The organism is Paracoccus sediminilitoris (genome assembly GCF_003259195.1).
Taxonomy (GTDB): Bacteria; Pseudomonadota; Alphaproteobacteria; order Rhodobacterales; family Rhodobacteraceae; genus Paracoccus; species Paracoccus sediminilitoris.
Genome location: NZ_QJPK01000002.1, coordinates 278006 through 334064, shown reverse-complemented (window position 1 = coordinate 334064; position 56059 = coordinate 278006). Strand labels below are relative to the sequence as shown.

Sequence of the window (56059 nt, the reverse complement as noted above, 5' to 3'; positions counted from 1 at the left end):
CCGGACCGCAATGGATGCGGCCGATGCCATCCGCGCGATCGTGGCGGATGCACCTTCGGCGCGCATCCTGATCTGCGGATCGCTGTATCTGGCGGGGCGGGTGCTGCGGGAAAACGGGTAAGGGGCCGCGGCCCCTATGCCCAATCCCATGCGCAGGTGAACTGGCCCAAGGTCTCCTTGACCTTGGCCTCATCGACCTTGCCGTCGCGCGACAGCATGGCCACCAGCCCGCGCTTCTTGTCCTCGCGCACCTCGACGACATGGCTGCCGGTATCCTTCAGGGCGGCGTCATAGACGCGCTTGATGGCAAGGCGACGCAGGTCGGGTTTGAAGATCTTGCCGACGGCAGTCTTGGGCAGTTCGGGCAGGATCTCGATATGCTTGGGGATGGCCGCGCGTTCGTGGATATGGGTCTTGGCATGCTCGTTCAGTTCGTCGATGCCGACCTCGGCCCCCGCGACCAACTCGACATAGGCGCAAGGCAGTTCGCCCGCGAAGCTGTCGGGCTGGCCGATGGCGCCCACGAAGGCCACGGCAGGGTGCGACAGCAGCCCTTCCTCGATCTCGGCGGGGTCGATGTTGTGACCGCCGCGGATGATCAGGTCCTTGGCCCGCCCAGTGATCCACAGATAGCCGTCGGCGTCGATCCGCCCCAGATCACCCGTACGCAGATAGCGGTCGCGCGAAAACAGCTTATGGTTCTTGTCGGCCTCGGTATAGGTCGAACCGGGAAAGACCCCCGGGTTCGACACGCAGATCTCGCCCACCATGTCGATGCCGCAATCGGTGGCGTTGCCCTGTTCGTCGTGATGCAGGATCCTGACATCGGTATAGGGCAAGGGGATCCCGACCGATCCGACCTTTTTCAACCCGTCCACCGGGTTGCAGCTGACAAGGCAGGTGGCCTCGGTCAGGCCGTAACCTTCGGCGATCTCGACCCCCGTGGCGGCCTTGAAACGGTTATAGAGCTCGATCGGCAGCGGCGCCGATCCGGAAATCGCGGTCTTGAGCGAACTGACATCGGCATTGACCGGGCGCTGCATCAGCGCCGCGATGGCCGTCGGCACGGTGATCAGGAAGGTCGCCTGCCAGCGTTCGATCAGCTTCCAGAAATTGTCGAAGACCCCGTCGCCGCGATAACCCGCAGGCGTCGGCATCACCAGATGCGCGCCCGACGCGATGCAGGCCATCAACACCGGATAGGCCGCAAAGACGTGGAACATCGGCAGCGGACACATCAGCACGTCGTTTTCATCGAACAGCAATTTGCCGCCCAGCCAGCCGTTATAGATCATGCCGGAATACTTGTGCTGCGCGACCTTGGGAGTGCCGGTCGTGCCGCCGGTGTGGAAATAGGCGGCGACGCGATCCTGCTGCGGCAGGTCGAAGTCCAGGCGGCGGTGGTTCTGGGCGCTGGCGGCGGCTTCGAAATCCAGAACCTTGGCGTGGTGGCGGGTCTTCACCTTGGGACGGATCAGTGGGACGATGAGCCGCTTCAGCCCGCGCAGGTGCCGGTTCAGGTCGATCTGGACGATATGGGTGACGCCGGGGGCCTGGGCCACCGCTTCGGCGGCCTTCTGGGCGACATCGGTCTTGGGAAAGGGCTTCAGCGTGACCAGCACCTTGGCGCCGGTTTCGCGCAGGATGCCTGCGATCTGGCTGGAATCCAGCAAGGGGTTGATCGGGTTGACGATGCCCGCCGTCGCACCGGCCAGCAGCACCACGGGCGTTTCGATGCTGTTGGGCAGCAGATAGGCGACGGTGTCTGTCGGTCCGACACCCAGGCTGCGGAACAGGTTGGCGGTTTCGGTCACGCGTTCCAGCAGCTTCTGCCAGCTGAGGGTGGTGGACGGATCGCGCGGACCCGACAGCAACTGGAACGAGATCGCGGGACGGTCTGGAAAGCGCGACGCTGTTCTGGCCACGAAATCGTAAAGCGTGACGGGCAGGTCGCGGGACGCGTAATCCCCCTCTGCCTCGACCCGATCGCGATCCGCGTAGTTGCTGAACTTGCCCATCATTTCCTCCTTCGCGGGCCGCATCACACGGCCCCTCCCTTCTGCGCAGGATGGTCCGAATTGACCTCTCCGGGCAAGATCAAGCGGCGCAGGAATGGGTCAAAACGCCGCGTCACCCGATGGGGCGACGCGGCGTTCGCGGGAATGGCGGGCCGACGGGGCGGTCTTCAGTCCTTCGCGGGGATGCGCAGGACCTGACCGGGATAGATCTTGTCGGGGTCGCTCAGCATGGGGCGGTTGGCCTCGAAGATGGCGTTGTACTGGTTGGCGTCACCAAGATGCTGCTTGGCGATGCCCGACAGCGTCTCGCCCTTCTTGACGGTGTGGAAGACGGGCGGGGTCTCGGCCTCGGGCAGGTCGGCCTCGACATTGGCAATGCCTTCGATGTTGCCGACCGCCAGGATCAGCTTTTCCATCTGCTCGCGGCTGGCTTCCTTGGTTTCCAGCACGACCGTGTCGCCGCGCAGGCGCAGATGGACGTCGCTGCCATCCATGCCCAGGGCGCGCAGCTCATCCTTGAGCGCCGCGACCTTGCGGTCAGTCTCCAACGGCGCGGCTGCCTTGGAAGCCGAATCTGCTGGTTTGGCGTCCTTGGGCACGGGGGGCGTCGCGGCCTCGGCCTTGCCGAACACGGATTTCCCGGCATCTTTCACGAATTCCCACAAAGCCATTCTGTCACCTCTTGCATGGTTGATGGGCCTTTCGGCCCAGACACTTAACGCAATTTTCTCGATCCGGATGCAAAACCATCGGAAAAAAGGTTTCGATGCTGCGTGCTTGCAACCTTTGATTGTGCCCTGCAATCTGGTTCAGAAGCCTGTCGGCACAGTGAAAGAAAAGCCCATGCCCTTCAAACTGATCCGTCTGATCGCCCCGATCTCTGCCCTTGCCCTTGTCGCCTGCACCCAAGGCACGCCGCCTTCGGACAATGATGCCGCCTCTGGCGCCGTCAGCTGCAAGGGCACCGACAGCGCGCTGAACGCCACCGGCGCGGCCGCCACGAACCGCGCGCGCGTCGCCGCCGGCCTGCCCCCGGTGCGGGCCAACAGCCTGCTGGCGCAGGTCGCGGCCGGACACGCCTGCGACATGGCCCGTCGCGGTCAGATGTCCCATCAGGGGTCCTCGACATCGGGTCCGGGGCAGCGGGTCAAGGCCCGCGGCTATGACACCCGCATCACCGCCGAAAACATCGCCGCCGGCCCCTTCGACACCACGCGCGTGCTGGCCGAATGGCAGAACTCGCCCGGCCATCGGGCCAATATCCTGATCCCGCAGGTGAAGGATTTCGGCATCGGGCGCGCGATCGGCGCCGATGGCCGCACGCAATATTGGGCAGCCGTCTATGCGGCCGAGAAATAGCGTGCCTCAGGCCGCGTCGCTGGCCTGCGGACCATCGGTGAACTGCATCCGCGCCAGCCGCGCATAAAGCCCGCCTTGCGCCACCAGGTCCTCATGCGTGCCTTGCGCCACGATGCGGCCTTGGTCCAGCACGACGATGCGGTCGGCCTTCTTCACGGTGGCCAAGCGGTGGGCCACGACGATGGTGGTGCGCCCTTCGGCCAGGCGGTTCACGGCGGTCTGGACCAGCGATTCTGATTCCGCATCCAGCGCGCTGGTCGCCTCGTCCAGCAACAGCACGGGGGCGTCGCGCAGGATGGCGCGGGCGATTGCCACCCGCTGGCGCTGGCCGCCCGACAGCATCACGCCGCGCTCCCCAAGCGCGGTGTCATAGCCCTGCGGCAGCCCCACGATGAAGTCATGGGCATGGGCCGCCTTCGCCGCCGCGATCACCTGCGCGTCCGAGGCGTCGGGCTTGCCCAAGCGGATGTTGTCGGCCGCCGAGGCCGCGAAGATCACCGGGTCCTGCGGCACCAGCGCCATCTGTTCGCGGAAATCGGTGCGGCGCATGTCGCGCAGATCGACGCCGTCCAGCGTCACGCGCCCCTGCACGGGGTCCCAGAACCGCTGGATCAGCTGGATCACCGTCGTCTTGCCAGCCCCTGACGGACCGACCAGCGCCACGGTTTCGCCGGGGCGGATGGTCAGGTCGATGCCGTCCAGCGCGGGGGCGTCGGGGCGGGTCGGAAAGCGGAAGCCGACGCCCTGCAGCGCGATCTCCCCACGCAGGGGGGTGGGCAGCGCGACGGGATGGGCAGGGTCGCGCAGCGCGTCATCGGCCGACAGCAGTTCGGCCAGACGCTCGGTCGCGCCCGCGGCGCGCTGCAATTCGCCCCAGATTTCCGACAGGGCCCCGGTCGAGCTGGCGACGAGGATCGCATAGATCACGAACTGCACCAGCTGCCCCGCCGTCATCACCCCTTCGCGCACGTCGCGCGCGCCGATCCACAGGACCCCGATGACGCCCGCGAAGATCAGGAAGATCACGATGGCGGTCATGATCGCGCGGGTTCGGATGCGGGTCAGCGCGACGTCGAAGCTTTGTTCGGTGACGGTGTCGAAACGGGCGATGCTGCGGGCCTCATGCGTATAGGCCTGGACCGTCTGCGCGGCCAGCAGCGTCTCGGACGCGGTGCCCGACGACACGGCGATCCAGTCCTGATTGGCCCGCGACAGGGCACGCAGCCGGCGGCCCAGCACGATGATCGGGATCAGGATCGCCGGCACGATCAGCAGGACCAGCGCCGTCAGCTTCAGCGACGTCCAGGCCAGAAGCGCCATCCCCCCCACCAGGATCAGCATGTTGCGCAGCGCGATCGACAGCGACGATCCAACGACCGACTGGATCAGCGTGGTGTCGGTGGTGATGCGCGACAGGATCTCGCCGGTCATGACGCGCTCGAAGAAGGCGGGCGACAGGGTGATCACACGGCCATAGACCGCCTTGCGGATATCGGCCACGACCCGTTCGCCAAGCCGCGTGACGAAGAAATAGCGCGCCGCGGTGCCCAGGGCCAGCAGCGCCACGATGATCAGCGCCGCCCCGAAATACTTGTCCAGCAGGCCCGCGCCATCGTCGAAATTGTCGACGACCCGTCGCACGGCCAGGGGCAGGATCAGGCTGATCCCGGATGTGCAGGCCAAGGCCAGCAGGGCCAGAACCACCTGAATGCGGTATGGTCGCACAAAGGGCCACAACGCGCCAAGCGCGCCCACCTTTTTGCTGGTGGGACGGTCTTCGGTGGTGCTTGCGCCACGTCTCATTGCCTGTTCCTGCCTGTCATGCGGGGATTTCGGTGTAGGGCGGGTGCCGTCAAAGGACAAGCGGACGCTTCGTCATACCCGGATGTCGCCACGGGCCAGCGCGCCTTCCAGCGCGTCGATGGCCTCGGCCAGTTTGCCGTCGATGATCTCCAGGTATTGCGTCCAATCCGACAGACCGCGCAGATCCTCGGCCCCGTCGGAAATGCCGCGCAGCCCGATCAGCGGCAGGTTGAAATGCTGGCAGACACGCAGGATGGCAAAGGTTTCCATGTCGACCATGTCCTGCGCGATGCCGCCATAGCCCGCGCCGCTGACGATGCTGGCGCCGGTGGCAAGGCTGGCCACGGGGATGTCAGGGATGCGGTGCGGCAGATCGACCACGGCGGGCAGATCCAGCAGCGGCGTACAGCCCCGCTCGAACCCAAGCGCCGAGGCATCCATGTCGCGATAGCCCACCGATCCCACCTGATAGACCTGCGTCTGCGCCAGCCGCGCCGATCCGGCCGACCCCAAAGATACGACCAGCCGCGGCCTTTCGGCCATTCCCGCCAGCGCGGCGGTCAATTGCACGGCGGCCTCGACGGGGCCGATGCCGGTCATCAGGGGCGTGATGCGGGCCTGCAGGGCGGGGCCGTATTCGGGGCGCGCCGCCATCACGAACAGCACGGGCAGATCGGCAAGCGTATCGGGTTGGATCATGGGCGGTCGCACCTGCAAGGGATTTCCCTTCGGGTTTGCCCGCCCCCTGCCATCCGGTCAAGCGCGATGGCCCCTTGCAGGCGCCGCCGCCCCTGTGGCAGGTCTTTGTCCGTCATGAAGGGAACAAGCATGGGCCAGGTCAGCGATCTATACCGCCAACGCGTGACCGAAGGGGTGCTGCGGCCCGATCCCGCACAGGAAGCCGTCCTGCCCCAGATGGACCGCGTTCTGGCCGAGATGGCCGAAGCCCCCCAGGCCGCCCCCAAACGCTCGACATGGCGGGCCTTTCTGGGCGTGGGCAACGCGGCCCCTGCCACGGCGGTCAAGGGGCTGTACCTGTGGGGTGGCGTCGGGCGCGGCAAATCCATGCTGATGGATCTGATGGCCGAGGCCGCAGGCGACATTCCCCACCGGCGCGTGCATTTCCACGAATTCATGCAGGAAATCCAGGCCGGACTGGACGAGGCTCGCAAGCGCGGCGATCAGGACACCGTCCGCCCCGTCGCCATGCAGGTCGCCGCGCAGGTGCGGCTGCTGTGCTTTGACGAAATGCAGATCACCGACATCGCCGATGCGATGATCGTGGGGCGCCTGTTCCAGGTGCTGTTCGAACAGGGCGTCGTCGTCGTCACCACATCGAACCGCATCCCCGAGGATTTGTACAAGCACGGGCTGAACCGCCAGCTGTTCCTGCCCTTCATCGACCTGATCCGCGAACGCATGCAGGTCACCTGCCTGGACAGCGAAACCGACTATCGCCAGAACCGCAGCGCCGGCGGGCAGGTCTGGTTCACGCCCGCCAATGCGCAGGCCCGCGCCAGCCTGGATGCCATCTGGGCGGATCTGACGGGCGATGCCACCCCCGAACCCCTGCGGATCGAGGTCAAGGGTCGCCAGGTCGAACTGCCCGCCCATGCGGGCCGCGTGGCGCGGGCCAGCTTCTGGGATCTGTGCGACAAGCCGCTTGGGCCCGCCGATTACCTGGCCGTCGCGCGGGCGGTCGACGTGCTGCTGATGGACGGCGTGCCGCGCCTCTCGGGGTCGAACTACAACGAGGCCAAGCGCTTCGTCACGCTGGTCGATGCGCTCTACGAGGCCAAGGTCCGCCTGATCGCCAGCGCCGCCGACGAACCCGAGCAGCTCTATAACGAAGGCGAGGGCAGCTTCGAATTCGAACGCACCGCCAGCCGCCTTCGAGAGATGCAGGACGCGGCCTGGGGCGCGCGCTAGACGACGCCCAGGGTCTGGCGCCCGCGCGCCACCAGGTCACGCAATTCCTGCAGGTCCATCTCTCCGAAGACGACCTCGTCGCCGCAGATGAAGCTGGGCGTGCCGCGCAGGCCCATGTGATCGCCCAGAAGGAAGCTCATGGTGATGTGGCGTTCGGGGTCCGGGCCCTGCATGTCCTCGCGCAGGCGGGCTTCGTCCAGGCCGACCTGCCGGGCGATCCGCATGACGCTGGCCTCCTCAGCGCGGCCTTCCATGGTCATCAGTGCGGCGTGAAGCTGCCAATATTTGCCCTGCTTCAGCGATGCCAGCGACGCCTTGGCGGCGAATTCCGAATCCGCGCCGAAGACGGGCCATTCGCGATGCACCAGCCGCAGCTGCGGATCCTCGCGCACCAGCTGCGACATCAGTGGCACCATCTTGCGGCAATATTGGCAGTTATAGTCAAAGAACTCGGACAGGGTGATGTTGCCGTCGCCATTGCCCAGAACGGGTGCGGTCGGATCGCGTTCCAGCGATTTGCGCAGATCCTCGGGCATGGGATTGTCGCGTTCGGCTGCGGCGGCCGGCAGCACGCCAAGGGCGGCGGTGGCACCGGCGCTGGCCAGGATCAGGCGGCGGGTCAGCATGGGTTGTCCTTTCGCGGGGGGCGGGATCATATGGGGACCAGCTAACCGAAGGTCGTCGCATGCGTAAACCACGCCCTGAACCCGCCGATGTCACGTTGGCGTCAGAGACCGAGACCCCGGACCCGATCTGTCCCCTTTGCGACCGCCCCATTCCCCCCGATGTCCCGCAAAGCCGCCATCACCTGATCCCCAAGCTGCGCGGCGGCAAGCGCGGTGAAACCGTGCTGCTGCACCACATCTGCCACAAGACGATCCACAAGACCTTCAAGGAAACAGAACTGGCCCGGAACCTGAACACCATCGCGGCCCTGCGCGCCCATCCCGACATGGCGCGCTTTCTGGAATGGATCGCCAAACGCCCTCCGGGCTTTACCGGCAAGGTGCGCTGACCGGCGATCGCGTCTCCCATTTTGCAACAAGTGCAAGTCTTTCCCTGTCGCATTCCGGCAGGAAAATGCGCCATCCGCCGCCTGCATTTCCGGTTTTCGCCATGCATCTCAAGCGCTTTCCCAAGGGCGTGAGCATGCCAAGGGCGACTTCCGCATCCTGCCCGCGACAGGCCCGCAAAGGATAGGAGCAAGCAGATTCCTTGGAAAATGGGCTGCTTTTTGATGGTTCATGGGGCCCTGCATCGCGCCGACCCAGCACCGCCAAGGGCGCTGTCGCCGCACGGCATGCTGAAAAGCTGACGTAAAGGTATTTGACGATCACGGGTCCATCACATCGTCGTGGTTGCGCCTGCGACACGGCCCCGGCCAAGGCCCGGCAGGATGATCTTCAATCCGCCGGACGAGGGGACTAGATCAGCCTCACAACGAGAGTTTGGAGACTATCATGAAATTCGTTACCGCAGCTATTGCATCCCTGATCGCAGCCGGCGCAGCCAACGCAGGCGGCTATACCGCCCCCGTCGTCGAGGCAGCCCCCGTCGAAGTCGCCCCCGTCGTGACGATGGACGCTTCGGACTGGTCCGGTTTCTATGCTGGTCTGCAGTACGGCCAAGGCGAAGCCACCATTTCGCTGGACGGTGAAGAAGCCGACACCGATTTCGACGCCTACGGTGTGCACGGTGGCTACAACCGCGATTTCGGCAAGTACGTCCTGGGTGGCGAACTTGACTACAACAAGATCGACCTGGACAACGATGGCGGCGATGCCGACCTGACCCGTCTGCGCGCACGCGCCGGTTACGATCTGGGCCGCTTCCTGCCCTACGTCACCTTGGGCGCCGCACATATTTCGGGCGATGGCGATCTGTCGGAAACCGACGTCACCTACGGCATCGGTGCCGACTACAAGGTCACCGAAATGTTCACCGTTGGCGCCGAGTACACCAAGCAGGACTTCAGCGATGTCGACAACGTCGACGGCCTGGACCTGGACACCGACATGGTGCAGGTCCGCGCGTCCTATCACTTCTGATCGGGAACGGGCCGCTTCGGCGGTCCCGGCCTGACGCGAAAGCCGCCCTTCGGGGCGGCTTTTTTCATGGCCGCGGCTATGGTGCGCGCGCACCCGCCGCGTCCATGAAAAAGGGCCGCCGACAAGCGGCAGCCCCCTGTTACCCCGGTGCGGGATCGGATCAGCGAGTAAATTTCTTGTATTTCACGCGCTTGGGTTCGACCGAATCCGGCCCAAGGCGGCGGATCTTGTCTTCTTCATAGGCCTCAAAGTTGCCTTCGAACCATTCGACATGGGCATCGCCCTCGAAGGCCAAGATATGCGTGCACAGACGGTCCAAGAAGAAGCGGTCGTGGCTGATGATGACCGCGCAACCCGCGAAATCGTCCAGCGCCGCTTCCAGCGCCTGCAGCGTCTCCACGTCCAGATCGTTGGTCGGTTCGTCCAGCAGCAACACGTTGCCGCCCGATTTCAGCAGCTTGGCCATGTGGACGCGGTTGCGTTCACCGCCCGACAGCTGGCCGACCTTCTTCTGCTGATCGCCGCCCTTGAAGTTGAAGGCGCTGGCATAGGCGCGGCTGTTCATCTGCGCGTCGCCCAACTGGATCTGCTCGGCCCCGCCGCTGATCTCCTCCCAGACGGTCTTGGTGTCCGACAGCGCGTCGCGCGACTGGTCAACATAGGACAGATGCACCGTGTCGCCCCAGGTGATGGTGCCTTCGTCGGGCTGTTCATTGCCGGTCAGCATGCGGAACAGCGTGGATTTGCCCGCGCCGTTCGGGCCGATGACGCCGACGATGCCGCCGGGCGGCAGGGCGAAATCCAGATTTTCAATCAGCAGCTTGTCGCCCATGGCTTTCTTCAGGCCCTCGACCTCGATCACCTTGCCGCCCAAACGTTCGCCGTTCGGGATGATGATCTGGGCGCGGGTCAGCTTGTCGCGTTCGGACTGGCCGGCCAGTTCGTTATAGGCGTTGATCCGGGCCTTGGATTTCGCCTGGCGCGCCTTGGCACCGGCGCGGATCCATTCCAGTTCGCGCTCCAGCACTTTCTGCTTGGATTTGTCCTCGCGGCTCTCCTGCTCAAGGCGCTTGGCCTTCTGTTCCAGCCAGGCGGAATAGTTGCCCTCGTAGGGGATGCCGCGGCCACGATCCAGTTCCAGGATCCAACTGGTGATGTCGTCCAGGAAATAGCGGTCGTGGGTCACGGTCAGGATCGTGCCCTTGTATTCGATCAGGTGCTTTTGCAGCCAGGCGATGGTTTCCGCGTCCAGGTGGTTGGTCGGTTCGTCCAAGAGCAGCATGTCGGGCGCCTCAAGCAACAGCTTGCACAGCGCGACGCGGCGCTTTTCGCCGCCCGACAGGGTGGTGACATCCGCGTCGTCCGGCGGGCAGCGCAGGGCCTCCATCGCGACGTCTATCTGGCTGTCCAGGTCCCACAGGTTTTCCGCGTCGATCTGGTCCTGCAACGCGGCCATCTCCTCGGCGGTCTCGTCCGAGTAGTTCATTGCCAAGTCGTTATAGCGGTCCAGGATCGCCTTTTTCGCCGCAACGCCCAGCATGACGTTGCCACGCACGTCCAACGATTCGTCCAGCTGCGGTTCCTGCGGCAGGTAACCCACGGTCGCGCCCTTGGCGGCCCAGGCTTCGCCGGTGAAATCCTTGTCCCAGCCCGCCATCACGCGCAGCAGGGTGGACTTACCCGCGCCGTTGACGCCGACGACGCCGATCTTGACGCCGGGAAGGAAGTTCAGACGGATGTTCTCGAAGACCTTCTTGCCGCCGGGATAGGTCTTGGACACACCGTCCATGTGATAGACGAACTGATAGGCCGCCATGGGGAATTCTCCTGGAAAAGGTTATGGGGCTGTTTAGGCGAAAATGCCGACCGGTGAAAGGTCAGCGCATGTCGGCAAGAAAGTCCGCATCCATGGACGCCTCAAGGAAATCGAACTGCGGCTGCAGCTTGTCGCGCAGTGCGGCGCGCGCCTCTGGGGGGACCGCAAAGCCGTCGGGCGAGGCGAAGACCTTCTTGTGCAGCCCCTTGTAGGGGGCGGGGGGCAGCCCCAGGAACGCCTCGACCCGGCGCAGCAGCCCTTCGGGGTCGCGGGCGATCCGCCCAAAGGGCAGCACCAGCAGCCGGTCGGGACCAAAGCGTGCCTGCCAGCGCGGCAGATAGGCCGCGTAATCGCCCCGATCCAACAGGACGGGGTCCTCGATCTCGCGCATCCAGTCGGACAGGCTGGCGGGATCGCGGCCCGCGCGGCGCAGGTTCATCTTCAGTTGCGACACCGCCCGGTCGACCGGGTGGCGCAGGATATAGATGAACTGGGCATTGGGCAGGAATTCGGCCATGAAATCGACGCCCTCATCGGGCAGGGTCGAATATTCGGGCGTGATGTCGATGGGGCGCGTGCCCTTGGGCGCAGGGGCAAAAATGGCGCGATACCATTTCTCAGTGAACATCTCGCCGGTGGTGATGCGTTTCAGGTATTTGCCCACATCCGGATCGATGGGCTGGTTGCGCGCCAGATGCCTGCTGATCAGGTTTTCCTTGCTGCGGCGGTAATGCCAAGGCAGCCATTGGCGGTGTTCGGGTACGAAGCGGTGGTTGAAGAACTGGACCTCCTTGAAGGGTGGGGTCCAGATCTTGGGGTGCTGGGCCAGCATGTCCGACAGCCAGCTGGTGCCCGCCTTCTGGGCGCCGATGCCGATCACGCGCGGCTTGCGAGGTTTCCCTTGAGGGTCCCAGTCAAGCTGCGCATCCAGGTTCACACATGCCCCCACAGATCGTAATCGCTGGCCTCGTCCACCGTCACCGGGACGATATCACCGGGCTTCAGGTGGTCAAAGCCTTCGTCGATGAAAAGATTGCCATCGATTTCGGGCGCATCGGCCTTGGTCCGGCAGGTGGCGCCGTCCTGGTCGATACTGTCCACGATCACCTCGATCCGCGTGCCGACCTTGGCGGCCAGCTTGGCGGCGCTGATGGCTTGGGCCTTTTCCATGAAGCGTTCGAAACGCTCCTGCTTGACCTGCGGATCGATATGGTCGGGCAGGTCGTTGGCCCGCGCGCCCTTGACGTTTTCGTATTGGAACGCCCCGACCCGGTCCAGCTGCGCCTCGTCCAGCCAGTCCAGCAGGGACTGGAACTCGGCCTCGGTCTCGCCCGGGTAACCCACGATGAAGGTCGAGCGCAGGGTGATCTCGGGGCAGATGGCGCGCCAGGCGGCGATCTCGTCCAAGGTCTTCGCGCCTGCGGCGGGGCGGGCCATGCGCTTCAGGACGTCCGGATGGGCGTGCTGGAAGGGGATGTCCATGTAAGGCAGGATCAACCCATCCGCCATCAGCGGGATCAGGTCGCGCACATGCGGATAGGGATAGACGTAATGCAGCCGCACCCAGGCCCCAAGCGACCCCAGATCGCGCGCCAAGTCGGTGATATGGGCGCGGTGCCCGCGTTCGGTCTCATGTTTGCGGTCAAGGCCATAGGCGCTGGTGTCCTGGCTGATGACCAGCAGTTCCTTGACCCCGGCCTCGACCAGCTTCTCGGCCTCGCGCATCACCGCATGGGCGGGGCGGCTGACAAGGCGGCCGCGCATGTCGGGGATGATGCAGAACTTGCACTTGTGATTGCAGCCTTCCGAGATCTTCAGATAGCTGTAATGGCGCGGCGTCAGGCTGACTCCGCTGGCGGGCAGCAGGTCGATGAAGGGATCGGGCTGCGGCGGCACGGCCTTGTGGACGGCATCCAAGACCAGCTCGTACTGATGCGGCCCCGTCACGGCCAGCACCTTGGGATGCGCGCCGGTGATGTATTCGGGTTCCGCCCCCAGACAGCCGGTGACGATCACGCGGCCGTTTTCGGCCAGCGCCTCGCCGATGGCATCAAGGCTTTCGGCCTTGGCGCTGTCCAGAAAACCACAGGTGTTCACGATCACCGCATCCGCGCCCTGGTAATCGGCGCTTATGGCATACCCTTCGGCCCGCAGGCGGGTCAGGATGCGTTCGCTGTCGACCAGCGCCTTGGGGCAGCCGAGGCTGACCATGCCGATGGTCGGCTGGCCATCGCGCCTGTCATCAGGGATGCGGGCACGGGCAAGGTCGGGGCGAAGATCGGGCGGATTTGTCTGCATCGGCAGCGTATAGGCGATTCGAGGTCGCGGGAAAAGACGTCCCGTGCGTCGCGCCGCCTGCAACTTTCCGGCCTTCGGTGCGTATCTTCCTGCATCACCACAGCCGATCAGGGGACCGACCGATGCCATCCGCCCTTTCCCGCCCCACCCTTCTTGCCGCCGCGCTGCTGGCGCTGACCGCCGCCCCTGCCCTGGCCGAGCGGATCACCAGCCGCGACGATTTCCTCCGGACCGTCGATCAGCGCCGGCTGACGACGATGGGCGTGGCCCTGGTCGTCACCCCCGACGGGCGCATCGGCGGCAGTGCCTTCGGCGCCGATGTCACCGGCGACTGGACCTGGGACAAGGGCTGGTTCTGCCGCACGCTGGCCTGGGGCAGCCGCAGCTGGCCGCGCAACTGCCAGCTGGTCGAGCGGACGGGCGACGGGTTGCGCTTCACCTCGGACAAGGGGGCGGGCGATACGGCCACGCTGCGCATCAGATAGGCGCTTCGCCGGAACGTGATTTCCCTTGGCCCCCGCGCCGCGCAAGATAGGCGCATGAAGATCGCACCCGTCCTGATTGCCCTGACGACCCTGCTGATGCCGATGGCCGCCCATGCCGAGATCAAGCATCGGGGGCAGTTCATCGATGTGGTCAACGACCGTGGCGGCAACGTGTTGCAGATGGTCCAGACCCGCAACCAGCTGGATGCAACCGGCAAGACCATTCGCATCCGCGGCTATTGCCGGTCGGCCTGCACCATGCTGACGACGCTGCCGCGCGCCTGCCTAGGGCCGGGTGCCACGATCGGCTTTCACGCGCCCCGCATCCAGGGCACGCAGATCATCCCGCCCTATGTCGATCAGATCATGGGAAATTTCTATCGCAACGGTATCCGCGAACGGTGGTTCGCGGGCTGGAACCGCTCGCTCGAGATGCAGAAGATCAGCGCGCAGGACTATGTCCGGCTGGATCCGCAGGCGCGCATCTGCGACAGCCTGCGGAAGAAGTGACGGGCGTCATTCGCGCAGACGCCAGCCCGTGGCGAAGATCCAGCGGATCACGGCCAGGCAGACGACCACCATCGCCGCCACCGCGATCAGCGAGGCCCCCACCGGCACGTCGGCCAGCCCGAAGAAGGCCCAACGGAACCCCGAGATCAGGTAGAGCACGGGGTTCAGCTTGGCCACGCCCCCCCAGAAGGGCGGCAGCATGCTGGCCGAGTAGAAGGCCCCGCCCAGAAAGACCAGCGGCATGATGACCATCATCGGCACGATCTGCAGCTGTTCAAAGCTCTTGGCCCACAGCCCGATGATAAAGCCCAGCAGGCTGAATCCCACCGCGCTGAGCAGCAGGAAGGCGATCATCCAGAACGGGTGCAGGATATGGACGCCCACGAAGGCAAAGCTGGTCAGCAGGATCACCAGCGCGATCAGGATCGCCTTGGCCGCGGCCGCGCCGACGAAACCCAAGGTGACCTCGATCCAGCCCACGGGCGAGACCAGGTATTCATAGATCGTGCCGCTGAATTTCGGAAAATAGATGCCGAAGCTGGCGTTGCTGACCGCCTGTTGCAGCACCGTCAGCATCATCAGGCCGGGCACGATGAAGGCGCCATAGGGCACGCCCTCGACCGATTGGATGCGCCCGCCGATGGCCGCGCCGAAGACCACGAAATACAGCACCGTCGACACCACCGGCGATGCCAGCGACTGCCAGATGGTGCGGAAGAAGCGCATCATCTCGTGGTGGAAGATGGACCAGACGCCGTGCCAGTTGACCATGTTCATGCCGCATTCTCCGATTCGTCGACCAGCGAGATGAAAACCTCTTCCAGGCTGGATTGGCGGGTGGACACGTCGCGCACGGTGATGTCGCGCGCCGCCAGTTCCCCCAGCAGCCGGGCGATCCCGGTGCGTTCGGCCTTGGTGTCATAGTCGAAAGCCAGCTGGCGGCCATCCTCGGACAGGGTCAGGTTGGGATCGGCCATGTCGGCGGGGATGCCGGTCAAGGGCGCGTCCAGTTCGATGGTCAGGGTCTTGCGGCCGAACTCTCCCATCAGCTGGGCGGTGGGCTTGACCAGCAGCAGCTGACCCTTGGCGATGACGCCGACGCGGTCGGCCATTTCCTCGGCCTCTTCCAGGTAATGGGTGGTCAGGATGATGGTCACGCCCTCGCGGCGCAGATCGCCCACCACCTCCCACATCTCGCGGCGGAGCGCGACGTCGACGCCGGCGGTCGGTTCGTCCAGGAACAGGACCTTGGGATTGTGCGACAGGGCCTTGGCGATCAGCACGCGGCGCTTCATGCCGCCCGACAATTCGCGCGTGGCCGCATCGCGCTTGTCCCACAGCGACAGTGCCCGGAGGATGCGTTCCAGATAGGCGTCGTCGGGGGGCATGCCGTAAAGGCGGCGGGTGAAGCGGACGCAGTTGATGACTTTTTCAAAAGGCTCCAGCGCGATTTCCTGCGGCACCAGCCCGATCATCTTGCGCGCGGCGCGCCAGTCGGTGCGGATGTCATGGCCGCCGACCCGGACGGACCCGCCCGTGGGCACCACAAGCCCGCAGATGATCGAGATCAGCGTCGTCTTGCCCGCGCCGTTCGGGCCCAGAAGGGCGATGATCTCGCCTTCCTCGATGGACAGGGACACGTCGTCCAGCGCCTTGGTGCCACTGTCATATTGCTTCGACAGATGGTCGATTTCTATGATCGCGCTCATGCGCCATTCTCCAGTTTTGTGCAGACGGGTCGCATGGGCCCGGGCCGCAGATAGGCATTCGGGGGCCGTTTTGCCAGACCGCCGCGGGATCGGGGCCGGGATGGCGGCTGTTTGGCCACGGGGCAGGCCTTGCGGGAGACGGCTTGCGGCGGCGGCGCGGGCCGTCCACTGCCGGGCCATCCCAACCAAGGATCGCACCCATGCTTCCCATCCGGGACCACAGTCTCTCCACTGTTCGTCCGGTCGTGATCTGGGCGCTGATCGCGATCAATATCGCGATGTTCGTCCTGACATGGCCCGGCAGCGAAACGGGATCGACCATCTGGGCCTATCTGGCACTTTATCCCATCGCCATCACCCATGACCAGCTGACCTACGGCCTGCTGACCCACATGTTCCTGCATGCGGGCGGATTTCTGGCTGGCGTCGTCCTGGCGTTGCCGCTACTCCTGCGGCGTAGCGGCCCGCGGTTCTGGGCGCGTACCCATGGCCGGCCGCCCCATCCGCAATCCCACTACACCCGCATCCCCGCGTCACGCGCCGCTGATGTCGCGGTCCGGCATACTGCCCACGCTCATGTGGCGCTTGCTGCCGAAACCGGGCCGGCGGTACACGTCGAAGCCCGCCCGGCCCAGCGCGCGACGGACATGGCCCGCGGCGGTATAGGTGGCAAAGCTGCCGCCCGGGGCGGTATGCAGCCCCACCTGCGCCATGATCGCATCATCCCACATCTGCGGGTTCTTGGCGGGGGAAAAACCGTCCAGGAACCACGCGTCGGCCCGGCCTTGCCATGCAGGCAGCGTATCGGCCACATCCCCCAAGACCAGATCCAGCGTGACCTGCCCCACCCGGATCTTCGGGCTGCCCCACCCGGACCGCAGCTGCGCGGCCAAATCCGCCAGCTCGAAAAAGGCGGCATGGGCCTGTTCCAGCTGGGCCACGCCCATCGGATAGGCCTCGAAGCTGGTCATGCGTATGGGCTGGACGGCGATCTGCGCCAAGGCCAGCAGGTTCAGCCCCGTCCCGAAGCCCAGTTCGGCCACATGAAACCCCGCCGCCAGCCGCGCGGGCAGGTCATTGCCCGCCAGAAAGACATGCCGCGTTTCCGCCAGCCCCCCGGCGAGGCTGAAATAGGGATCATCGAACCGGGTCGAGACGGGGATGGTCCCGTCCCGCCAGTCCAGCTGCGGGTCGCCTTCGGGCGTCTGGTGGTCTAGATCGTTCATGCAGGGCAGCTTTCGGGAAAGGATGCGGATTTGGCAAGGGACGGCGTGATGCACGTGGCGGGGGCGGGCATCTTCGGGCTGGCCGTCGCATGGGAACTGACCCGGCGCGGCGCGCGGGTCCGGGTTCACGAACGCGACCAGGTGGGCGCGGGGCCATCGGGCGGCCAAGTGGGCGCGCTGGCCCCCCATGCCCCCGACGGCTGGAACCCGAAAAAGGCGATGCAGCTGGACAGCCTGCTGGCCGCCCCCGGTTTCTGGGCCGAGATCGAGGATCTGTCCGGCCTGCCTTCGGGCTATGGCCGCACCGGTCGCCTGCAGCCGGTGCCAGACCAGGCGACGGCCGACCGGCTGGCCGACCGCATCGACGGAGCACGACGGAACTGGCCCGCCGGCATGGGGATGGTTCTGACCCGCGATCCCGATGCCGACATCGTCCCCCGCAGTCCGTCGGGGATCTGGCTGATGGACAGGATGACGGCCCGCATCCATCCGCGCGCCGCGCTGGCCGCCCTTGCCGCCGCCATCACCGCGCAGGGCGGAGAGATCGTGACGGGCCGCCCCGCCCCCGCGGATGCGCTGCAGATGATCTGGGCCACCGGGACGCAGGGGCTGCTGGATCTGAACGACGCGCTTGACCGCAGGATCGGCCAGGGGGTCAAGGGCCAGTCGGCCAGCTTGGCCCATGCCGCCCCGGACAGCCCGCAGGTTTTCGACAACGGCATGTATGTGACACCGCATTTCGACGGGACGGTGGCGGTCGGGTCGACCTCGGAAAACGTCTTCGACCACGACCGCGTCGATCACCAGATCGACGACCTGCTGCTGCGCGCCCGCTTGCTGTGCCCGGTGCTGGCCGATGCGCCAGTGCTGGAACGATGGGCGGGCATCCGCCCCCGTGCCCGCAGCCGCGCGCCCGTCCTTGCGCCCTGGCCCGACCGCCCCGGCCATCTGATCGTGAATGGCGGCTTCAAGATCGGTTTCGGCATGGCCCCCGTCATCGCCCGCATGGCCGCCCAGGTGGTGCTGGACGGACGGACCGACCTGCCCGATCTGGTCGCCCTGCCCTGAGCCTTGCGCCCCCATCACGACCACGCCACACTGCCTCAAATCATCCGGAGCCGCGCATGACCACCCGCCTTGATCACGCCTTCATCGCCATCGACGCCGCCAATGCGCAGGACCCCGCATCCGAAGACGGCACCCCTGCCAACCTGCTTTACGGCCAGCGGATGACGGCAGAACAGCAGCGGCTGTTCCCCGATGCCGACGACGTGCTGCGCATCGCCTGTCGCGGCCAGCATATCGAACGCTGGACCCTGCCGCGCACCAGCTATCCGATGGGGCGGCCCGGATACCTGAAATGGCGCCAGGAACAGGGACGCCGCCATGCCGAACGCATCGCGGGGATCATGGCCGATGCGGGTTACGGCGAAGATGACATCGACCGCGCCCGCAAGATGCTGACCAAGCAGGGCATCAAGCGCGACCCCCAGGTGCAGGCGCTGGAGGATGTGATCTGCTTTACCTTCATCCGCTGGTATCTGGGTGATTTCATGGCCGAGCAGCCCGATGAGAAGATGCCCCGGATCATCGAGAAGACCGCCCGCAAGATGTCCGCGGACGCGCGCGCCCGCGCCTTGCGGGAATTCCAGATGCCCCCCGTCTTCGCCGAGCTGTTCCGTCAGGCGGATGCTGCGCGGACCCTGTCGCGGGCCGTCATCGTGTCCCACGGCCAGCCCGGCGACCCCGCCCCCCAGCAGCAGGCGATCGAGGATCTGGCGGCAGCAGTCGCGGCCCATCTGCCCGGCCTGCAGGTGATGGGCGCGACCCTGGCCATGCCCGAGGCGCTGGCCAGAACCGCCACCAGCGATTGCGTCATCTATCCGATGTTCATGGCCGAGGGTTGGTTTACCGGCATCGAACTGCCCCGACGCCTGACCGCCGCCGGTGCGCCCGGTGCCCATATCATGCGCCCCTTCGGCACCGATCCCGGCCTGCCCGCGCTGATCGTGGAAAAGGTGGCGCAGGCCGCGACCGCCCAAGGGTGGGATCTGGCCGAGACGACGCTGCTGCTGTCGGCGCATGGATCGCAACGCTCGCAGGCCAGCTTTGACATCACCACTGCGCTGGCCAACACGCTGGCCCCGCATTTCGCCCGCGTGGTGACGGGCTTTGTCGAACAGGAGCCCTTCATCGCCGATGCCGCCCGCGGCCTGGACCGCGCCGTCAGCCTGCCGCTGTTCGCGCTGCGGGCCGAACATGTCACCCAAGACCTGCCCGAGGCACTGGATCAGGCGGGCTTTGCCGGCCCGCGTCTCGATCCGATTGGCCTTGCGCCCGAGACGCCCGAAATGATCGCCCGGTCGATCCGCGACGAAATTTCAAGCTTGAAATAAAATCGGACCCATGCCAGCTTTCCCCTAAGTGGGAGGCATCCGATGAAGATCCTGTGTCTGGGCGGCGGGCCTGCGGGCCTGTACTTCGCGATCTCGATGAAGCTGCGCGACCCGTCGCACGATGTGACGGTGCTGGAACGCAACCGCGCCAACGACACCTTCGGGTGGGGCGTGGTCTTGTCGGATGATGCGCTGGCGCGGATGGAAAAGAACGACCCGCCCTCGGCTAAGGCGATCCGCGACAACTTCATCTATTGGGACGACATCGCCGTCATCCGCGACGGACAGCGCGACGTGTCGGGCGGCCACGGCTTTGCCGGGATCGGGCGCAAGATGCTGCTGACCCTGCTGCAGGACCGGGCGCGCGAGCTGGGCGTCACCATGCAGTTCCAGACTGAATTCGGCCCTGCCGAAAGCTATCGCCGCGATTACGACCTGGTAGTGGCCGCCGACGGGCTGAACAGCCGGGTGCGGGCCGAATATGCCGAAACCTTCCGCCCCGATATCGACATGCGGCTGTGCAAGTTCATCTGGCTGGGCACGCATCAGAAATTCGATGACGCCTTCACCTTCATCTTTGAAAAGACGCCGCATGGCTGGATGTGGGCGCATGTCTATTCCTTCGACGCGGACACCGCGACCTTCATCGTCGAATGCAGCCAGGACACATGGGACGGCTTTGGCTTCGAATCCATGACCAAGGAAGACATCGTCGAGACCTGCCGCGCCGTCTTTGCCGACCATCTGGGCGGTCACAAGCTGATGTCGAATGCCGAACATCTGCGCGGCTCGGCGGTCTGGATGAATTTCCCGCGCGTCATCTGCGACCGCTGGTATCATGAAAACGTGGTGCTGATGGGCGATGCGGCGGCGACGGGGCATTTCTCGATCGGGTCGGGAACGCGGCTGGCCTTGGACAGCGCCATCGCGCTGGCCGATTACCTGCACAGCGAAGCGACCTTGGAAGCCGCCTTCCAACGCTATCAGGACGAACGCCGGGTCGAGGTGCTGCGCCTGCAATCGGCCGCCCGCAACAGCCTGGAATGGTTCGAGGAGGTCGAGCGCTACTTCGACCTGCACCCGATCCAGTTCACCTATTCCCTGCTGACCCGCAGTCAGCGCATCAGCCATGAAAACCTGCGCCTGCGCGACCCCGACTGGGTCCGCCGGGCCGAGGATTGGTTCCAGCAGCAGGCCGGCGGCCAGCCCGACCGCGCGCCGATCTTTGCCCCCTTCCGCCTGCGCGACATGGAATTGAAGAACCGCATCGTCGTATCCCCCATGGCGCAATACAAGGCGCAGGACGGCTGCCCGACCGACTGGCATCTGGTCCATTACGGCGAACGTGCCAAGGGCGGCGCTGGGCTGGTCTATACCGAGATGACCTGCGTCAGCGCCGATGGCCGCATCACTCCGGGCTGCCCCGGTCTTTATGCGCCAGAACACCAGACGGCCTGGACGCGCATCGTCGATTTCGTGCACCGCGAAACCGACGCGAAGATCTGCTGCCAGATCGGCCATGCCGGTCGCAAGGGCAGCACGCGCATCGGGTGGGAAGGCATGGACAAGCCTCTGGAACGGGGCAACTGGCCGCTGATCTCGGCCTCTGCCCTGCCTTGGACCGCGCAGAATGCCACCCCGCGAGAGATGACGCAGCATGACATGGACGTCGTGCGAGGACAATTCGTGGGCGCGACCCACATGGCCGATGCGGCGGGCTTTGACATGATCGAGCTGCACGCGGCGCATGGCTATCTGGTCAGCAGCTTTCTGTCGCCGGTATCCAACCGGCGCACCGACGAGTATGGCGGCAGCCTGGAAAACCGTCTGCGCTGGCCCTTGCAGGTGCTGACCGCGATGCGTGCCGCATGGCCGCAGGACAAGCCGCTGGCGGTGCGCATCTCGGCCACGGATTGGACCGATGACGGCATCACCCCGGACGATGCGGTGGCCATCGCCCGCGCCTTCCATGACGCGGGGGCCGATATCATCGACGTGTCGGCGGGGCAGACCACGCCCGAGGCCAAGCCGGTCTATGGCCGGATGTTCCAGACGCCGTTTTCCGACCGCATCCGCAACCAGGCGGGCATCGCCACCATGGCCGTCGGCAACATCACCGAGGCCGATCAGGCGAACTCGATCCTGATGGCGGGGCGGGCCGATCTGGTCTGCCTGGCACGCCCGCATCTGGCCGATCCCTATTGGACGCTGCATGCGGCGACGGCGCTTGGCGACGCGGGCACCGCATGGCCCCTGCCCTATCTGGCGGGCGGCGACCAGGCCCGCCGCCTTGCCCAGAAGCAATCCGAGGAGATCCGTGCATGAGCACCGTCCTGATCACCGGCGGCGGCAGTGGCACGGGCGCCGACATGGCCCGCGCCTTCGCCGAACGCGGCCATGACGTCGTCATCACCGGCCGCGACCGCGCGAAACTGGATCGCGTCGCGGGGGGCCGAATCCGCGCTGTCTCGGGCGATGTCAGCGACCCCGATCAGGTGGCCGAGGTTTTCGCCGCCGCCGGTCCTTGCCAGATCGTCATCGCCAATGCGGGCATCGCCGAGGCCGCGCCCTTCGGCAAGGTCAGCATGGATCACTGGAACCGCATCATCGCGGTCAACCTGACCGGTGTCTTCCTGACCTTTCAGCAGGGGCTGGCGCAGATGGGTCCGGGGGGGCGGCTGATCGCCATCTGCTCCATCGCGGGATTGCGCGGGGCCGCCTATGCCGCGCCCTATGCCGCCAGCAAGCATGGCGTGATGGGGCTGGTGCGGTCCCTGGCCCAAGAGGTCGCCAGGAAAGACATCACCGTCAACGCCGTCTGCCCCGGATACCTGGACACCGAGATGACGCAGCGCAGCATCGAGAACGTCATGGCCAAGACCGGGCGCGACCGCGCGGCGGCCATCGCGGGCATCGCGGGACGCAACCCGCAGGGCAAGCTGATCCCGCCCTCCAACGTGACGGCAGCGGCGCTTTGGCTGGCGCTGGAGGGATCGGGCGCGATGAACGGCCAGGCCATCACCATTGACGGCGGCGAAGGCCCATGAGCGATCTGTCCAAGCATCGCCTGAAGACCTGGATCCGCATGCTGGCGGTCACGCGCGGGGCGGAAAACCGGCTGCGCGATTACCTGCGGCGCGAACATGCCACGACCCTGCCGCGTTTCGACGTGATGGCGGCACTGTGGCGGTGCCGCGACGGGGTCACCATGTCAGAGCTGTCGCGGATGCTGCTGGTCTCGAACGGGAACGCGACGGCGGTGGTGGACCGACTGGAGGCCGATGGCATGGCCCGGCGCGAGGCCGAGGATGGGGACCGCCGCCGCATCCGCGTCCGCCTGACCCCCGAGGGCCTAGCCGCCTTTGAAACCATGGCCAAGGGCCACGAGGCCGAGGTCGATGCCATTCTGGCCAATCTGGACCAAGCCGATCTGGACAGCATGCGCGCGATCCTGTCCCGCGCCGGAGGAACCCCATGACACCCGTGACGATGGCCGACCGCAGCCCGCAGCATTTCTTGTGGCAGGTGACCGACCGCATCGGCGTGATCCGTTTGAACCGCCCCGAGCGCAAGAACCCGTTGACCTTCGACAGCTATGCCGAACTGGCCGCCCATTTCCGCGATCTGGCCCATGCCGATGACGTGGACGTGGTCGTGATCGCCAGCAATGGGGGCAATTTCTGTTCGGGCGGCGACGTGCACGAGATCATTGGCCCGCTGGTCGGCATGGAGATGCCCGAGCTGTTGGCTTTTACCCGCATGACCGGTGAACTGGTCAAGGCGATGATCCATTGCAACAAGCCCGTGATCGCCGCCGTCGAGGGGATCTGCGTCGGCGCAGGTGCCATCATGGCGATGGCATCGGACCTGCGGCTGGCCGCGCCATCGGCCAAGGCGGCCTTCCTGTTCACCAAGGTCGGGCTGGCCGGATGCGACATGGGCGCCTGCGCGATGCTGCCCCGAATCGTGGGCCAAGGGCGGGCGGCGGAACTGCTCTATACCGGTCGCGTCCTGCGCGCCGAGGAAGGCGAGCGTTGGGGGTTCTGGAACAGCCTGCATGATGATGTGGAAAGCGCGGCGATGGCCTTGGCGCGGCAGATCGCCGACGGACCGGTCTGGGCGCATGGCGTCACCAAGACCCAGCTGAACCAGGAATGGAACATGGGTCTGGATCAGGCCATCGAAGCCGAGGCGCAGGCGCAGGCCATCTGCATGAAGACCCGCGATTTCGAACGCGCCTATCATGCCTTCGTCGCCAAGGAGACGCCGGTCTTTCAAGGAAACTGACAGCCCGGGGGCGCTTCGCCCCCCGGACCCCCAGAGGGTATTTGGGACAAAGAAGAAGATGGATCGCAGCTTTCTGGACTGGCCGTTTTTCGAGGATCGCCACCGTGCGCTGGCGGAGGATCTGGAGGTATGGTGCGGCGCGCATCTGCCTGTCGATCACGGCGGCGTGGACGCGGCATGTCGCGGGTTGGTCGCGGAATTGGGGCGGGGCGGCTGGCTGCGCCATTCGGGCGGCGAAGCACTGGACATCCGGGCGCTGTGCATCATCCGCGAGACATTGGCGCGTCATGACGGGCTGGCGGATTTCGCCTTTGCGATGCAGGGGCTGGGCATGGGGGCCGTCACCCTGTTCGGCGATGAGGGGCAGCGGGCGTGGCTGGACCGGACGCGGGCGGGTGATGCGATTTCGGCCTTTGCGCTGACCGAACCGGGATCGGGGTCAGACGTGGCGCGGACCGCCACCACGGCGCGGCGCGATGGTGATGACTGGGTGCTGGAGGGCGAGAAGACCTATATCTCGAACGGGGGGATCGCGGATCTTTACGTCATCGTCGCGCGGACCGGCGAAGGGGATGGGGCGCGCGGTTTGTCGGCCTTTCTGCTGCCCGCCGACACGCCGGGCCTGCAGGTTGTCAGCCGGATCGAGGTGATGGCGCCCCATCCGCTGGCGCATCTGCGGCTGACGGATGTGCGCCTGTCTGCCGATGCGCTGATCGGTCAGGCGGGGCACGGGTTCCGCATCGCCATGACGGTGCTGGATCATTTCCGCCCCACGGTCGGGGCTGCCGCCTTGGGTTTTGCCCGCCGCGCGCTGGACGAAGCGCTTGCACGCGTCCGTGACCGCCGGCTGTTCGGCGCCCCGATGTCGAAATTGCAGATGGTGCAGGGACATCTGGCCGATATGGCGCTGAAGATCGATGCCGCCGCCCTGCTGGTCTATCGCGCCGCATGGGCCAAGGATCAGGGTGCGCCGCGCATTACGCGCGAGGCGGCGATGGCCAAGCTTTACGCGACCGAGGCCGCCCAGCAGGTCATCGATCAGGCCGTGCAGCTGTTCGGCGGCGACGGCGTGCGGGTCGGCATGCCGGTCGAGAGCCTTTACCGCGAAATCCGCGCCTTGCGCATCTATGAAGGGGCCAGCGACGTGCAAAAGCTGATCATCGCCCGCAGCGTGTTGGAGGCACCATGATCTATTCCCGCACCATCGCCATCGAATTCTGCCACTGCGACCCGGCGGGGATCGTTTTTTACCCTCGCTATGCCGAGATGGTGAATCACATGGTGGAAAACTTCTTTCTGGAGATCGTGGGCCATGGCTTCGGCCCGATGATGGCGGCGGGACAGGGAATGCCGACCGTCAAGCTGGAGATGGATTTCAGGAAACCATCCCGCCTTGGGGACCGCATCCGGTGGGACCTGCAGGTGGACCATCTGGGCACCAGCAGCGCCCGTTTCCTGATCCGCGCCGAAGACCGGCTGGAGGCGCGCAGCACCGTCGTCTGGATGGCGCGCGATTTCACCCCGTCGCCTTGGCCGGATGATATCCGCACCACGCTGGAGGCCTATCATGCATGAACCGCTGCACCCCGCGCATTGGAAGCGCGCCGTCGGATACGCCAACGGCGTCATGGCACGCGGACGCACCATCTATACCGGCGGGCTGGTGGGCTGGGATGCCGACCAGCAGTTCCGGACCGATGATTTCGCGGGCCAGGTCCGGCAGGTGCTGGAAAACATCGTTGCGGTCCTGGCCGAAGGCGGCGCGGGGCCCGAACACCTGGTGCGCCTGACCTGGTACGTCACCGACAAGCACGAATACCTGGGCGCCCTGCGCGAGGTCGGCGCCGCCTATCGCGACGTCATCGGCCGCCACTATCCGGCCATGGCGCTGGTCCAGGTCGTGGCCCTGGTCGAGGATCGCGCCAAGGTCGAGATCGAGGCCACCGCCGTCATTCCGGACTGAAACCTGGGGGATCACCATGCCAGCATTAGGACCAAGCGGACATCAGGACAGCTTTACGCGCGACCACCTGCCACCCGCTGCGGCTTGGCCCGTGATCGACCTGTCGGGATACGACTATCCCGACTGGCTGAACGTCGGGGCCGAACTGACCGACCGCATGGTCGAACGCGGCTTTGGCGACCGGATCGCGCTGGTCGGCAACGGGCGGGCGCGCACCTACAAGGAGCTGTCCGACTGGACGAACCGCCTGGCCCATGCGCTGGTCAGCGATTACGGCGTCAGGCCCGGCAACCGCGTGCTGATCCGGTCGGCCAACAACCCCGCGATGGTCGCCTGCTGGCTGGCCGCGACCAAGGCGGGGGCGGTGGTGGTGAACACCATGCCGATGCTGCGCGCCAAGGAGTTGGGCCAGATCGTCGACAAGGCGCAGGTGGAATTCGCGCTGTGCGACACCCGCCTGATGGAGGAGCTGGTCACGACCGCCAAGGCGTCATCGGTGCTGAACACGGTGATCGGCTTCGACGGCACCGCTAATCACGACGCCGAACTGGACCGCGCGGCCCTGACCAAGCCGGTGCGTTTCGATGCGGTGCGGACCGGGCGCGACGACGTAGCGCTGCTCGGCATGACCTCGGGGTCGACGGGCGAACCCAAGGCCACCATGCATTTCCACCGCGACCTGCTGATCATCGCCGACGGCTATGCGCGCGAGGTTCTGGGCGTCACCCCCGACGACATCTTCGTGGGCAGCCCGCCCTTGGCCTTCACCTTCGGCCTGGGCGGTCTGGCGGTCTTTCCGCTGCGCTTCGGGGCCAGCGCGGTGCTGCTGGAAAACGCATCGCCGCCGAACATGGTCCAGATCATCCAGGATCACCGCGCCACCATCTGCTTCACCGCGCCGACCGCCTATCGGGTCATGCTGCGGGCGATGGACCAAGGGGCCGATCTGTCCAGCCTGCGCGTCGCCGTCAGCGCGGGCGAGACCCTGCCCGCCCCCGTCTGGCAGGATTGGCACGACCGCACCGGCAAGCCCATGCTGGACGGCATCGGCGCGACCGAGATGCTGCACATCTTCCTGACCAACCGCCTGGACGACAGCCATCCCGGCTGCACGGGCCGCCCCGTCCAGGGCTATCGCGCCCGCATCATCGGCGATGACGGCGCCGAGGTCCCGCGCGGCGAGATGGGGCGCCTGGCCGTCATCGGCCCGACCGGCTGCCGATACCTGGACGACCCGCGACAGGGCGACTATGTGCTGGACGGCTGGAACCTGACCGGCGACACCTTCTGGCAGGATGACGACGGGCGCTTCCATTTCGCGGCGCGCTGCGACGACATCATCGTCTCGGCGGGCTACAACATCGCCGGTCCCGATGTCGAAGCCGCGTTGCTGTCCCATCCCGACGTGTCCGAATGTGCAGTGATCGGCATTCCCGACCCCGATCGCGGCCAGATCGTGCAGGCCCATGTCGTGCTGACCGAAGGCGTCGCCGCCGACCAGGCCACGGTCGAACGGTTACAGCGGCACGTCAAGGACAGCATCGCCCCCTTCAAATACCCGCGCAGCGTGGTCTTCTGCGACGCGCTGCCCAAGACCCAGACGGGCAAGATCCAACGATTCAGGCTGAAGCAATGACCTATGATCCCGCGTCCGAAGGCGCACGCATGTCCTTTGACGGGCGAATGTCCTATGGCGACTATCTGGGGCTGGATGCCATCCTGTCCGCCCAGCACCCGCGTTCCGACGCCCATGACGAGATGCTGTTCATCATCCAGCACCAGACCAGCGAACTCTGGATGAAGCTGGCCCTGCATGAAATGTCGGCCGCCCGCGACCGGATCGCCGCGGGCGACCTGCGACCAGCCTTCAAGATGCTGTCGCGCGTGTCGCGGATCATGGAACAGCTGAACAGCGCGTGGGACGTGCTGCGCACCATGACGCCCAGTGAATACACCGAATTCCGCCCTTCGCTGGTGGAAAGCAGCGGCTTTCAGTCCTTCCAGTACCGGATGATCGAATTCGTGGCCGGGAACCGCAACATGGCGATGATCGGCCCGCATGAACACCGCCCCGAACTGGCCCAGGCCCTGCGCGCCGAGGCCGCGCGACCGTCGCTCTACGATCACGTTCTGGACCGGCTGCGCGCGGCGGGCTTCAACGTGGCCGCACGGACCGAACTGGACCGCCCCCACCAGCCCGACCCCACCGCCCGCGCCGCATGGGCGCAGGTCTATCGCGATCCGGCGCAATACTGGGAGCTGTACGAGCTGGCCGAGAAACTGGTCGACTTCGAGGATTACTTCCGCCGCTGGCGCTTCAACCACGTCACCACGGTCGAACGGGTCATCGGCTTCAAGCGCGGATCGGGCGGCACATCGGGCGTCAGCTATCTGCGGCGGATGCTGGACGTGGTGCTTTATCCCGACCTGTGGGAATTGCGGACCGAGCTTTAGTCCCGCCCGTAATAGGCATAGCTGCCCGCCACCGAAAACCCCAAGGTGGCATAGGTCGCCTGCGCCACTGCATTGGCGCGGCTGACCGCCAGCCCGATCCGGGTCGCGCCCTGTTCGGCGGCCCAGAAGGCCGCCTGCCGCATCATCCAGCCGGCAAGGCCGTGGCGGCGGAAAGGGGGCAGAACCTCGACCCCGTGGACCATGGCCACCGGCCCGTGCGCCGCCACGAAGGCGCTGCCCGCTGCGCGGTCCTGGATGCGGCCAAGAATGGCGGCCTTGGGATGGGGCACGCGGTCCATTACCGCCTGCCGCGCGGGGTTGATGTTGCCCGCTCCCCAGATCTGGCGCTGGATCGCCATAGGCGGCCAAAGCGCAAAGGTCATCACGGGCGGCAGGGTCCGGTCGGTCAGCAACGCCACGGGGGCGGACATGACCAGCGTCGGGATTTCGGTCGCAAACCCACGGGCGGTCAGTTCGGCGATCAGGTCGTGGTCGTCATCCCAGGCGCGAAACAGCGGGCGCTGGCCCCATGCGGCATGCTGGGTGCAGGCGGCGTCCAGATCGCCGGGCGTCCAAGGGCCATCGGCCATCCCGGAACTGACGCGCCCGCCGGCCCCAAGCCCCCGCCCGACCAGCAACCCGCCGCAGCGGACGGTTTCGGCGGCGGGCCAGGTGGCCTCGAAGGCGTGGGCCAGATCCGCATCGGGCCGCCCCATCAGAGCGACAGCCGCGCCTGCAGGGCCGACATGCCCGCCGCGACACGGGCCTGATCCAAGCCCCGCACCACCAGGTTCGTGCCCCAACCCGTGTCGTCGCGGAAGGGATAGGACCCCAGCGACAGATCGGCAAAATCGGCGGCCACGGCCTTGAGGTCTTCTGCCACGTCGCTTTCGCCGCGGCGCACCTCGATGGTCAGGGATTGCACGGGGCGGCCGCCGGGCAGGTTCGGGACCAGCCAGGCGACCATGCCGCGAAACACTTCCGGCACGCCGGCCATCACATGGGTGCAGCCGATGGAAAAGCCCGGCGCGCCCGACACCGAATTGTCGATCAGCGTCGCGCCCACCGGAATGCGGGCCATGCGCAGGCGGTTTTCCGTCAGCTCTGTCCCCATGCGGTCGCAGCGTTCCTGCAGGATGGCGCGCGCGACGGGGTGGATCTCGACAGTGGTGCCATGGGCGTCGGCGACGGCATCGGCGGTGATGTCGTCATGCGTCGGCCCGATCCCGCCCGAGGTGAACAGCAGGTCGTATTTGCCGCCAAGCGACTTGTCGTATTCCCGGATCGCGCCGACGATGCTGTCGTGATCGTCGGACACCACGCGGATTTCGCGCAGGTCGAACCCGGTCGCCGTCAGAACCTGTGCCAAGTGGTGGGCATTGCCTTCGCGGGTACGGCCCGACAGGATCTCATCCCCGATGACCAGAATCGCGGCGGTAGGGTTGTCCGACTGCATCTGCGCTGCCCCTTGGCTTGAAACGTGATGCATCCTTCTATGCCCGTGGGAAGGGCTGGAACAAGTGGCCTCGGCCATCTATCTAGCAGGAATGAAGAAAGGATCAGCGATGGACGACAGCCGCATCACCAAGGAAGGTATCCGCATCCACATGCCCGAGGATTCCGCAGGCATGCACAAGGCGGGTGCGCTTGCCGCGCAGATCCTGGACGAGGTCGGGCCGCTGGTCGAACCCGGCGTCGCCACGTCCGTTCTGGACGATTTCATCCGCAACCGGATCACCGAACTGGGCGCCACCTCCGCCACCATCGGGTATCGCGGATACCAGCATGCCAGCTGCATCAGCGTGAACCACGTCGTCTGCCACGGCATTCCCGGCGACAAGGTGCTGAAGGAAGGCGACATCGCCAATATCGACGTGACGGTGATCGTGGACGGCTGGTTCGGCGACACCAGCCGCATGTATGTCGCGGGCAAGGCGCCCCTGAAGGCACAGCGCCTGCTGAAGGTCACCCATGACGCGCTGATGAAGGGCATCGAGGTCGTGCGCCCCGGCGCCACCTTCGGCGATATCGGCGCGGCCATCCAGACCTATGCCGAGGGGCAGCGCATGTCGGTCGTGCGCGATTTCTGCGGCCACGGGATCGGGCGGGTCTTCCACGCGCCACCGAACGTGCTGCATTTCGGCCGCGCGGGCAAAGGCCCTGTGCTGGAGGAGGGCATGTTCTTCACCATCGAACCAATGATCAACCTGGGCCGTCCCGAAACCAAGGTCCTGGCCGATGACTGGACCGCCGTCACGCGCGACAAGTCGCTGTCGGCGCAGTTCGAACATTCGATTGGCGTGACCGCCAACGGGTTCGAGATCTTCACGCCTTCGGACCGGTTCTTCCCCGACCTGGGCTGATGCCGCGCGACCCTTGAACGACGCATGCGGGGGGCGGTCCTGTCGCCCCCCCCCACGCCCTCAGGCGCGCCCGGACGCTGCGGACAGCAGCGACGGGTCGATACCCTGAGCCCGCAGCGCCCGCTGCCACTTGTCGTCATTCGCGTCGTCAAAGATCAGGTCTTCGGCGCTGTCACCCGTCAGCCAGCCATTGGCCAGCATCTCGGATTCCAGCTGGCCCGGGCCCCACCCGGCATAGCCAAGCGCCAGAACCGCCGGTTCCGGCCCCTGCCCCTGCGCCAGATCCTCCAGGATGTCGCGCGTGGTGGTCATGGCCAGCGCATGGCCGATGCGCATCCGGCCTTCAGGGTCCGTTCCGTGTTCGGCGACCTTGTGCAGCACGAAGCCGCGTCCGGGTTCGACCGGACCGCCAAAGCGGATCTGGACCTGTCGGGCATTCTCCTCGACCTCGATGCCCAACTGTTCCAGCAATTCGCCGAAATTGATCTCGGGCAGGGGATGGTTCAGCACCAGCCCCATCGCGCCGTCATCGGAATGGGCGCAGACCAGCACGACCGATCTTTCAAAACGCTGATCGGTCATGCCGGGCATGGCGATCAGGATCTTGCCGGTCAGGTTCGCGTTGGCCGTTTCTGTCTGGGGCGAGGATTCGGGGGTAATGCTCATCTGGTCTCCTTTTGTCCTTCAAGATCGGGGCTGGGATGCGATCTTGCAAGGTTCGCGCGCATTTGTGACTTTCCAGCCCCGCCCCCCGCCCGCTAGGTCTGGAGCATGACACGCATCCCCCTTCTGGCGACCGCCGTCCTGGCCCTGACCACCGGCATCGCAGCCGCCCAACAGACATTGACGGCATCGGCTTGGCGGTCCGACGGGGCGCAGGTGCCCGAAACATCTGCCGAACTGCCGCCGGGGCTGGTTTCGGCGCAGCTGTTGCCGGGATGGTCCCTGCCGGGTGGCGACCGGATGATGGCGCTGGAACTGCGGCTGGAACCGGGGTGGAAGACCTATTGGCGGTCGCCGGGCGATACCGGCCTGCCGCCGCTTTTCGAATGGCAGGGGTCGGAAAACCTGCGGGACGTGTCCTTCCACTGGCCCACCCCCCAGGCGATCCGGTCGGGCGATCAGCTGGACCTGGGCTATCACGACCGGCTGGTCCTGCCCTTCACGGCCCATGCAACCGATCCGGACGACCCCATCACCATCAAGAGCCAGATCGAGATCGGCTTGTGCGAAGCCATCTGCGTTCCTGCCCGGCTGACGCTTGTCGCGCCGCCCGCGGGTACCGATCCCGATCCGCAGATCAAGGCGGCGCTGCAGGCGCAATCACAGGTGCTGGACGCCCGCCCCGCCTGCCGCGTGACCGCGCTGCAGGACGGCATGCGCCTTGCGGTCGATCTGCCCGTCGACCGAACAGGCATGGCCGCGATCGAGCTGCCCGACCAGCCCGACATCTGGATCTCGTCGGCGCAGATCGGGGCGGACAATCGGGCCACGGTCGAAATGGTCGCCCCCTCGGGCGAACCCTTCGATGTTGATACAGACGACCTGCGGGTCACGATGATCGTCGATCCCGAAACCACCCCCACGGGGTATGAAACCCATGGCTGCGACCGGCGCGATTAGGCCGTGCGGCGCAGCATCACCGCCGCCCCCGCCATGATCAGCGCCAGCAGCAGCAGATAGACCCCCATCGCCACGCCCAGGCCCGCAATGGGCCACCATGCCGGCAGGGATGCCCCCGCCCCCTGCACCGCCATCACCGGCAACAGGGTCACGGCAAAGGCCAGGCCCGCGCCCATCGCCCCCGCCCGCATCGCGCGGCGCATCCGGGGCGCCCGCGACGTGGACAGCGCGCGGCGGAACCCCCGCACCGCCCCGCCGATATCGGCCCCGATGGCCAGCACCGCCGGCACGACCAGCAGCACCAGCACCATCCCGAAGGCCAGGCCATAGGCCAGCGTCACCACCGTCGGCTTGAGGAACAGCGCCTGCGACGACCGTTCGTAAAGCAGCGGCGCAAGGCCCAGCACGGTGGTGGCCGTGGTCAGCAACACGGGGCGGAACCGGTCGGCGACGGCATCCATGATCGCGGGGCGCAACCCGCGTTCGGCGGCATATTCATCGATGGTGGAAATCAGCACGATGGAATCGTTGATGATGATCCCCGACATGCCGATCAGCCCGACGATGGAAAACATGCTCAGCGGCAATTGCCAGGCCGCATGTCCCCAGACCGCGCCGATCAGCCCGAAGGGAATGACCGACATGACCACCATCGGCCGCGTCCAGCTGGAAAAGATCCAGGCCAGCACCATGTAGATGCCGGTCAGCGCCAGCGCAAAGCCCGTCAGGGCATCCGACAGGAATTCGTTTTCCTGTTCCGACAGGCCGGTCAGATCGTAGAGGACGCCGTATTCCGCCGCGATGGCAGGCAGCAGGCTCTGCTGCAGGTTCTGGGTGATCTGCGCCGCCCGCGCCGGATCGTCCCCGGAAATGTCGCCGGTGACCAGGATCATCCTTTCGCCGTTTTCACGCCGGACGACGGAAAAACCGGCCTCGGTGGTGACGGTCACGATATCGGACAGGGGCACCCATCGGCCCGATGCGGTCCGCATCAGCATGCTGTCCAGGAAATCGCCGCGCCGGTCATCCTCGGGCAGTTCGACGGTGATGGCACCGGTGCGGGTGCCGACGGGAAAGGTCGCGGCCTCGATCCCGCCAAGGCGCTGGCGCAATTCGCGCGCCAGCCCTTGGGTGGTAAAGCCAAGCGCCTCGCCCTGCGGGGTCAGGTTCAGCGCCAGTTCGTCCTTGTCGTAATCCATGCTGTCTTCCAGCGCGGACACCTCGGGGAATTGCGACAGGCGCTGCTTCAGGGCCTCGGCCGCGGATTTCAGCTGACCGGCATCGGCGCCGGTCATCCGGACCGAAATGGCATCACCCCCCGGCCCCGACCGCGACCCGCGAAAGCTGATGGTTTCCAGCCGGGGATCGGTCGGCATGGCCTCTTGCAGGGCCTGGACGAATTCAAAGCTGGAATAGGGGCGGTAATCGGGATCGATCAGTTCCAGCTGAACGGCGCCCAGAAGGTCCTCGTCCTTGGTTTCGGCGCCTGGCAGGGGACGACCCGCATTGCCGCCGACCATGGTCATCACATGGGTCACGGGATTCAGCTCGTATTCCTGCTGGTATTCGCTGGCGACGCCCTCGACCGCCTGCTGGACCAAGCCCATGACCCGCAGCGTGTCGTCGCGGTCGGACCCGGGCAGCATGGCGAAATTACCCGCTACGCTGCCCTGCTCAGGCGCGTCGAAAAAGCGCCACGGCACCTGCCCCGACATCAGCGTCGCCGCCGACCATGACAGCCCCACGACCACCATCGCCAAGACCGGATAGCGCCAGCCCAATACAAAACGCGTCACTGGCCGCATGACCCCGCCAACAAAGCGATCCAGCCAGCGGTTCACCAGTTTCGAGGGGCGGTCGTACCAGCGGTCCTTGGCGGTATGGGCCAGCGCATGCGCCATGTGGTTGGGCAGGATCAGGAAACATTCGATCAGCGATGCCGCCAGCACCATGATCACCGTCAGCGGAATATCCCCCACCAGCCGCCCGAAACGCCCACCGATCAGCACCAGACCCGCAAAGGCGATGACGGTCGTCAGCGTCGATGACACCACCGGCGCAGCCATGCGGATCGCGGCGCGTTCGGCGGCGATCATCGGCGGTTCGCCCAGCTTGCGGGCCCGGTAATCGGCATGTTCTCCCACCACGATCGCGTCGTCGACGATGATCCCCAATGTCAGAATCAGCGCGAAAAGCGAGATCATGTTGATCGTCATGCCCGCCGCATACATCAGCGCCACCGCCGCCAGCAGCGATGCCGGAATGCCCGCCGCCACCCAGATGGCCGTGCGCGCGTTCAGGAACAGGAACAGCAGGCCCAGCACCAGCGCCAGCCCCAGCATCGCGTTGTCCAGCAGCAGGTCCAGCCGGGCCGAGATCAGTTCGGCCCGCGCCCGCACCAGTTCGATGCCGACGCCCTGCGGCAGGGTGGGGGCCATCTGGGCGACGGCTTCCTCGACCTGCCGCTGCATGCCGATGGCATCTCCCGTCGCGCTGCGCTGGACGGCGATGGTGACGGCGGGATCGCCATTCACGAAATAGGCCATGTCGCGATCGATGCCGCTGTCGGTGACCTGCGCCACGTCGCCGACGGTCAATTGGGTGCCGTCCGGCAGCGCCTTCAGGACCAGCGCCGCCACCGCCGCCGGATCGCGGGTTTCGGTGCCAGTGCGCACCCGCGCGGTGCCGGACGCGATATCGCCCGCGGGGGTCGCGGCGGCAGCGGCGCCGATGACGCCCGCGACCTCCTCCATGGTCAGGTCGTGGCGGATCAGGTCGGCCATGTTCAGCTGGACCAGCGTTTCGGGCGCCGACAGCCCCGCCGTCGAGATGCGCGTCACGCCGCGCTCGTAAAGCCTGTTGGACAGGTCATCGGCGATGCGGCCCAGCTGGGCCAGACCGACGGGTCCGGAAATGACCACGTCGGCCACGGAATCGCGCCATGCGCGACGGGTGATCTCGGGTTCCTCGGCGCCGTCGGGCAGGTCGCCCGCGGCGCTGATGGCGGTGTCCACCTCGGCTGCGGCACGCGACATGTCCCAGCCCGGCTCGAATTCCAGCCGCAGCCGGGCCGCACCTTGGGTCGCCCGGCTTTCGGTCAGCTCGACCCCCTCGACGCCCATCAGCGCGGGTTCCAGCACGCCCACCACGGATCGGTCGACATCATCGGCCCCCGCCCCGTCCCACCGAACCGTCACATCGATCTGCTGGACCACCGTGTCGGGAAAGAACTGCGCCCGCAGGCGCGGCGCGGAATAAAGCCCCGCCACGACCATCACGGCCAGCACCAGGTTGGCCAGCGTCCGGTGACGGACGAACAGCGACAGGATGCCGCGCGACCTAGCCACGTCCGGCACCCAGGGCGCCTTGGGCGCGACGATCGGCCTGCGGGTCAAGAATCTCCTCGGGGGCTTCGGCGTCGCGGATGCGGATGCCGATGCCCAGCTGCGGCGCGCGTTCGGCGACGATCCGTCCGCCCGCCAGGTCCGGCGGCACGCGGATGATGATGTCGTCGCCCTGGCGCCGCAGGACGGTCACGGGAATGGCCCGCAGCCGCCCCTCATCGCCCGCCGCCAGCACGGCACCGTCGGCCCCGACGGCGGTGGCGGGGATCAGGGCGGCGTCTTCCAGCATGGGTTCGGTGACATGGGTGCGGACGAAATCGCCCGGCCGCAACGCGCCGCCCCCTTCGGTAATGCGGGCAAAGACGATGCGCCCGGCGCTGCCCTCGGCCACGGATGCGGCGGCCCGGTCCAGTTCAGCCCGGGCGGTCAGCTGACCCGCGCTGCCATCCAGCAGCACGGTGACCTGATGCGCGCCAAGCCGGCCGTCGGTCTCGACCAGCCGCGCGAACTGGTCCAGCGACAGCGGGATCTGCACCTCCAGCGCGTCGGGGTCGATGATGGTGGCGATCTGTTCGCTCAGGCTGACCAGCCCGCCCTGCACGACCGTCACATCGGTCACGCGGCCATCAAAACCCGCGCGCAATTCGGTATCGGCCAGCTCGCGACGCGCCTCGGACAGCGCGATCTCGGACCGGCGAAGGGCGTTTTCGGCGGCGGTGACGGCGCTTTCGGCATCGGCCAGCGCGGCGCGGCGGCTGATCACCGCCTGTTCCGCCGTCGAGGCCGCCAGTTCCGCCGTTTCCCGGTCAAGGCTGGTGCCCAGCCCCCGCCCCGACAATTCCTGCTGGCGGGTGACGGCGGCCTCGCGCAGTTCGGCCTGGCGTTCGGCGGCGGCCAGGTCCTCTCCGGCGATCAGGACGGCGCGGCGGGCATCCGCCAGCCGCCCTTCGGCATCGTCGCGTTCGGCCTGCCCGCTGTCCAGCGCCGCCTGTGCCGGGGCCGGATCGATGCGGGCCAGCAGCTGACCCTTGGCAACCGTTCCGCCCTCTTGCAGGGCCTCGGCCAGTTCCACGACCCGCCCTGAGGCACCGGCCCGCAATTGCAGTTCGCGCCGTGACTGGATGCTGCCATAGACCTGCAATTGCGGCTGCACCGGCCCCGGCGTGACCGTCACCAGACGCGCCGCATAGACCTGTTCCGACGCCTGCCGTTCGGCCCCTGCGTCATCCTCGACGGGTCGCGATGCCTGCCACAGCAGAAATGCCGCCAGAAACAGCAGCGCCACGGTCAGGAAAGTCAGGAACAGCCCCATCAGGCCGCGGGTCATGAAGCGCATGCGTCAAAGGTCCATATCTCGGGCGGTCCGGATAACCCATGATGGGGAAACGGAACCTAAACGGAAAGCGATTCCAGCCGCGCCGCCAGCGACAGAAGGTCCGCCCATGCCTCGCGCTTGGCGGCAGGGTTGCGCAGCAGATAGGCCGGGTGCGTCATCGGCAGCGCCGGACGCCCGAAAGCCTGTGTCCACTGACCCCGCAGCCGCAGGATGCCGCGCTTTTCCAGCGCCGCCTGGCAGGCGACGTTGCCCAGCAGCACGATGATATCGGGATCGACCAGCTGGATATGGCGCCGCACGAAGGGCAAACTCACGAGGATTTCATCGGCATGAGGGTCGCGATTGCCGGGCGGATGCCATGGCAGGACGTTGGTGATATAGATCGCGCGTTCCGCATCCGTGGCGTCGCGGGCCATGCCGATGGCCCCGAACATCTGGTCCAGCAGCCGCCCCGCACGCCCCACGAAGGGACGGCCCTGGCGGTCTTCCTCGTCGCCGGGCGCCTCGCCCAGGATCAGGATACGGCCCGCGGGATTGCCATCCGCAAAGCAGAAGTTCCGCGCGCCCTTCTTCAGCTCGATCCCGTCGAACCCTTCCTGAATCCGGGCCAGGTCGGCCAGCGACGTGGCGCTGGCGGCCAGCGCCTCGGCCTGGGCCAGACGCTCGGCCCGGTCATCCTCCAGCCCCGGCAGGGCGGGTGCGGCGGCGGGGGCCTGGACGGCGATCGGCGGCAGGTCGGGGGCGGCCACGCGGGCGGGCAGTTCGAACCGGTCGATGGGTTCGTCCATGACGGGCACATCCGCACCCATCTCGATCTGCCATTCCAGCAACGCCAAGGCGGTGTCGCCGTCCAGCGCGATTCCCTGATATGTTGCCCCGTCCATCACAGGCCGCAAGCTAGGGCCAAGGACCGGACTAGTCCACCACCAGCATGTAGCCCGTGCCGCGAACCGTCTGCAGAAAGCGCGGTTCGCGCGGATCGGGTTCGATCTTGCGGCGCAGGCGGGTCATCTGGACGTCGATGGCGCGTTCGCCGCCCTCGGCCTCGTCACCGTTGCCGCGGCCCAGATCCTCAATCAGGTCGGCGCGGCTGACGGGCTGGCCGCGGCTGGCGGCCAGTCGGCGCAGCAGGGCGGCCTCAGTGCCGGTCAGGCGCATAGGCGTGTCACCCTGCCACAATTCGCCTTTTTCGGTGTCATAGCGCAGCTGGCCAAGCGTCAGGAACTTGGGCTGGACAACCTCGGCGGCGGGAACGCGGCGCAGGATGGCCCCGATGCGCAGCAGCAATTCGCGCGGCTCGAAGGGCTTGGCCAGATAATCATCCGCGCCGCTTTCAAGCCCGGTGATGCGGTCCTCGATCTCGCCCCTGGCGGTCAACAGCAGGATGGGCGTCTGAATGCGGGTGCGCAGATCGCGCGTCAGGGCCAGGCCGTCTTCGCCCGGCATCATCACGTCCAGCACGATCATGTCGAATTCCAGCCCCGCCAGCAGGCGACGCGCCTGCGCGGCATCGCGGGCCATGCTGACCATGAAGCCGTTCTTGCGCAGGAAACGGGCCAGCAGCGCACGGATGCGTTCATCATCGTCGACGATCAGCAGATGGGCATCGGGTGCGGTCATGGGGCCTCGGCTGTCAGCGGTCTTCGGGAAGATCCTTCAGCGCCTGATACTGCGACCGCGTCTCGGGGTCCATCATCGCTTCCAGCACCTGTCGGAAACCCGCCACCGCCTGCGGACCGGCCGTGCGATAGGCCAGGCGCATCCGGGCGCGCTGCGCCTCGGTCAGGCGGCGTTCCAGCGCGGTGCCGGCGGCGGTCAGATACAGCTGGCGTTCGCGCCGGTCGCGCCGTCCGATGCGGCTGTCGACCAGCCCGTCTTCGATCAACGTCCGCAGCACCCGGTTCAGCGACTGCTTGGTCACGCCCAGCACCGCCAGCAGCGATGTCACCGTCAGCCCCGGATCGCGGTTGATGAAATGCAGCGCCCGGTGATGGGCCCGCCCGTAATCCATGTCGGCCAGGATGATGTCGGGATCGGCGGTGAAGGCGCGATAGGCAAAGAACATCGCCTCGATCCCGCGACGCAGCTGGTCGTCGGTCAGAAACAGCAGATCCTCGCCCATCATGGTCTGAACCCGCGCTTTGTCCTGCATCCGTTCCATCCTGTCCTGTTGATCGCCGCCATAGGGCAGTCTTGTTGACTTTCTATCCGGTGATTGCTAGCCGTCAACCGTCTTGCGTAACAAACATGCCAAATCCGCCCTGACATACGCAAGAATCGTAAAATCGGGCGGCGGATGGAGAAAGACATGACGGCGGCTTACGACGATCGCGACGGCAAGATCTGGATGAACGGAGAAATGGTCGACTGGCGCGACGCAAACGTGCATATCCTGACGCATGCGATGCATTACGCCTCCTCGGTCTTCGAGGGTGAGCGGTGCTATGACGGCAAGATTTTCAAGAGCCATGAACATTCCCTGCGCCTGATCGAATCGGGCAGACTTCTGGACATGCCCATCCCCTATAGCGCCGAGGAGATCGACGCCGCCAAGGAGGCCGTGCTGAAGGCCAACGGGTTCGAGAACGCCTATGTGCGCGTCGTCGCATGGCGCGGGTCGGGGCCCGACATGGGCGTGTCGGCTGCGCGCAACCCCGTCTGCATGGCGGTCGCCGCATGGGAATGGGGCAGCTATTACGGCGATGCCAAGTGGCAGGGTGCGAAACTGGACGTCGCCAAATGGAAGCGTCCCAGCCCCGAGACCATCCCGACGGCCGCCAAGGCCGCGGGTCTTTATATGATCTGCACCATGTCCAAGCACGCCGCCGAAGCCAAGGGCTGTTCCGACGCGCTGTTCATGGACTGGGAGGGTTACGTGGCCGAAGCGACCGGCGCCAACATCTTCTTCGTCAAGGACGGTGAGATCCACACGCCCATGGCAGACCGTTTCCTGAACGGCATCACGCGCCAGACCGTCATCCAGATGCTGAAGGACAAGGGCTACACCGTCCACGAACGACGCATCCTGCCCGAGGAGCTGGAAAGCTTCAACGAATGCTGGCTGACCGGCACCGCCGCCGAGGTTACCCCGGTGGGCCAGATCGGCGACTGGCATTTCCAGGTCGGCCAGATCACCCGCGACGTGGCCGAAAGCTATGAGGCGCTGGTCCGCGCCTGATCCGACCAACTGACGAAGGACCGACCGACGAAGATAAGGCCGCATCCCTCGGGTGCGGCCTTATCGCGTGGATTGGCATCGGTTCAGGTCAGATGGCCCCGCTCGATGCGGGCGTATTCGGTGGCCTTGCGGCTGCGCGGATCGCGCGACTTGGGCTGGCTGTGCAGGCTGCGGATGGCGGGATGCAGCTTGTCGATGCGGTCCTGCCTGAGGAATTCGCGCATGCGGGCCGTGCCCTGCATGCGGGGTTGATCGGCGATATGCTTGGTCATGGTGGCCCTCCTGCGGACCACCATAGGACCAATTCGGCCATTTTCAAAGCCCCCGTCGACCCTCAGGCGGCCTTGATGCCCTGTGCCGCGGCCAGAACGGCATGCAGCGCCACCGGATCGTCATTGGCCCGCAGCTTGGCCCGCAGGTCCGTGTCGCGCAGCGTCCGCGACACCAGCGCCAGCGCCTTGAGGTGATCCACGCCGCTGCTTTCGGGGGCCAGCAAGGCAAAGACCAGATCGACCGGCTGGCGGTCGACGGCATCGAAATCCAAGGGCTTTTCAAGCCTCAGAAACATGCCCGCAACCTTGTCCAGCCCGTGCAGCCGCGCATGCGGCAGGGCGACACCCTGGCCCACGCCGGTCGGCCCCAGGCTCTCCCGTTCCTGCAGCGCATCCAGCACCTCCGATGCGACAAGCCCGTATTCGACCTGCGCCAGATCGGCCAGCTCCTGAAACAGCCGTTTCTTCGAGGTGATCTGCCCCAATGAACGGACAGCCCCGGGTCGGAGGATTTCACTCAGTTGCATTGTCCAGTGTCTTTCCCATGCTGTGCGCCCCCGAACGGCATGTCGGGGGCACCCCAGTCATTCAAGCGTCACAACGCGGCAGGCGTCAGCCATTCCCGCGAGGATCGATCCATCCCACATTGCCGTCGTCGCGGCGATGGACGACGTTGACGCCGCCATGTTTCTCGTTGCGGAACACCAGAAGCGGGGTTCCCGACAGCTCCATCTGCATCACGGCATCACCGACCGACAGGGTCGGCACGCGCGATTCCATTTCGGCGATGATGATGGGCTGCAGACCGCTGTCCTGCGATTCCCATGCATCCTCGTCGGCGGCCAGCACATAACTGTCCGCCTGTCCGAAGACAACAGGCTCGGCGCGCTGCTGGTGGTGATCCTTCAGGCGGCGCTTGTAGCGGCGCAGCTGCTTGTCCATCTTTTCGCGGCAGGCCTCGAAGGCGGCATAGATGTCGGTGGCGGCACCACGCGCGGTCACGTTCAGCCCGGTGGACAGGTGAACGACGGAATCACACAGGAACTGGTGGGCATCCTTGGAAAAGGTCACGGCCGCATCGGTGGGCCGCTGCGAATACTTTTCGATCGTCTCGCCCAGCTCGGTCTTGACATGGGTGGTCAGGGCGTCGCCGACATCGATGTGTTTTCCGCTGATGGTGTAGCGCATCGTATTTCCTCTCCGGTTGCCCGTCCTGCATGCGTCGGCCCGTCAAAAACAGCCGGCGACGGCGGGAACGGGTGTCACGGGCCATGTCATCAGTCCGGCCCGCATGATTCAATTTGGTGACAGCGGACCGGATCTGTCAACGGGTCCCACAAGGGCGTGATCAGGATTCTTCGATGCAGGACGGGCCGTTGGACGCGGTTCAGGACATGCGGAAATCGTCGCCCAGATAGACTTGGCGCACCTTCGGGTCGGCCACGATCTGATCGGTGCTGCCCGACATCAGCACATGCCCATCATGCAGGATATAGGCCCGGTCGACGATGCCCAATGTCTCGCGCACGTTGTGGTCGGTGATCAACACGCCGATGCCGCGCGATTTCAGCGCATGGACCAGGGTGCGGATCTCTCCGACGGCGATGGGATCGACGCCCGCGAAAGGTTCGTCCAGCAGCAGGAAGCTGGGGTCCGAGGCCAGGCAGCGCGCGATTTCCGCCCGCCTGCGTTCGCCCCCCGACAGCGCCATGGCCGAGGCATGGCGCAGGTGGGTGATGGAAAAATCGGCCAGCAGTTCCTCAAGGCGGTCGCGCCTGTGACGGGGATCGGCGACCGCGACCTCCAGGACCGCCATGATGTTCTGTTCGACCGTCAGCCCGCGAAAGATCGACATCTCCTGCGGCAGATAGCCGATGCCCATCCGGGCGCGGCGGAACATCGGCAGGCGCGTGGCGTCACGCCCGTCGATCGCCACCTGCCCCGCATCGGGCGTGACCAGCCCGGCGATGCAGTAAAAGCAGGTCGTCTTGCCCGATCCGTTCGGGCCCAGCAGGGCCACGACCTCGCCCCGGTTCAGGCTGACCGAGACGTCGCGGATCACCAGACGGTTGCGATAGGATTTGCGCAGATTCCGGACATCCAGCCCCTTGGCCGCCTCGGACATCAGTTCGTGCCCGGCTGCAAGACGGACCGGACGCGGCCATTGACCTGCGCGGCCCCCGTGGCCAGATCGACCGTGACCTTGTCGCCGCTGAGGACATTCTGGCCCTGGCTGAGGAGCACGTCGCCCGTCAGGACAACATTGCCGCCCTCGACGTCATAGACGGCCTTCTGCGCCTCGGCGGCGTCTTCGCCACTGACCAAGGTGACGTTGCCGGTGGCGGTCAGCGACTGGATGCGGTTCTGCCCGCCTTCGGCATATTGGACGGTCACCTGATCGGCGGACAGGCGCATGTCGCCCTGCCCGATCACGACATTGCCCTCGAACAGGGCGCTGCCGTCGGTCTGGTTGACCGTCAGGTTGTCGGACGCCACCTCGACCGGGGCCGAGACATCGGCCTTCATCCCGCCGAAGGTGACGTTCTGCGCGGATGCGGGGGCGGCAAGCAATGCCAGGGCGGTCAGCAGGGGGCGAAGCATGAGGTCGTTCCTTGCAAGAGGTCAGGGCTGGTATATCAGACGGACACCGCCCGAGAAATTCAATATCGCGGGCTTGTCGCCGCCCGCATCCGCATCGACGTCACCCGCGGGCGCAAGACGCATCCGGTCCGCCCTGAGGGTGCCAAAGGGGGCGTCGGCCTCGATCCCCTGATCGGCGGTGATCACCGAACGTTCGGTCTGTGCCTCGATCCGGTCGGTGCGGACCTGCCACCCCGTCGAGGTCGACATGACGACACCGCCCTCCAGGCTGACGACGCCCTCGCCCGCCCCGCCCGACGGCGCGACCAGATCGGCGGTGACCCCGTCGGGGCGCCGCCAGTCAAGGCGCAGATCCTGCGCCCGGCCGCCCCCGGCCGTGGCATCGGGCGCGACGCTGCTGGCGGCCAGCGACATCTGCACCCCGTCCTCGGTCACGCCCATGTATTCCGGCCCGACGATCCGCCCCTCGCGGGCGGCGGCCTCGGCATCGACCTCGGCATAGGGGATGCGCGATTCGCTGTCCGATCCGCGCGACAGCAGGAACATCGTGGACAGCATCGCCAGCGCCACCAGCGGCAGCAGGACGCGCAACCAGCGGACGATGCGGGTGCGGTTCATGGCCTCAGACCAGCCCGGCCCGCAGGCAGTCGTGGATGTGCAGGATGCCCTGCGGCCTGCCATCCGCCACCGCGAACAGGCAGGTGATTTTGCGGTCCTGCATCTGTGCCAGCGCGGCCTCGGCCAGCGCCTCGGGGCCGATGGTGCGCGGCGCACGGGTCATGACCGCCGCCGCGTCCAGATCCAGCAGGCCCTGCATGTGACGCCGCAAATCGCCGTCGGTGATGATGCCGACCAGCGCGCCCGCCTCGTCCACAACCCCGGTGACGCCGTAACCCTTCTGGCTGATGACCAGCAGCGCCTCGGACATGGGGGCGGCCTGACCCACCAGCGGCATGTCGGGATGCATCAGATCGCCCACCTTGGCCAGCAACGCCCCCAGTTTGCCGCCGGGGTGGAAGGTGCGAAAATGTTCGGGGGTGAACTTGCGGTGTTCCATCAGCGCGATGGCCAGCGCATCGCCAAGAGCCAGCGTCATGGTCGTCGATGTGGTGGGCACGATGCCGTTGCCGCAGGCCTCGGCGGCGGCGGGCAGCACCAGCGCCAGATCCGCCTGCCGCATCAGCGTGGATTGCGGCCGTGCCGCCACCCCGATCAGCGGGATCGCGAAGCGGCGGGTATGGGCGATCAGGTCGGCCAGCTCCGGCGTTTCGCCGCTGTTGGACAGGACCAGGGCCAGGTCGTCGCGCGTCACCATGCCCAGATCGCCGTGGCTGGCCTCGGCGGGGTGCACGAATTGCGCGGGTGTCCCGGTCGAGGCCAGGGTCGCCGCGATCTTGCGCCCGACATGGCCGGACTTGCCCATGCCCGACACGATCACCCGGCCCTTGACGGCCAGCATCATCTCGACCGCCCGGGTGAACCGGTCGTCCAGGCCCTGAGACAGCGCGGCAAGGCCGTCGATCTCGGTCTGGATGACGCGTCGTGCCGTTTCGATGTAATCAGCCATATGTCCGCCCCGCAGTGATCACCAATGGCCAAGGCGCGCGCCGCATGCACGGCGATCCGCCCCAAGGCCGATGTCAGTGGTTGAAGATGTCCTTGTCGTCGGACCATCCCAGCAGGTCCAGATGGGCCCGCGCCGGCAGAAAGTCAAAGCAGGCCTGCGCCAGCCCCAGACGGTTTTCCCGGCGCAGGCGCTGTTCCAGCGCCTCTTTCAGCTTGTGCAGGTGCAGGACATCCGATGCCGCGTATTCCAGCTGCGCGTCGCTCAGATCCTCGGCGCCCCAGTCGCTGGTCTGCTGCTGCTTGCTGACATCGACATTGATCAACTCGGACAGGATCATCTTCAAACCGTGCCGGTCGGTGAAGGTGCGCACCAGCCGGGATGCAATCTTGGTGCACCACACGGGCGAGGTCACGACGCCGAAGGCGTTTTCCAGCGCTGCGATGTCGAAGCGGCCATAGTGGAACAGCTTCAGGATCTTGGGATCGGTCAATACCTTGGTCAGGTTCGGCGCCTCGGTCTGGCCGCGGTCGATCTGGACCAGATGCGCCTCGCCGTCGCCCGATGACAGCTGCACCAGGCACAGCCGGTCGCGCCGCGGGTCCAGGCCCATGGTCTCGGTGTCGATGGCGACGACGGGGCCAAGCACCAGATCGTCGGGAAGGTCGTTGGGATACAGATGGATGCTCATTGCCGGTCCTGCTTTTGAACGCCGATCCTCGGATGCAGGGTCAGCCTGTCTTGCTCCTCTCTGACCAGAAACGGGCGTTCCGATCCAGCGGAAATGACAAACCAGGCCCCTTGGCGGCCGCACGATCCTGCGAACGGAACGGTCGCCGGGCGGGCAGATCGCCCATGATTCGACCCGCAAAGCATGGCCCCGTGTCATCCGTGCGGCGGATAAGGAAAAGCCCCCGCAAGCACGGAGCTTGCGGGGGCTTTTTAATGGTGCCCAGGAGAGGACTCGAACCTCCACGCCTTGCGGCACACGGACCTGAACCGTGCGCGTCTACCAATTCCGCCACCTGGGCAGGTGGTGTAAGCGGCTGATTAAAGACAGTTACGGGGGGCGTCAATGCGATTCTGACATCTTTTCGAAAGTTTTTGGGGAAATCGTCATCGACCCTGCGAAACCCCGTGCAGGGCAATGGCTGCGCCCCCGTGCCGCCTTGCCGCAGTCCCCGCCTATGGGTAAGGATCACGCCAACAATCGGCACGAAGGAGGCGAGACGCCCATGGCGAAACTGGTCACGATCTTTGGCGGGTCTGGCTTTGTCGGTCGGCAGGTTGCCCGACTGATGGCAAAGGAGGGCTGGCGCGTCCGGGTTGCGGTCCGCCGCCCCGACGAGGCGCTGTTCACCCGCACCTATGGCGCAGTCGGGCAGGTCACCCCTGTCCTGTGCAACATCCGCAGCGAGGCATCCGTCCGCGCCGCCCTGACCGGGGCCGATGCCGCCGTCAATTGCGTCAACATCCTGTCGCCCGAAGGCAAGAGCACCTTTTCCAACGTGTTCCACGAGGGTGCCGAACATATCGCCCGCATCGCCATGGAACTGGGCCTGTCGCATCTGGTCCATATCTCTGGGCTGGGTATCGACACGGAATCCGACAGCAAGTACATTGCCGCCAAGTCGCGCGGCGAAGAGGCCGTGCTGGCACAGTTCCCCGATGCCGTCGTGCTGCGGCCTTCGGTGATCTTCGGGGCCGACGACAATTTCTACAACCGCTTCGCCGGCATGACCCGCATGGGTCCGGTGATGCCCATCGTCGGCGGCAACACCCGGATGCAACCGGTCTATGTCGAGGACGTCGCCCGCGCGGCCGTCCTTGGCGCCACCGGCAAGGCCGCCCCCGGCATCTATGAACTGGGCGGGCCCGATGTCCTGACCCTGCGCCAGATCGTCGACCAGGTGCTGAAGGCCACCCATCGCCGCAAGCTGGTGGCGAACATGCCCTTCGCCCTGGCGCGGATCGGATCGGCGGGCCTGGGGGTCGCGCAGACCCTGACGGGCGGGCTGTTCACCAACCCGCTAAGCCGCGACCAGTTGGCTCTGCTGCGCCAGGACAATGTGGTCAGCGACGGCGCCAAGGGGTTTGCGGAACTGGGCATCCAGCCCGTCGCGGCCGAGGCTGTGGTCGACGACTATCTGTGGCGGTTCCGGCCTTCGGGACAATATGACGCCATCAAGGCCTCGGCAAAGAACCTGCGCGACAACTGATGGAACACAATACAATCGTCGCGGCGGTCCTTGGGATTCTCGAGGGCCTGACCGAATTCATCCCGGTGTCATCCACCGGACATGTTCTTCTGGCAGGGCATTTCCTGGGCTTCGATTCGCCCGGCCGCGCCTTCGAGGTGGTGATCCAGCTGGGCGCCATCGCCGCCATTCTGGGCGTCTACGCGGGCCGCATCTGGCAGATTCTGACCGATGCACCCCATGATCCCGGGGCGCGCCGCTTCGTGGCGGCGGTGCTGCTGGCCTTCCTGCCCGCCGTGGTCATCGGCCTTGCTGCGCATGACTTCATCAAGACGGTGCTGTTCGAAACACCGATGCTGATCGCCGTCATGCTGATCATCGGCGGCTTCATCATGCTGTGGGTCGACCGCCGCGTCACCGCCCCCCTCTATCACCGGGCCGAGGATTTTCCCTTGGGCATGGCGCTTAAGATCGGCTTCTTCCAGTGTATCGCGATGATTCCCGGCGTCTCGCGCTCGGGGGCGACCATCGTCGGGGCGCTGCTGATGGGTGCGGACAAGCGTTCGGCGGCCGAGTTCAGCTTCTTCCTGGCGATCCCGACCATGCTGGGCGCATTCACTTTGGACCTGATCAAGAATCGCGATATCCTTGATGCGGCAGCCTTGGGCAACATCGCCATCGGCTTTGTCACAGCCTTCATCAGCGCCGTCTTCGTGGTGCGCTGGTTGCTGGGTTACGTGTCGAAACACGGATATTCGCTGTTCGCGTGGTGGCGGATTATTGCGGGAACCGTGGTTTTGCTGGCCTTGGCCGCAGGTAGGTAAGCAAAGCTGACTAAATATCTCGATGGCGGTGGCAAAAATCGCGCCGCCATCGCGAAAAACTGGCATTTATGTCAGCACTGCTGACTTTTCATTGTAAATGCCTTGGTTTAAGCCAGCTGCGGAAGGTCCTGTAGGGAGACAGCGCAGCCATGGCCACGCAAAAGATGCTCACGTTCACCACGACACCGCGCGAAATGCCCGAAAAACGCTCGGCCAGCGAACGCAGTGAGGATTTCCACGAAATCTATCGCGAATTTGCCGATGCCAAGGCCACGGAACAATCCAGCCGTTGCAGCCAGTGCGGCGTGCCCTATTGCCAGTCGCATTGCCCGTTGCACAACAACATCCCCGACTGGCTGCGCCTGACCGCCGAAGGCCGCCTGCTGGAAGCCTACCAGGTCAGCCAAGCCACCAACACCTTCCCCGAGATCTGCGGACGCATCTGCCCCCAGGACCGCCTGTGCGAGGGCAATTGCGTCATCGAACAATCGGGCCACGGCACGGTCACCATCGGTGCGGTGGAAAAATACATCACCGACACCGCCTGGGAAAACGGCTGGGTCCAGCCCTTCACCCCCGATCAGGAACGCGCCGAATCGGTGGGCATCATCGGTGCCGGACCGGGTGGCCTTGCCGCCGCCGACATGCTGCGCCGGCAGGGGTTTCAGGTCACCATCTATGACCGCTATGACCGCGCGGGCGGGCTGATGACCTATGGCATCCCCGGCTTCAAGCTGGAGAAGGACGTCGTCATGCGCCGCAACCAGCTGCTGGCCGACAGCGGCGTGGAATTCGTGCTGAACTGCAACGTGGGCGAAGACATCAGCTTCGACGCCATCCGCGGCAAGCATGATGCGGTGCTGATCGCCACGGGCGTCTACAAGACCCGCGACCTGGACATCGACAATACCGATGCCGGCGGCGTCGTGCGCGCCATCGATTACCTGACCGCCAGCAACAAGATCGATTTCGGCGACGACGTGCCGGATTTCGAGGATGGCGAGCTGAACGCCAACGGCAAGCGCGTCGTCGTCATCGGCGGCGGCGACACGGCCATGGACTGCGTACGCACGGCCATCCGCCAAGGCGCGCAATCGGTCAAATGCCTCTATCGTCGTGACCGCGCCAACATGCCGGGATCGCAGCGCGAAGTGCAGAATGCCGAGGAAGAGGGCGTCGAATTCGTCTGGCTGTCGGCACCGGGCCAGTTCACCGGCCATGTGACCGGCGACATGGCCACCGCGCAGGAAGGCGATGTCGCGGGCAACCCGCAGATCGCATCCGTGCGCATCCAGAAGATGCGTCTGGGCCAGCCCGACGTCAGCGGTCGCCAATCCCCCGAACTGATCGAGGGCGCCGATTACGACGAGCCCGCCGAACTGGTCATCAAGGCCTTGGGCTTCGAACCCGAAGACCTGCCCAAGCTGTGGGGCGTGGACGGGTTGGAAGTGACCCGTTGGGGCACCATCAAGGCCAATTTCCAGACGCATCACACCTCGATTCCGGGCGTCTTCGCGGTGGGCGACATCGTGCGCGGCGCAAGCCTGGTGGTCTGGGCGATCCGCGACGGCCGCGAGGCTGCCGATTCCATCGCGCAATTCCTGGCGGGCGATGCCCGCGTGGCCGCGCAGTAAGGATCGCCATGAAGCAGCATCTTGCGACATCATTCATCGCCGCGCTGGCCCTGACCAGCCTGCCCCTGCAGGCGGCGACCTTCACGCCGCCCGCGGGCTGCAACCTGCAGATGACGGTGCAGAACCGCGGCTGTTCGGTCAGCCAGTATTACATCTGCCAATCCGACCCCGAGGGTTATCAGCGCAGCGCGATCTTCGGCAAGGACGGCATGTTCCATATGTCGGTGATCGATGCCGAAACCCGCTGGATCGAGAGCACGTCGCCCCTGTCGGGCATCACCGACACGCTGGTGGATGGCGCCGACGACGAGGCCAGCTTTTCCACCCTGCTGCAGACGGGCCGCGACGATTTCGATTTTGACACCCGCGCCAGCGACGGCGTGGTGCTGAACCAGAAGGGCTTCGACGTGCTGACCGGCGAAACCGTCCAGATCGACGGGCAACAGCTGGAGCGGACCGAGTTTCAGCTGACCACCACCGGACCCGACGGCCAGATGATCAGCGAACGCCGCGGCACCCAGTTCATCAGCCGCGAATTCGGTCGCTTCTTCGGGGGCATTGAATCGCGCATCGATGCGACCGGCGAACAGACCAAGACGAATGACAGCCCCGTTCTTTTCGCCTTCCCCGGCGACAAGGGCTTTGCCGAGACCACCCCACAATTCGACTGCGATCAATTGCTGACGCAGATCCAGCAGGAAAGGGCCGCATCATGAACAACGATTGGCAAGAACAAGAGCAGGCCCGCCGCGACTGGATGGCCAAGAACAGCCTTTACCGCGAAGAGGACGAGCATTCATCCTGCGGCGTTGGCCTGGTGGTGAACATCGACGGCAAGGCCAGCCGCAAGGTCGTGCAATCGGGAATCGATGCGCTGAAGGCCATCTGGCACCGCGGCGCGGTCGATGCCGACGGCAAGACCGGCGATGGCGCGGGCATCCACGTCCAGATCCCGGTCCCTTTCTTTTACGACCAGGTGCGCCGCACCGGCCACGAACCAGACCAGTCGAAGCTGATCGCGGTCGGCCAGGTTTTCCTGCCGCGCACGAATTTCGCCGCGCAGGAAGCCTGCCGGACCATCGTGGAATCCGAAGTCCTGCGCATGGGCCACTATATCTATGGCTGGCGCCACGTTCCGGTCGATACCAGCGTGCTGGGTGAAAAGGCCAATGCGACCCGCCCGGAAATCGAGCAGATCCTGATCCGCTGCGAAAAGGACATCGACCATGTCCAGTTCGAGCGCGAGCTTTATGTCATCCGCCGCCGCATCGAAAAGGCCGCCATCGCGGCGCAGGTGCCGCAGCTGTATTTCTGTTCGCTGTCCTGCCGGTCGATCATCTACAAGGGCATGATGCTGGCCGAACAGGTCGCGGAATTCTATCCCGACCTCAAGGATGAACGCTTTGAATCGTCCTTCGCGATCTATCACCAGCGCTATTCGACCAACACCTTCCCGCAATGGTGGCTGGCCCAGCCCTTCCGCATGCTGGCCCATAACGGCGAGATCAACACTTTGAAGGGCAACCTGAACTGGCTGCGCAGCCACGAGATCCGCATGGCCTCCAGCGCCTTCGGCGAGGCGGCCGAAGACATCAAGCCGATCGTGCCCGCCGGGTCGTCCGACAGCGCCGCGCTGGATTCGGTCTTCGAGGTGCTGGTCCGTTCGGGACGCAGCGCGCCGATGACCAAGACGATGCTGGTGCCGGAAAGCTGGTCCAAGGCCACGACCGACATGCCCCAGGCCTGGGCCGACATGTACGCCTATTGCAACGCCGTGATGGAGCCGTGGGACGGCCCCGCCGCCCTTGCCATGACCGACGGGCGTTGGGTCTGCGGCGGTCTGGACCGCAACGGTCTGCGCCCGATGCGCTATGTCGTGACTGGCGACAACCTGCTGATCGCGGGTTCGGAAATGGGCATGGTGCCGGTCAACGAAAGCAATGTCGTCGAAAAGGGCGCGCTTGGGCCCGGACAGATGATCGCCGTCGATATGTGGGACGGCAAGCTGTACCACGATACCGAGATCAAGGACCGTCTGGCCGCCAGCCAGCCCTTCGGCGAATGGATCGAGAAGGTCGTCCAGCTGAACGACATCATGCGCGACCTGCCGGAAACGGCGCTGCACACGGGTGACGACCTGCGCCGCCGCCAGGCGGCCGCCGGCTTCACCATGGAGGAACTGGAACACGTCCTGGCCCCCATGGCCGAGGACGGCAAGGAAGCCATCGCCTCGATGGGCGACGACACGCCGCCCGCGGTCCTGTCCAACCAGTACCGCCCCATGAGCCATTTCTTCCGCCAGAACTTCAGCCAGGTGACGAACCCGCCCATCGACAGCTTGCGCGAAACGCGCGTGATGTCGCTGAAGACGCGGTTCGGCAACCTCAAGAACGTCCTGGACGAAAGCAGCAGCCAGACCGAGATCGTGGTGCTGGAAAGCCCCTTCATCGCCAATGGCGAATTCGCCGAGATGGTGAAGATGTTCGGGGAAACCGTCACCTATATCGACTGCACCTTCCCCGATGACGCAGGCCCCGACGCCCTGGGCGAAGGCCTGGCCCGCATCCGCGCCGAGGCCGAGGATGCCGTGCGTTCGGGCGCAGGCCACCTGGTCCTGACCGACAAGGCCCAAGGTCCCGCCCGCGTGCCGATGCCGATGATCCTTGCGACCAGCTCGGTCCACAGCTGGCTGACGCGCAAGGGGCTGCGGACCTTCTGCTCGGTCAACGTGCAATCGGCCGAATGCATCGACCCGCATTACTTTGCCGTGCTGATCGGCAGCGGCGCGACGACCGTGAACCCCTATCTGGCGCAGGATTCGATCAATGACCGGATCGACCGGGGCCTGCTGACCGGCAGCCTGATCGAGAACATGCGCCGCTATCGCGCCTCGATCGATGCGGGGCTGCTGAAGATCATGGCCAAGATGGGGATCTCGGTCCTGTCCTCCTATCGCGGCGGCCTGAACTTCGAGGCGGTGGGCCTGTCCCGCGCCATGGTCGCGGAATATTTCCCCGGCATGCAGTCGCGCATTTCCGGCATCGGCCTGCACGGGCTGCAGGCCAAGCTGGAGGCGCTGCACCAGAAGGCCTATCACACCAAAGACACCGAGATGCTGCCGGTCGGCGGCTTCTACAAGCTGCGCCGCGCGGGCGAAAAGCATGCCTGGGAAGCCAACACCATGAAGATGCTGCAGGTGGCTTGTGAAAAGGCCAGCTATGACATCTGGAAGCAGTTCAGCGCAACGATGCGCGCCAACCCGCCGATCCACATCCGCGACCTGCTGGACATCAAGCCGCTTGGCAAACCGGTGCCCATCGAGGAAGTGGAAAGCATCACCAGCATCCGCAAGCGTTTCGTGACGCCCGGCATGTCGCTTGGCGCCCTGTCGCCCGAGGCGCATATGACGCTGAACATCGCGATGAACCGCATCGGCGCGAAATCCGACAGCGGTGAGGGTGGCGAAGATCCGGCGCACAGCCACCCGCTGCCTAATGGCGACAACCCTTGCGCCAAGATCAAGCAGGTCGCCTCGGGTCGTTTCGGCGTCACCGCCGAATACCTGAACGCCTGCGAGGAGCTTGAGATCAAGGTCGCCCAAGGCGCCAAGCCCGGCGAGGGCGGCCAGCTGCCCGGCATGAAGGTCACCAAGCTGATCGCGCGGCTGCGTCACTCGACGCCGGGCGTGACGCTGATTTCGCCGCCGCCGCACCATGATATCTATTCCATCGAGGATCTGGCGCAGCTGATCTATGACCTCAAGCAGATCAACCCGCGCGCCAAGATCACCGTCAAGCTGGTGGCATCCTCGGGCGTCGGCACGATTGCGGCAGGCGTGGCCAAGGCCAAGGCCGACGTGATCCTGATTTCGGGCCATAACGGCGGCACCGGTGCCAGCCCCGCGACATCGGTGAAATTTGCCGGTCTGCCGTGGGAAATGGGCCTGACCGAGGCGCATCAGGTTCTGGCCATGAACCGCCTGCGCGAACGCGTGACGCTGCGCACCGATGGCGGTCTGCGCACGGGTCGCGACATCGTCATGGCGGCGATGATGGGCGCCGAGGAATACGGCATCGGCACCGCCGCCCTGATCGCCATGGGCTGCATCATGGTCCGTCAGTGCCAGTCGAACACCTGCCCGGTGGGCGTCTGCACCCAGGACGAAAAGCTGCGCGCCATGTTCACCGGATCGGCGGACAAGGTGGTGAACCTGATCACCTTCTATGCCCAGGAAGTCCGCGAGATCCTGGCCGAGATCGGCGCACGGTCCCTGGACGAGGTGATCGGCCGCGCCGACCTGCTAACCCAGGTCAGCCGTGGTGCCGCGAACCTGGATGATCTGGACCTGAACCCGCTGTTGATCACGGTCGATGGCGCGGAAAAGATCGTCTATGACCGCACCAAGCCGCGCAATGCGGTGCTGGAAACGCTGGACAGCGAAATCGTCAAGGACGCCGCCCGCTTCTTCGAGGATGGCGAGAAGATGCAGCTGTCCTATGCGGTGCGCAATACGCAGCGCACGGTCGGCACGCGCACGTCCAGCATGATCGTCCAGAAATTCGGCATGCGGAACAACCTGCAGCCCGATCACCTGACGATCCGCCTGACGGGCAGTGCCGGTCAGTCCCTAGGGGCCTTTGCCGCTCCGGGGCTGAAAATCGAGGTGTCGGGCGACGCCAACGACTATGTCGGCAAGGGCCTGTCGGGTGGCACCATCGTGGTGCGTCCGCCGATGGCCAGCCCGCTGGTCGCCGCCGACAACACCATCATCGGCAATACGGTGCTTTACGGCGCGACGAACGGCTATCTGTTCGCGGCGGGCCGTGCGGGCGAACGCTTTGCGGTCAGGAACAGCGGCGCATCCGTGGTGATCGAGGGCTGCGGCAGCAACGGTTGCGAGTACATGACCGGCGGTGTCGCCGTGATCCTGGGTCGCATCGGGGCGAATTTCGGCGCCGGCATGACGGGGGGCATGGCCTATCTCTATGATCCCGAAGGCCTGGCGCGCGACTACATCAACCCCGAGACGCTGGTCATGTGCCCGGTCACCCAAGAGCATTGGGAGGATCAGCTGAAGGGCCTGATCGAGCGTCACCTGAAGGAAACCGGATCGCGCCGCGCTGACGACATCCTGTCGAACTGGGATCGCGAAAAGCGCAACTTCCTGCAGGTCTGCCCGCGCGAGATGCTGTCGGCCCTGCCCCATCCGATCCAGGCGGTGCAGGAACCGGACGCCGTCCCGGCGGAGTGACCCGACCCTGAAGAAAAGACCTGAAAGCGGCCCCCGGGGCCGCTTTCTCAATTTACCGGGTCGGCGGTGGTCTGGCAGGTGATGCCCGGCTCTCCGGCGCGTGTCAGGGTCGCTTCGTCGCCCTTCGACCACCATTCCCACATGCCCGCCACGTATCGCGCCCCCGAAGCCGCCACGACGTTCACGAAGATCAGATCCTCGCCCTCCAGCGGAATGATCGCCAGGGAATTTCCCCCCGCTGTGACATAGCGCAGCGGCAAGTCACGGCCGTCATTGCATTGGTATCGCGCCGCAGTGATGGTGGCGTCGGACGACAGGGGCAGCGTCAGCCCCAGATCGGCGGATGCCTGACCGGCCCATCCCGCCATCAGGGCCAGCATGACGATCCTGGTCATGTGGTTTCCTTTCAGATGAACAGGGTCGCAGCATTGCCCCGGCCGCGCAGCAAGGCAAGATGGGGAAGGCAGGGTCGGGGAACTTGACGCTTGGGCCTGCCGCATGGGACATGCTGGCATGATGTCCCGCCGCACGCCAGAAACCCCTTTCTTCGACGCCCCGCCCCCCGAGGCCGCGCCGATCCGCCGTCGCAGGAAGTCGCTGCGCGGTTATCTGGTCTTCTGGCTGCGTTTCATTCTGTTGCGGGCGATGCTGGTGATGGCGGGATCAGTCACGATCTATGCCTTTGTGAACCCGCCCCTGACGTGGACGATGCTGGGCGCCGCGCGGCAGGACCCGTTGGTCGAACGGAACTGGGTGCCGCTGGAGCGGATCGCGCCGGTGATGCGCCGGTCGGTCGTGGCGGCCGAGGACGCGAATTTCTGCCGGCACTGGGGTTTCGACATGTCCGAGATCCGCAAGGTCGTGGCCTCGGGCTCCAGCCGCGGCGCGTCGACGCTGACGCAGCAGACCGCCAAGAACGCCTATCTGTGGCAGACCCGCAGCTGGGCCCGCAAGGCGGCCGAAACCGCCCTGACGCCGATGATGGAAGGGCTGTGGTCCAAGCCGCGCATCCTGGAGGTCTATCTGAACATCGCCGAATTCGGCCCCGGCATCTTCGGCATCGGCGCCGCGTCGCGGGAATATTTCGGCACCACGCCCGACAGCCTGACCCGGGTGCAGGCCGCCCGGCTGGCCGCCGTCCTGCCCGCCCCGCGCAAGCGCAGCCCCCACGCCGCCTCGGCACGGTCGCGCGCCATCGCCGACGGGGCGGCCACCATTGGCCGCGATGGACGGGCGGATTGCTTTCAGCGCGACATGGTCCCTTAGCGCGCTTGGTTGAAAGCGGCCATGCTGGCGCGTATCAAGATGGCGTTGCGATAAGAAGAAGGTCTCGAGCAGTCCATGAACAACAATACGCAGACCACGCGACTGTATCACACGGCGCTGTCCCCCTATTGCCGCAAGGTTCGCCTTGTGCTGGCAGAAAAGAAGATCGAAGTCGAACTGGTCGAGGAACGCTATTGGGAAAGCCCCCCCGACCTGAAGCGCAGGAACCCTGCCGGCAAGCTGCCGGTACTGCGCTATCGCGGGAACCTGCTGTCGGAAAGCCAGGCGATCGTCGAATATCTGG

At 65.9% G+C, this 56059-nt stretch carries 56 protein-coding genes and 1 tRNA gene (2 of these 57 cut by a window edge); 28 read left to right on the top strand and 29 right to left on the bottom strand.

Going from position 1 to position 56059, the window contains the following annotated elements:
• Positions 1-121 carry the 3' end of a bifunctional folylpolyglutamate synthase/dihydrofolate synthase gene (locus DKT70_RS05545; protein WP_111558190.1) on the top strand. It extends 1151 nt beyond the left edge of the window, so the window shows 121 of its 1272 coding nt (coding positions 1152-1272); the start codon falls outside the window, past its left edge; it ends in the stop codon at positions 119-121.
• 13 nt (positions 122-134) lie between these two features.
• Here DKT70_RS05545 and DKT70_RS05540 read toward each other — a convergent pair whose 3' ends face one another.
• Together DKT70_RS05540 and lysM are read right to left on the bottom strand one after the other, a co-directional pair.
• Positions 135-2018 carry an acyl-CoA synthetase gene (locus DKT70_RS05540; RefSeq protein WP_111558237.1) on the bottom strand — a complete coding sequence of 628 codons (1884 nt, stop codon included), beginning with the start codon at positions 2016-2018 and terminating at the stop codon, positions 135-137.
• Between the two features lie 167 nt (positions 2019-2185).
• Positions 2186-2689, bottom strand: a complete 504-nt coding sequence (gene lysM / locus DKT70_RS05535) for a peptidoglycan-binding protein LysM (protein WP_111558189.1) — start codon at positions 2687-2689, stop codon at positions 2186-2188.
• A gap of 172 nt (positions 2690-2861) precedes the next feature.
• Between lysM and DKT70_RS05530 the strand changes: the two genes are divergently transcribed.
• Positions 2862-3377, top strand: coding sequence for a CAP domain-containing protein (locus tag DKT70_RS05530; protein ID WP_111558188.1), 516 nt, complete (start codon positions 2862-2864; stop codon positions 3375-3377).
• Between the two features lie 6 nt (positions 3378-3383).
• Here DKT70_RS05530 and DKT70_RS05525 read toward each other — a convergent pair whose 3' ends face one another.
• Both DKT70_RS05525 and DKT70_RS05520 read right to left on the bottom strand, forming a co-directional pair.
• The gene (locus DKT70_RS05525; protein WP_111558187.1) at positions 3384-5180 is read right to left on the bottom strand and encodes an ABC transporter transmembrane domain-containing protein; all 1797 of its coding nucleotides are present in this window, start codon (positions 5178-5180) and stop codon (positions 3384-3386) included.
• A gap of 72 nt (positions 5181-5252) precedes the next feature.
• Positions 5253-5879 carry a 5'-methylthioadenosine/S-adenosylhomocysteine nucleosidase gene (locus DKT70_RS05520; protein ID WP_111558186.1) on the bottom strand — a complete coding sequence of 209 codons (627 nt, stop codon included), beginning with the start codon at positions 5877-5879 and terminating at the stop codon, positions 5253-5255.
• A 129-nt stretch (positions 5880-6008) separates the two neighbouring features.
• On the opposite strand from DKT70_RS05520, the gene zapE reads away from it, so the two are divergent.
• The gene (gene zapE / locus DKT70_RS05515) at positions 6009-7109 is read left to right on the top strand and encodes a cell division protein ZapE (protein ID WP_111558185.1); all 1101 of its coding nucleotides are present in this window, start codon (positions 6009-6011) and stop codon (positions 7107-7109) included.
• Here zapE and DKT70_RS05510 read toward each other — a convergent pair.
• Complete coding sequence (locus DKT70_RS05510) at positions 7106-7735, bottom strand: DsbA family protein (protein WP_111558184.1); 630 nt, start codon at positions 7733-7735, stop codon at positions 7106-7108. The two genes, zapE and DKT70_RS05510, sit on opposite strands and share 4 nt — an antisense overlap.
• Positions 7736-7794: 59 nt before the next feature.
• Between DKT70_RS05510 and DKT70_RS05505 the strand changes: the two genes are divergently transcribed.
• Together DKT70_RS05505 and DKT70_RS05500 are read left to right on the top strand one after the other, a co-directional pair.
• On the top strand, positions 7795-8124 hold the full coding sequence (locus tag DKT70_RS05505; protein WP_111558183.1) for an HNH endonuclease family protein: 330 nt from the start codon (positions 7795-7797) through the stop codon (positions 8122-8124).
• A gap of 445 nt (positions 8125-8569) precedes the next feature.
• Entirely contained in the window at positions 8570-9157 is a 588-nt protein-coding gene (locus DKT70_RS05500; protein ID WP_111558182.1) for an outer membrane protein, read from the top strand.
• 160 nt (positions 9158-9317) lie between these two features.
• On the opposite strand, the gene ettA is transcribed toward DKT70_RS05500, so the two are convergent.
• The 3 genes from ettA to rimO form a co-directional block, all read right to left on the bottom strand.
• On the bottom strand, positions 9318-10973 hold the full coding sequence (ettA, locus tag DKT70_RS05495) for an energy-dependent translational throttle protein EttA (RefSeq protein ID WP_111558181.1): 1656 nt from the start codon (positions 10971-10973) through the stop codon (positions 9318-9320).
• A 61-nt stretch (positions 10974-11034) separates the two neighbouring features.
• Positions 11035-11853 (bottom strand): sulfotransferase family protein, encoded by an 819-nt coding sequence (locus DKT70_RS05490; protein WP_233490434.1) that lies wholly within the window; start codon positions 11851-11853, stop codon positions 11035-11037.
• Positions 11854-11906: 53 nt separating this feature from the next.
• Positions 11907-13271, bottom strand: a complete 1365-nt coding sequence (rimO, locus tag DKT70_RS05485; RefSeq protein WP_111558235.1) for a 30S ribosomal protein S12 methylthiotransferase RimO — start codon at positions 13269-13271, stop codon at positions 11907-11909.
• Between the two features lie 122 nt (positions 13272-13393).
• Here rimO and DKT70_RS05480 point away from each other — a divergent pair, with 122 nt between their 5' ends.
• Together DKT70_RS05480 and DKT70_RS05475 are read left to right on the top strand one after the other, a co-directional pair.
• Entirely contained in the window at positions 13394-13756 is a 363-nt protein-coding gene (locus tag DKT70_RS05480; RefSeq protein WP_111558180.1) for a dihydrodipicolinate reductase, read from the top strand.
• Positions 13757-13810: 54 nt separating this feature from the next.
• Entirely contained in the window at positions 13811-14266 is a 456-nt protein-coding gene (locus DKT70_RS05475; RefSeq protein WP_111558179.1) for a hypothetical protein, read from the top strand.
• A 6-nt stretch (positions 14267-14272) separates the two neighbouring features.
• On the opposite strand, the gene DKT70_RS05470 is transcribed toward DKT70_RS05475, so the two are convergent.
• The 3 genes from DKT70_RS05470 to mnmD form a co-directional block, all read right to left on the bottom strand.
• Positions 14273-15043 carry an ABC transporter permease gene (locus DKT70_RS05470; protein WP_111558178.1) on the bottom strand — a complete coding sequence of 257 codons (771 nt, stop codon included), beginning with the start codon at positions 15041-15043 and terminating at the stop codon, positions 14273-14275.
• Positions 15040-15975: an ABC transporter ATP-binding protein gene (locus DKT70_RS05465; RefSeq protein WP_111558177.1), complete on the bottom strand. Its 936-nt coding sequence runs from the start codon at positions 15973-15975 to the stop codon at positions 15040-15042. Before DKT70_RS05465 ends, DKT70_RS05470 begins: the two co-directional genes overlap by 4 nt.
• A 533-nt stretch (positions 15976-16508) precedes the next feature.
• Complete coding sequence (mnmD, locus tag DKT70_RS05455) at positions 16509-17201, bottom strand: tRNA (5-methylaminomethyl-2-thiouridine)(34)-methyltransferase MnmD (RefSeq protein ID WP_111558176.1); 693 nt, start codon at positions 17199-17201, stop codon at positions 16509-16511.
• A 30-nt stretch (positions 17202-17231) separates the two neighbouring features.
• Here mnmD and DKT70_RS05450 point away from each other — a divergent pair, with 30 nt between their 5' ends.
• The 11 genes from DKT70_RS05450 to kynA are packed head-to-tail and all read left to right on the top strand — an operon-like array spanning position 17232 to position 28301.
• Positions 17232-18269, top strand: a complete 1038-nt coding sequence (locus DKT70_RS05450) for an NAD(P)/FAD-dependent oxidoreductase (protein WP_233490433.1) — start codon at positions 17232-17234, stop codon at positions 18267-18269.
• 56 nt (positions 18270-18325) lie between these two features.
• Positions 18326-19597 carry a DUF4202 family protein gene (locus DKT70_RS18705; RefSeq protein WP_325048030.1) on the top strand — a complete coding sequence of 424 codons (1272 nt, stop codon included), beginning with the start codon at positions 18326-18328 and terminating at the stop codon, positions 19595-19597.
• Between the two features lie 42 nt (positions 19598-19639).
• Positions 19640-21922: a bifunctional salicylyl-CoA 5-hydroxylase/oxidoreductase gene (locus DKT70_RS05435; RefSeq protein WP_111558174.1), complete on the top strand. Its 2283-nt coding sequence runs from the start codon at positions 19640-19642 to the stop codon at positions 21920-21922.
• Complete coding sequence (locus tag DKT70_RS05430; protein WP_111558173.1) at positions 21919-22644, top strand: SDR family NAD(P)-dependent oxidoreductase; 726 nt, start codon at positions 21919-21921, stop codon at positions 22642-22644. Before DKT70_RS05435 ends, DKT70_RS05430 begins: the two co-directional genes overlap by 4 nt.
• A complete protein-coding gene (locus tag DKT70_RS05425; RefSeq protein ID WP_111558172.1) occupies positions 22641-23075 on the top strand; it encodes a MarR family winged helix-turn-helix transcriptional regulator in 435 nt (144 codons plus the stop codon). Before DKT70_RS05430 ends, DKT70_RS05425 begins: the two co-directional genes overlap by 4 nt.
• The gene (locus DKT70_RS05420) at positions 23072-23884 is read left to right on the top strand and encodes an enoyl-CoA hydratase family protein (protein WP_233490432.1); all 813 of its coding nucleotides are present in this window, start codon (positions 23072-23074) and stop codon (positions 23882-23884) included. The genes DKT70_RS05425 and DKT70_RS05420 overlap by 4 nt, the downstream gene beginning before the upstream one ends.
• Before the next feature lie 58 nt (positions 23885-23942).
• The gene (locus DKT70_RS05415) at positions 23943-25073 is read left to right on the top strand and encodes an acyl-CoA dehydrogenase family protein (protein ID WP_111558171.1); all 1131 of its coding nucleotides are present in this window, start codon (positions 23943-23945) and stop codon (positions 25071-25073) included.
• Positions 25070-25459, top strand: coding sequence for an acyl-CoA thioesterase (locus tag DKT70_RS05410; RefSeq protein WP_111558170.1), 390 nt, complete (start codon positions 25070-25072; stop codon positions 25457-25459). The genes DKT70_RS05415 and DKT70_RS05410 overlap by 4 nt, the downstream gene beginning before the upstream one ends.
• Positions 25452-25847, top strand: a complete 396-nt coding sequence (locus DKT70_RS05405) for a RidA family protein (RefSeq protein ID WP_111558169.1) — start codon at positions 25452-25454, stop codon at positions 25845-25847. The genes DKT70_RS05410 and DKT70_RS05405 overlap by 8 nt, the downstream gene beginning before the upstream one ends.
• A 16-nt stretch (positions 25848-25863) precedes the next feature.
• Positions 25864-27483 carry an AMP-binding protein gene (locus DKT70_RS05400; RefSeq protein ID WP_111558168.1) on the top strand — a complete coding sequence of 540 codons (1620 nt, stop codon included), beginning with the start codon at positions 25864-25866 and terminating at the stop codon, positions 27481-27483.
• Complete coding sequence (gene kynA, locus DKT70_RS05395) at positions 27480-28301, top strand: tryptophan 2,3-dioxygenase (protein WP_111558167.1); 822 nt, start codon at positions 27480-27482, stop codon at positions 28299-28301. Before DKT70_RS05400 ends, kynA begins: the two co-directional genes overlap by 4 nt.
• Here kynA and DKT70_RS05390 read toward each other — a convergent pair.
• Complete coding sequence (locus DKT70_RS05390) at positions 28298-29017, bottom strand: GNAT family N-acetyltransferase (RefSeq protein ID WP_111558166.1); 720 nt, start codon at positions 29015-29017, stop codon at positions 28298-28300. The two genes, kynA and DKT70_RS05390, sit on opposite strands and share 4 nt — an antisense overlap.
• Positions 29017-29757 (bottom strand): competence/damage-inducible protein A, encoded by a 741-nt coding sequence (locus tag DKT70_RS05385; RefSeq protein WP_111558165.1) that lies wholly within the window; start codon positions 29755-29757, stop codon positions 29017-29019. Before DKT70_RS05385 ends, DKT70_RS05390 begins: the two co-directional genes overlap by 1 nt.
• Before the next feature lie 109 nt (positions 29758-29866).
• On the opposite strand from DKT70_RS05385, the gene map reads away from it, so the two are divergent.
• Entirely contained in the window at positions 29867-30664 is a 798-nt protein-coding gene (gene map / locus DKT70_RS05380) for a type I methionyl aminopeptidase (RefSeq protein ID WP_111558164.1), read from the top strand.
• A 60-nt stretch (positions 30665-30724) separates the two neighbouring features.
• Here the strand turns inward: map and DKT70_RS05375 are convergent, their stop codons facing one another.
• Positions 30725-31330, bottom strand: a complete 606-nt coding sequence (locus tag DKT70_RS05375) for a YqgE/AlgH family protein (protein WP_111558163.1) — start codon at positions 31328-31330, stop codon at positions 30725-30727.
• 105 nt (positions 31331-31435) lie between these two features.
• Between DKT70_RS05375 and DKT70_RS05370 the strand changes: the two genes are divergently transcribed.
• The gene (locus DKT70_RS05370; protein ID WP_111558162.1) at positions 31436-32287 is read left to right on the top strand and encodes a protein-disulfide reductase DsbD domain-containing protein; all 852 of its coding nucleotides are present in this window, start codon (positions 31436-31438) and stop codon (positions 32285-32287) included.
• Here DKT70_RS05370 and DKT70_RS05365 read toward each other — a convergent pair.
• The 5 genes from DKT70_RS05365 to DKT70_RS05345 are packed head-to-tail and all read right to left on the bottom strand — an operon-like array spanning position 32284 to position 39119.
• Positions 32284-35682, bottom strand: coding sequence for an efflux RND transporter permease subunit (locus tag DKT70_RS05365; RefSeq protein WP_233490430.1), 3399 nt, complete (start codon positions 35680-35682; stop codon positions 32284-32286). The genes DKT70_RS05370 and DKT70_RS05365 overlap by 4 nt on opposite strands.
• Entirely contained in the window at positions 35627-36967 is a 1341-nt protein-coding gene (locus DKT70_RS05360; RefSeq protein ID WP_111558161.1) for an efflux RND transporter periplasmic adaptor subunit, read from the bottom strand. The genes DKT70_RS05365 and DKT70_RS05360 overlap by 56 nt, the downstream gene beginning before the upstream one ends.
• A gap of 56 nt (positions 36968-37023) precedes the next feature.
• Complete coding sequence (locus DKT70_RS05355) at positions 37024-37851, bottom strand: uracil-DNA glycosylase (protein WP_111558231.1); 828 nt, start codon at positions 37849-37851, stop codon at positions 37024-37026.
• A gap of 31 nt (positions 37852-37882) precedes the next feature.
• Positions 37883-38587, bottom strand: coding sequence for a response regulator (locus DKT70_RS05350; protein WP_111558160.1), 705 nt, complete (start codon positions 38585-38587; stop codon positions 37883-37885).
• A gap of 13 nt (positions 38588-38600) precedes the next feature.
• Positions 38601-39119 (bottom strand): MarR family winged helix-turn-helix transcriptional regulator, encoded by a 519-nt coding sequence (locus DKT70_RS05345; protein ID WP_233490429.1) that lies wholly within the window; start codon positions 39117-39119, stop codon positions 38601-38603.
• A 156-nt stretch (positions 39120-39275) separates the two neighbouring features.
• Here DKT70_RS05345 and DKT70_RS05340 point away from each other — a divergent pair, with 156 nt between their 5' ends.
• Positions 39276-40145 (top strand): branched-chain amino acid aminotransferase, encoded by an 870-nt coding sequence (locus tag DKT70_RS05340; RefSeq protein WP_111558229.1) that lies wholly within the window; start codon positions 39276-39278, stop codon positions 40143-40145.
• 83 nt (positions 40146-40228) lie between these two features.
• Here DKT70_RS05340 and DKT70_RS05335 read toward each other — a convergent pair whose 3' ends face one another.
• The 9 genes from DKT70_RS05335 to DKT70_RS05295 all read right to left on the bottom strand — a co-directional run bounded on the left by DKT70_RS05335 (position 40229) and on the right by DKT70_RS05295 (position 45613).
• Positions 40229-40417: a hypothetical protein gene (locus tag DKT70_RS05335; RefSeq protein ID WP_111558159.1), complete on the bottom strand. Its 189-nt coding sequence runs from the start codon at positions 40415-40417 to the stop codon at positions 40229-40231.
• 62 nt (positions 40418-40479) lie between these two features.
• Positions 40480-40944 (bottom strand): PTS sugar transporter subunit IIA, encoded by a 465-nt coding sequence (locus DKT70_RS05330; RefSeq protein WP_111558158.1) that lies wholly within the window; start codon positions 40942-40944, stop codon positions 40480-40482.
• An 85-nt stretch (positions 40945-41029) separates the two neighbouring features.
• A complete protein-coding gene (gene hpf, locus DKT70_RS05325; protein WP_072296553.1) occupies positions 41030-41605 on the bottom strand; it encodes a ribosome hibernation-promoting factor, HPF/YfiA family in 576 nt (191 codons plus the stop codon).
• A 199-nt stretch (positions 41606-41804) separates the two neighbouring features.
• Positions 41805-42542, bottom strand: a complete 738-nt coding sequence (lptB, locus tag DKT70_RS05320) for an LPS export ABC transporter ATP-binding protein (RefSeq protein WP_111558157.1) — start codon at positions 42540-42542, stop codon at positions 41805-41807.
• Complete coding sequence (gene lptA / locus DKT70_RS05315; RefSeq protein WP_111558156.1) at positions 42542-43018, bottom strand: lipopolysaccharide transport periplasmic protein LptA; 477 nt, start codon at positions 43016-43018, stop codon at positions 42542-42544. The genes lptB and lptA overlap by 1 nt, the downstream gene beginning before the upstream one ends.
• 21 nt (positions 43019-43039) lie before the next feature.
• Positions 43040-43636 carry a hypothetical protein gene (locus DKT70_RS05310; RefSeq protein WP_111558155.1) on the bottom strand — a complete coding sequence of 199 codons (597 nt, stop codon included), beginning with the start codon at positions 43634-43636 and terminating at the stop codon, positions 43040-43042.
• A gap of 4 nt (positions 43637-43640) precedes the next feature.
• Entirely contained in the window at positions 43641-44585 is a 945-nt protein-coding gene (locus DKT70_RS05305) for a KpsF/GutQ family sugar-phosphate isomerase (protein WP_111558154.1), read from the bottom strand.
• 73 nt (positions 44586-44658) lie between these two features.
• Positions 44659-45273, bottom strand: coding sequence for a ribonuclease D (locus tag DKT70_RS05300; protein WP_072296558.1), 615 nt, complete (start codon positions 45271-45273; stop codon positions 44659-44661).
• Between the two features lie 255 nt (positions 45274-45528).
• A tRNA-Leu gene (locus tag DKT70_RS05295) sits at positions 45529-45613 on the bottom strand.
• A 204-nt stretch (positions 45614-45817) separates the two neighbouring features.
• On the opposite strand from DKT70_RS05295, the gene DKT70_RS05290 reads away from it, so the two are divergent.
• The 5 genes from DKT70_RS05290 (at position 45818) to gltB (ending at position 54489) form a co-directional block, all read left to right on the top strand.
• Entirely contained in the window at positions 45818-46801 is a 984-nt protein-coding gene (locus DKT70_RS05290; RefSeq protein ID WP_111558153.1) for a complex I NDUFA9 subunit family protein, read from the top strand.
• Positions 46801-47604, top strand: coding sequence for an undecaprenyl-diphosphate phosphatase (locus DKT70_RS05285; protein ID WP_111558152.1), 804 nt, complete (start codon positions 46801-46803; stop codon positions 47602-47604). Before DKT70_RS05290 ends, DKT70_RS05285 begins: the two co-directional genes overlap by 1 nt.
• A gap of 149 nt (positions 47605-47753) precedes the next feature.
• The gene (locus DKT70_RS05280) at positions 47754-49238 is read left to right on the top strand and encodes an NAD(P)-dependent oxidoreductase (RefSeq protein WP_111558151.1); all 1485 of its coding nucleotides are present in this window, start codon (positions 47754-47756) and stop codon (positions 49236-49238) included.
• A gap of 8 nt (positions 49239-49246) precedes the next feature.
• Entirely contained in the window at positions 49247-49954 is a 708-nt protein-coding gene (locus DKT70_RS05275) for a hypothetical protein (RefSeq protein ID WP_111558150.1), read from the top strand.
• Complete coding sequence (gene gltB / locus DKT70_RS05270) at positions 49951-54489, top strand: glutamate synthase large subunit (protein ID WP_111558149.1); 4539 nt, start codon at positions 49951-49953, stop codon at positions 54487-54489. The genes DKT70_RS05275 and gltB overlap by 4 nt, the downstream gene beginning before the upstream one ends.
• Before the next feature lie 47 nt (positions 54490-54536).
• Here gltB and DKT70_RS05265 read toward each other — a convergent pair whose 3' ends face one another.
• Entirely contained in the window at positions 54537-54884 is a 348-nt protein-coding gene (locus DKT70_RS05265; RefSeq protein WP_158529950.1) for an MliC family protein, read from the bottom strand.
• A 118-nt stretch (positions 54885-55002) separates the two neighbouring features.
• On the opposite strand from DKT70_RS05265, the gene mtgA reads away from it, so the two are divergent.
• Both mtgA and fzlA read left to right on the top strand, forming a co-directional pair.
• Positions 55003-55755, top strand: coding sequence for a monofunctional biosynthetic peptidoglycan transglycosylase (gene mtgA, locus DKT70_RS05260; RefSeq protein ID WP_407672191.1), 753 nt, complete (start codon positions 55003-55005; stop codon positions 55753-55755).
• A gap of 75 nt (positions 55756-55830) precedes the next feature.
• Positions 55831-56059, top strand: partial view of an FtsZ-binding protein FzlA gene (fzlA, locus tag DKT70_RS05255; protein WP_111558146.1) — the 5' end (the start) only. It continues 458 nt past the right edge of the window; only the first 229 of its 687 coding nucleotides appear in the window; it begins with the start codon at positions 55831-55833; its stop codon lies beyond the right edge, outside the window.

Bases quoted from the DNA above. Each gene is read 5' to 3' on its own strand.
- DKT70_RS05505 (WP_111558183.1), top strand. From the start codon at position 7,795: ATGCGTAAACCACGCCCTGAACCCGCCGATGTCACGTTGGCGTCAGAG.
- zapE (WP_111558185.1), top strand. From the start codon at position 6,009: ATGGGCCAGGTCAGCGATCTATACCGCCAACGCGTGACCGAAGGGGTG.
- lptB (WP_111558157.1), bottom strand. From the start codon at position 42,542: ATGTCCGAGGCGGCCAAGGGGCTGGATGTCCGGAATCTGCGCAAATCC.
- DKT70_RS05430 (WP_111558173.1), top strand. From the start codon at position 21,919: ATGAGCACCGTCCTGATCACCGGCGGCGGCAGTGGCACGGGCGCCGAC.
- DKT70_RS05510 (WP_111558184.1), bottom strand. From the start codon at position 7,735: ATGCTGACCCGCCGCCTGATCCTGGCCAGCGCCGGTGCCACCGCCGCC.
- map (WP_111558164.1), top strand. From the start codon at position 29,867: ATGGACGACAGCCGCATCACCAAGGAAGGTATCCGCATCCACATGCCC.
- ettA (WP_111558181.1), bottom strand. From the start codon at position 10,973: ATGGCGGCCTATCAGTTCGTCTATCACATGGACGGTGTGTCCAAGACC.
- DKT70_RS05350 (WP_111558160.1), bottom strand. From the start codon at position 38,587: ATGACCGCACCCGATGCCCATCTGCTGATCGTCGACGATGATGAACGC.
- DKT70_RS05480 (WP_111558180.1), top strand. From the start codon at position 13,394: ATGCCATCCGCCCTTTCCCGCCCCACCCTTCTTGCCGCCGCGCTGCTG.
- DKT70_RS05285 (WP_111558152.1), top strand. From the start codon at position 46,801: ATGGAACACAATACAATCGTCGCGGCGGTCCTTGGGATTCTCGAGGGC.
- DKT70_RS05280 (WP_111558151.1), top strand. From the start codon at position 47,754: ATGGCCACGCAAAAGATGCTCACGTTCACCACGACACCGCGCGAAATG.
- DKT70_RS05405 (WP_111558169.1), top strand. From the start codon at position 25,452: ATGCATGAACCGCTGCACCCCGCGCATTGGAAGCGCGCCGTCGGATAC.
- mnmD (WP_111558176.1), bottom strand. From the start codon at position 17,201: ATGAACGATCTAGACCACCAGACGCCCGAAGGCGACCCGCAGCTGGAC.
- DKT70_RS05355 (WP_111558231.1), bottom strand. From the start codon at position 37,851: ATGGACGGGGCAACATATCAGGGAATCGCGCTGGACGGCGACACCGCC.
- DKT70_RS05435 (WP_111558174.1), top strand. From the start codon at position 19,640: ATGAAGATCCTGTGTCTGGGCGGCGGGCCTGCGGGCCTGTACTTCGCG.
- DKT70_RS05520 (WP_111558186.1), bottom strand. From the start codon at position 5,879: ATGATCCAACCCGATACGCTTGCCGATCTGCCCGTGCTGTTCGTGATG.
- DKT70_RS05425 (WP_111558172.1), top strand. From the start codon at position 22,641: ATGAGCGATCTGTCCAAGCATCGCCTGAAGACCTGGATCCGCATGCTG.
- DKT70_RS05300 (WP_072296558.1), bottom strand. From the start codon at position 45,273: ATGAGCATCCATCTGTATCCCAACGACCTTCCCGACGATCTGGTGCTT.
- DKT70_RS05310 (WP_111558155.1), bottom strand. From the start codon at position 43,636: ATGAACCGCACCCGCATCGTCCGCTGGTTGCGCGTCCTGCTGCCGCTG.
- DKT70_RS05525 (WP_111558187.1), bottom strand. From the start codon at position 5,180: ATGAGACGTGGCGCAAGCACCACCGAAGACCGTCCCACCAGCAAAAAG.
- DKT70_RS05465 (WP_111558177.1), bottom strand. From the start codon at position 15,975: ATGAGCGCGATCATAGAAATCGACCATCTGTCGAAGCAATATGACAGT.
- rimO (WP_111558235.1), bottom strand. From the start codon at position 13,271: ATGCAGACAAATCCGCCCGATCTTCGCCCCGACCTTGCCCGTGCCCGC.
- lptA (WP_111558156.1), bottom strand. From the start codon at position 43,018: ATGCTTCGCCCCCTGCTGACCGCCCTGGCATTGCTTGCCGCCCCCGCA.
- DKT70_RS05340 (WP_111558229.1), top strand. From the start codon at position 39,276: ATGACGGCGGCTTACGACGATCGCGACGGCAAGATCTGGATGAACGGA.
- gltB (WP_111558149.1), top strand. From the start codon at position 49,951: ATGAACAACGATTGGCAAGAACAAGAGCAGGCCCGCCGCGACTGGATG.
- DKT70_RS05330 (WP_111558158.1), bottom strand. From the start codon at position 40,944: ATGCAACTGAGTGAAATCCTCCGACCCGGGGCTGTCCGTTCATTGGGG.
- DKT70_RS05410 (WP_111558170.1), top strand. From the start codon at position 25,070: ATGATCTATTCCCGCACCATCGCCATCGAATTCTGCCACTGCGACCCG.
- hpf (WP_072296553.1), bottom strand. From the start codon at position 41,605: ATGCGCTACACCATCAGCGGAAAACACATCGATGTCGGCGACGCCCTG.
- DKT70_RS05375 (WP_111558163.1), bottom strand. From the start codon at position 31,330: ATGAGCATTACCCCCGAATCCTCGCCCCAGACAGAAACGGCCAACGCG.
- DKT70_RS05335 (WP_111558159.1), bottom strand. From the start codon at position 40,417: ATGACCAAGCATATCGCCGATCAACCCCGCATGCAGGGCACGGCCCGC.
- DKT70_RS05530 (WP_111558188.1), top strand. From the start codon at position 2,862: ATGCCCTTCAAACTGATCCGTCTGATCGCCCCGATCTCTGCCCTTGCC.
- DKT70_RS05290 (WP_111558153.1), top strand. From the start codon at position 45,818: ATGGCGAAACTGGTCACGATCTTTGGCGGGTCTGGCTTTGTCGGTCGG.
- kynA (WP_111558167.1), top strand. From the start codon at position 27,480: ATGACCTATGATCCCGCGTCCGAAGGCGCACGCATGTCCTTTGACGGG.
- DKT70_RS18705 (WP_325048030.1), top strand. From the start codon at position 18,326: ATGACCACCCGCCTTGATCACGCCTTCATCGCCATCGACGCCGCCAAT.
- DKT70_RS05305 (WP_111558154.1), bottom strand. From the start codon at position 44,585: ATGGCTGATTACATCGAAACGGCACGACGCGTCATCCAGACCGAGATC.
- DKT70_RS05500 (WP_111558182.1), top strand. From the start codon at position 8,570: ATGAAATTCGTTACCGCAGCTATTGCATCCCTGATCGCAGCCGGCGCA.
- DKT70_RS05360 (WP_111558161.1), bottom strand. From the start codon at position 36,967: ATGCGCTTCATGACCCGCGGCCTGATGGGGCTGTTCCTGACTTTCCTG.
- DKT70_RS05470 (WP_111558178.1), bottom strand. From the start codon at position 15,043: ATGAACATGGTCAACTGGCACGGCGTCTGGTCCATCTTCCACCACGAG.
- DKT70_RS05475 (WP_111558179.1), top strand. From the start codon at position 13,811: ATGAAGATCGCACCCGTCCTGATTGCCCTGACGACCCTGCTGATGCCG.
- DKT70_RS05265 (WP_158529950.1), bottom strand. From the start codon at position 54,884: ATGACCAGGATCGTCATGCTGGCCCTGATGGCGGGATGGGCCGGTCAG.
- DKT70_RS05420 (WP_233490432.1), top strand. From the start codon at position 23,072: ATGACACCCGTGACGATGGCCGACCGCAGCCCGCAGCATTTCTTGTGG.
- DKT70_RS05385 (WP_111558165.1), bottom strand. From the start codon at position 29,757: ATGCAGTCGGACAACCCTACCGCCGCGATTCTGGTCATCGGGGATGAG.
- mtgA (WP_407672191.1), top strand. From the start codon at position 55,003: ATGATGTCCCGCCGCACGCCAGAAACCCCTTTCTTCGACGCCCCGCCC.
- DKT70_RS05540 (WP_111558237.1), bottom strand. From the start codon at position 2,018: ATGGGCAAGTTCAGCAACTACGCGGATCGCGATCGGGTCGAGGCAGAG.
- DKT70_RS05400 (WP_111558168.1), top strand. From the start codon at position 25,864: ATGCCAGCATTAGGACCAAGCGGACATCAGGACAGCTTTACGCGCGAC.
- DKT70_RS05345 (WP_233490429.1), bottom strand. From the start codon at position 39,119: ATGCAGGACAAAGCGCGGGTTCAGACCATGATGGGCGAGGATCTGCTG.
- lysM (WP_111558189.1), bottom strand. From the start codon at position 2,689: ATGGCTTTGTGGGAATTCGTGAAAGATGCCGGGAAATCCGTGTTCGGC.
- DKT70_RS05275 (WP_111558150.1), top strand. From the start codon at position 49,247: ATGAAGCAGCATCTTGCGACATCATTCATCGCCGCGCTGGCCCTGACC.
- DKT70_RS05370 (WP_111558162.1), top strand. From the start codon at position 31,436: ATGACACGCATCCCCCTTCTGGCGACCGCCGTCCTGGCCCTGACCACC.
- DKT70_RS05390 (WP_111558166.1), bottom strand. From the start codon at position 29,017: ATGGGGCGGCCCGATGCGGATCTGGCCCACGCCTTCGAGGCCACCTGG.
- DKT70_RS05415 (WP_111558171.1), top strand. From the start codon at position 23,943: ATGGATCGCAGCTTTCTGGACTGGCCGTTTTTCGAGGATCGCCACCGT.